Raw genomic sequence first — 57,671 nt, forward strand, 5'->3', positions numbered from 1 at the left:
CTGTTCTGGAGGATAAAAGACTGCCTTCTCTGACTACAGAAGTTCCGATGCTTCGTGAAAACCGCTTGTATCAGTCGGATTGGCTGATGCGCTTTTACGGTTTTAAGGCTGAGGAAATTTTAGACCCGCATATGCCGTTTTTAGACCTTGAAGTTGATCCTAAATTGAGCTGGGCCTTGAGACATCTGCATCAATTTCCTGTTAATTTACAGACTGCAGATTATCAGATGATTTTAAGAATTCCTGGAATTGGCGTGAAAACTGCGCAGAAAATTGTGAGTGCAAGGCGTTTTCAGGTTTTAAATATGGACCATCTGAAAAAACTGGGAGCTGCGGTTAACAGAGCAAAGTATTTCATTGACTTTAACGCCGGAAATGCTTATCTAAAATATTTAACGGATAAAAATTTCAGAAAGCTGCTTGTGGGTGGAAGCTCTTCTAAGTTTCACAATCAGTTTTCACAGCAGCTGAGTCTGTTTTGATTTTAAACACCAATTACACGAATTGTTTCACGAACTTCACTAATCATTCTAAGACTAACATATTAACTCACTCTAAAACTCCAAAACCTTATAACTCTCTAAATTAACATGACCACTCTACTCTATGACGGCAGTTTCGACGGACTTTTTACAGCAGTATTTGAAGTTTTCGAATACCGGTATAAAGAGGTAGAAATAGTGAGCAAGGAGAGATTTCATCAGGAAAATATCTTTGCTGAAATTCATGAAGTCATTACTCAGAATGATAAGGCTGAACGGGTTTTAAGCAAACTGGAACAACATATTGGACAGTCAGGAATACATGAGTTATTAAAAGTTTATTTATCAGAAGATCCTGAATCGGAACGTCTTATTTTATCAGCCGTAAAACAGTCTGTAAAATATCCTGATGAAAATATTCTGCAAAATTATGCTGACAGCGATATTTTAAAAATTTCAAAAATTTGTAAATCGGTAAGCCGGGAAAGGCACAGAATGACTGCTTTTGTGAGATTTGAGAAAATGCAGGATGGCGTTTTCTTTGCGAAGATAGATCCTGACTTTGATGTTCTTCCGCTTATCCGTAAACATTTTAAAGACCGGTATCAGGATCAGAAATGGATGATCTATGATTTGAGAAGGAATTATGGAATTTTATACGATCTGGAAAGCTGCGATTTCTTTTATCCGGAAGAAAAACTGGATTTACATGAGTACCAGCAGAAGTTTCATGATGATGAAAACAACTATCAAAAGCTATGGCAGCGGTATTTCACAAAGACCAATATTGTGGAAAGAAAGAATTTGAAACTGCACGTTCAGCATGTTCCAAAAAGATATTGGACGTATCTGACGGAAAAGTGGTAATGTGGATTTACTGTGATAATATTCTCATAGACTGAGTTAGTGGTGATCAAAATATAACATTTATACTTTTATACTATTATGTAAAAAGTTATTTAGCGAAGTATTTACTTGGATGCTATTTGTTCATATGCTTTCCAATTTTTTTCGATAAAATATTTCACGTTGCCACAGTTTTAATGTAAATTCTTCAGAAACAAAAACAGCGAGGGATTTTTAAGCTTACAAATTTTAGACGATTTTAATTATTTATATTCAAAACTCTTCTCAACTTACTGCCATTATCTGAACTTGTTTTTGTAAATTTGTGTTCGAAATTTTTTACTAGATGAAAGAGAGTGCTGTAAAAAAAATTGCAGTTCTTACTTCAGGAGGTGACTCTCCGGGTATGAATGCAGCATTAAGAGCAGTCGTTAGAACTGCAAACTATTATAATATCGAATGCTACGGAGTAAGGGAAGGCTATAACGGACTCATCCATGATGATTTCCTGAAAATGGGCCCCCGTTCCGTAAAAAATATAATCAACCAGGGCGGAACGATTCTCAAATCCGCCAGATCTGTAGAATTCAGAACTCCTGAAGGACGTCAGAAAGCTTACGACAACTGTGTGAAACATGGTGTGGATGCATTGGTGTGCATTGGAGGTGACGGAACTTTTACCGGAGCAAAGATCTTCAACGAAGAATTCGGGATCAGGGTAATTGGTGTACCGGGGACTATTGACAATGATATTTTCGGAACGGATAACACCATCGGCTACGATACGGCTTTAAACACTGCTATGGAAGCTATTGATAAGATCCGTGATACGGCAACATCCCACAACCGAGTTTTCTTTGTAGAGGTAATGGGCCGTGATGCAGGTTTCATCGCTTTAAACAGTGGGCTGGCTACCGGTGCTCTGGATATTCTTATTCCTGAGAAGAAAGATAGCATGGAAGATCTTTTTGCCAATTTCAGAAAAGCTGAAAAAACAGGAAAAGCATCAAGCATCGTTGTAGTAGCTGAAGGTGAAAAGCTTGGGAATATCTACGAGCTTTCTAAACAGACCAAAGAGGAATTCCCTGATTACGATATCCGTGTAACCATCTTAGGACATATCCAAAGAGGTGGTTCTCCAAGCTGTGCAGACAGGGTTCTGGCAAGCAGGCTGGGTTATGGTGCCGTAGTGGGACTCATGGAAGGAAAAACAAATGTAATGGCCGGAATGCGTTCCAACGATATGGTGTACACACCGATCGAAGAAGCCATTAAAAAACATAATGAAATCAATAAAGATCTTTTACTGATTTCTGAAATTTTAGCAATCTAATTATTTTTTTATAATCTAAAACAAACTATTATGTCAACAATCAAAGTAGGTATCAACGGTTTTGGTAGAATTGGACGTCTTGTTTTCAGAGCAATGACTGAAAGAGATAACATTGAAGTAGTAGGAATCAATGACCTAATCAACGCAGAATACATGGCTTACATGTTAAAATATGATTCTGTACACGGTATCTTCCCGGGAGAAGTTTCTGTAGAAGGAAATGATCTTGTAGTAAACGGAAAAAGAATCAGAGTAACTGCTGAGAAAGATCCTAACAACCTAAAATGGAATGAGATCGGTGCAGACTATATCGTAGAATCTACAGGTCTTTTCTTATCTAAGGACTCTGCTCAGGCTCACATTAATGCCGGTGCTAAAAAAGTAATCCTTTCTGCTCCATCTAAAGACGACACTCCGATGTTCGTAATGGGTGTGAACCACAAAGAACTTACTGACGATATCAAAATTTTATCTAACGCGTCTTGTACTACCAACTGTTTAGCTCCTTTAGCTAAAGTAATCCACGATAACTTCGGGATCGTTGAAGGTCTTATGACTACGGTACACGCTACAACGGCAACTCAGAAAACAGTTGACGGTCCTTCAATGAAAGACTGGAGAGGTGGTAGAGCTGCTCTTAACAACATTATCCCTTCTTCTACAGGTGCTGCTAAAGCGGTAGGAAAAGTAATCCCTTCATTAAACGGAAAATTAACAGGTATGTCTTTCAGAGTACCAACTGTTGACGTTTCTGTAGTAGATTTAACAGTGAGAATTGAAAAAGCTGCTTCTTATGAAGAAATCTGTTCAGTAATTAAAGCTGCTTCTGAAGGTGAATTGAAAGGAATCTTAGGATACACTGAAGATGCAGTAGTTTCTCAGGACTTCGTAGGAGATAAGAGAACTTCTATCTTCGATAAAGATGCCGGTATCATGCTTTCTCCAAACTTTGTAAAACTTGTTTCATGGTATGATAACGAAATGGGTTATTCTAACAAGTTGGTAGATATGCTTGTACACGCTGCTTCTTTATCATAAATAATGAGCAATTAGCAATAAATAATGAAAACCTTCCCGATGGAAGGTTTTTTTGTTTTTATGACTTTATCAAATTATTACTTGGCTACAAATGGATTTTTATCAAACCTAAAAGATATTCCTACAAAAGGATTCACTCTGTACTGCATTTTATTCAGATTATCCGATGTCACTGAGGTGTCGATTGCCTGTCCCACTGTATAATCTGTATTAGGACGGTTTTGCTTGTGCACGGCAATACCTGCTGTCAGAATAATATTTTGTCCAATTCCCAGAGCACCACCGGCAAAAACAGACAACTCTTCAAAATCAAAGCCTAAACCACCTGTAAATCCGGGAGAAAAATTTCGCTGGTTATTCATAAAGGTAAACATAATGCTAGGCGTAAGATCCATCATTTTCCCATCCTTGTTTTCTGCTACTACATTATTTACAGAAGTAAACCTTGAGCGGCTTGTGAGAAAAACAGCATTTGCTCCGAAGGAAGTCGTCCATTTCCAGTCAGATTCACTTTTTATAATATACTTCCTTATTTTCTCTTCCCCTGTTACCCCAACATAAAGAATATACTGAGTGTTGCTTCTAAAAACCAATTCTGCAATTACGTCACTTTCGCCATGCAAGTTTTTAGTACTGTCTTTTTGCTTTCTCTCCATTTTCAATGGTTCATACTCAATAGCTTTCTTTCTAATGACCAGACTTTTCAACTGCGAGGATGGTATATATAATTTATAATTTCCTTTTTCAACGAGCATTTCCACGCTGTCGATTTCAACAGACAGATCAATAGTAATCGTTCTATTGATTTCCTTTTTACTGTTCTCTCCAATTTCCTTTCTTACTTCGACTTTTATTTGTGTAAAAAAAATTGAGGGCATAAAAATTACAAAAGCAAGAATTTTTAATAAATAAGTTTTCATGGCTATTAGTTTTATACAAAGTTTAAAATTCCATGAATACAAGTAAATTACCCGTTCGGGTGATTTTGAGTATCAAAAAGAGCAATGTTTGATGGAATATATTACAAAAGAAAAAGCCTCTCCAGCAACGAGAGGCTATTAGTTTATCATTTTCAAACAACTAAAAAGAAAAGAGTAAACTGTTTTTATAACATTCATTAATTAACTTCGAATAAACAGTGTATAAAATTTAATGCTCCGAGACTTACTATTTTCCTAATTAAAATAAATTATGGAAAAAAATAAATCATAAAACAAAACGGAACAAAAAAATTGAGCCGCCATGGTTATTAGCTAGTACAAAGTTTAGCATTTTATCAGTGTAAAAAAATCCCCCTTTTGTGGTATTTTGTAAGTATTTTAGTTATTTTAGCTAAAACTAATTATTCATGGAAAGCTCAGAAAAAAAACATCCTCTCATAGAAGTCTGGAATACATACCCCGGCGTCAGAAGAGACAGGAAGATCCTGGATAAACCACCTATAGAGCGCATCATTAGTGAAATGTTTGCTATAGGAGAATTTTATTATTATGCACTGAATCTTACAAACAGTACACTTTCTCACCATCATGAGAACATTCTGAAGCTTCATGGTCTTTCATCATACCCGGAAAATTTGAAAGATGTTATTGACCTTACCCATCCTGATGATATAGAATTTGTAATGAAAGCCGAACAGGTCCTTATTAACAAAATGACAGAGATCGGTCTGGAGCATCAACTCTACATTAAGGGCAGCTATTGTTTCAGAATGAAAACAGCAGAAGGGAATTATGAGTTGTTCCATCATCAGTCCATTATCACCCTGGAGGATGAAACCGGAATTCCTGTGCAGGCTATAAACATTCACACCAACATTCATCATATTACAAAAGAAAATCCTTATACCGTTTTGGTTTCGGGGATAGGTCCCAGAAATGATTTTCACCAGGTGAAGCTGGATTCCTTTTCGAAACCGGAGAATTTTTCTGAGCATTTAACGAAAAGAGAAATGGAGATTCTTGCCTTTATCACCAAAGGCTATTCCGGACCCGAAATAGCCCAGGCATTAATCTTGTCTGAACATACAGTCCGTACACACAGAAAAAATATTTTACGAAAAACAGATTCCAGAAACAGCAAAGAACTTGTAAAAAAAGCTTTTGAAAGAGGGCTTATTTAATATCTTAAACTTTTAATAAGGACTGACAAATCTCACCAGGAAATTTCGGTGTAAAACTTGTATTTTTATAGTAATGGAAAACATGATTATACAGCCGCGTTTTAAAGATTCGCCTCACTTCAAGCATTTCTGGGAAAAGGGAAACGGAAAACAACTCATCGACTTTTCAGGAGCTGAAGTAAGTTTTAGGAACTTTGAAAGGTTTTCACGCTATTTTTATCATGTGGATGAGGTGGGAGATGAAGTGGTAAAAGATGTTTATTTTACCAAAAAATTTCATGAAGCCTCAAGAGAAATTGAAGGCTATATACGAAACGGAGTCTCCGAAACGGACGACGTTCCTGAAAGCGTAAAAAAACTTTTCAGCCAAACCCAGAAGATTCCCGACTGGCTTGATTTCAACCTGCTGAAAAGCGGCGCAGAACTCTGTATGAGAGGCAACATTGACTCGCTCATCTCATTAAGAGATTACTGCCTGATTGGCGGTTATGATTATGCCTATCTTAATAAGCCTCTCACAGCCACAGAGGCGTTGAAAAAAGGTGCTGTAAAACGTCTTTCAGAAACGCTGGACTTTTGGGTCAACGCAACGCGGTATGATGCACTTGAAATTCATGCGAAGGGTTATGAATTTGCTATTAAGACCCGCCTGATCCATTCTTACGCAAGACTTTCGATAAAGAAACATTATAAGCAATGGGATACTGAAAATTGGGGCCAACCGATCAACTCATGGGATATGATGGCTACTTATATAGGGTTTAGTCTTGTTTTTCTCCATAGCCTTCAAAAACTTGGAAATACTTTTTCGGAAGAAGAGGAAAAAGGAATTTTTCATTTGTGGAAATATGTCGGATACTTACTTGGAATTCCTGAGCAGCTTCTTCCCGACAGTAAAAAACAGGCAACAGAATATTTTTATCTGTGGACTTCTGTACAGCCGCCATCAGATAAAGATTCTATTTTACTGGCTCATTCTTTACTGAATGAATCTCTGGAAAATCCAATCTTAAAATTCAAATTTCAAAGGAAAAATCTGAGATACCTGCATATTTGCTGCACGTGGTTTCTACTGGATGACGAGGTATGTAAAAGACTGCAGATCCCTGAGGTTTCCAACCGGAAAATGTTTCCTAAAACCAAAATGATCATCAACAAAATTTATGATAACCTGATAAGCCGGGATACAAGAATAAAAAAAGGAAATAAAGATCAGATGAAAGTGCTGGAAGACTATCTTAGAGTTACTAAAAATTCAAATTTTCATTAAAAGAATACTGAACTGCAAGTACATTAAACGGAAAAAAAATATTTTTATGTTTTGAATCATAAAACTCTGCATTCCATTCGTAATGAATAACATCAGTCTCAAAAAATTATTATTATTTAACGCTAAAAACAGTTTTTCACACTAAATAATATTAGTTTTTGACATTAAAATTCCGTAATTTTGAACAATTATTTTAACAACAGATGAGCAACATAGACGATAAGAAAAAAGCACTTGCATTAGTGCTTGACAAGCTAGATAAAACATACGGAAAAGGAACTGTAATGACATTAGGTGACAGTACGATTGATACTACCATTGAAGTTATTCCTTCCGGATCTTTGGGATTAGACATCGCTCTGGGAGTAGGTGGATATCCAAGAGGAAGAATCATTGAGATCTACGGACCTGAATCTTCCGGTAAAACAACTTTAACGCTTCATGCTATTGCAGAAGCTCAAAAAGCAGGTGGAATTGCCGCATTTATTGATGCAGAGCACGCTTTTGACAGAGGTTATGCAGGAAAACTGGGAATTGATCTTGAAAATTTAATCATTTCTCAGCCAGACAACGGTGAGCAGGCTCTGGAAATCGCGGATAACCTGATCCGTTCGGGAGCAATTGACATTGTGGTTATTGACTCTGTAGCAGCCCTTACTCCAAAAGCGGAAATTGAAGGGGAAATGGGAGATTCTAAAATGGGACTTCATGCAAGATTGATGTCTCAGGCATTGAGAAAACTGACGGCTACCATTTCAAGAACGAAATGTACCGTAATTTTCATCAACCAGTTGAGAGAAAAAATCGGTGTGATGTTTGGAAATCCTGAAACCACTACTGGGGGTAATGCATTGAAATTCTACGCTTCCGTAAGAGTAGATATCAGAAAAGCAAGTGCGCCTATTAAAAATGGCGATGAAGCTATCGGAAGCCGTGTAAAAGTGAAGATCGTAAAAAATAAAGTAGCACCTCCTTTCAAGCAAGCTGAATTCGATATTATGTACGGTGAGGGAGTTTCCAAAACAGGAGAAATTCTTGATCAGGCTGTAGAACAGGGAATTGTAAAGAAAAGCGGTTCTTGGTTCAGCTATGAGGAGACAAAGCTTGGTCAGGGGCGTGATGCAGTGAAGGATGTTTTAAAAGACAATCCTGAGCTTGCTGAAGAATTGGAAAACAAGATCAAGGAAGAATTGAAAAACAAGAAATAATTAATAGAAAACGGTCTGAAATTCAGATCGTTTTTCTTTTTAACTTTATACGCCTGCCAAAACACATTGAAATAAATGATTACTGATTATAAAAAAATTGATCTGTTCGGGAAGACATTCATTCAGAAAGTAGATGTAATATCTCCTTTTGAATTTACTTTCCCGGTTGCTGAGCAGGCCTGCTTTTTATATATGCTGACAGGTGAGATACAATATCAGTTTAATGATATTCATACCGATATTCCTACCAGACATTCGTTATTACTCAACTGTATCAATTCCGGAAATCATATCCATAATTCAAATGCTGACAGCAAGGGCGAAGTTGTGATTGTAACCTTCCATCCGGATATATTAAAGAAAATTTACGAAAGAGAGCTTCCTGTCCTACTCCAGCCAGGCAACAAAGCAACCAACCAGTTGAGTGGAAAAATCAACAATGATTTCCTGATTCATAAATATATTGAAGGACTGCTTTTCTATTTTGAGAATCCGGCTTTGATCAATGAAGAGATCCTGATCCTGAAACTAAAGGAAATTATTCTTCTGCTGTCACAGACACAAGAGGCAGAAACCATACAGGCCATACTATCCCAGCTTTTCTCACCCACATCTTATACGTTCAGGCAAATTATAGAAAACAACTTATTTTCACCGGTAAGTATTGAAGAATTGGCCCATAAAACCAATTTAAGCATTTCTTCTTTTAAGAGAGAGTTTAAAAAGTTATATAATAATTCTCCCGCCAGTTACATTAAAACCAAAAGACTGGAAAGAGCTGCTGAATTATTACTGATTTCCGATGAACGTGTATCCAATATTGCTTTTGAATGCGGGTTTAATGACTTAGCCAATTTTACCAAAAGCTTTCATGACAAATACAATACTTCTCCCACAAATTACCGCTCGAAGGTAAATAAGGAGGATTAAACTTTTTTACCAAAACCGACTTTCCACATAGTTCATAAATTTTTTTGAACCAAACAGACAGATAATTGAGCTTATTTACAAAATCTCTTTTCTGTTTCTGTTGCAATTTTGTCAACAGTAATTCAACATTCAAAAAAATTAATTATGGGACTATCGTATTTGGGAATTTTTCATACCGTGATAGGTATTATTGCTATTGTAGCAGCTGTTACAGATTTTATAAAAAAAGGAAAAATTGATCTGAGCTCGTCCGCCGGAAAAATTTATTTTTACCTTACGCTGATCACTTCACTCACCGCTTTGGGATTATCTAAACATGGAGGATTTAACCCGGGACATATTTTTGCCCTTTTTATTGTCATTTTAATAGTGGCGGCTTATTTTCTTCATAGAAAAAGAGCAGGAAACAACAAAGCCCGTTTTATTGAGACCTTTCTTCTTTCCTTCAGTTTTTTCTTATCGCTGGTTCCTACCGTTAATGAGACTTTTACGCGTGTTCCGCTCGGACACCCGTTAGCTAAAGCACCTACGGACGCAATCATCGGACAGACACTTCTTGGTCTTTTTGTGCTGTTTATTATAGGTTCTGTCTTTCAGTTTAGGAAACAAAGGAGAATTAATAAGTCATTATAAATTCTTGTTGCTAAATCTTCAGATTTTAAAGTAATTTTTCACAAATCAATGTCATTCTGTCACATTCTTTTTCATGGTATTTTTTTTGAGGCTTACATAGAAAATTAAAAAACAAAAATTATTATGACTAAAGGAAATATTAATGTATCTGTGGAAAACATTTTCCCACTTATTAAAAAGTTTCTTTACAGTGACCACGAAATATTCCTGAGAGAGCTGATCTCCAATGCAACTGATGCCACTTTAAAATTAAAGCACCTGACAAGCATCGGGGAAGCAAAGGTTGAATACGGAAATCCGAAGATTGAAGTTAAGATCGATAAGGAACAGAAAACTTTACGTATTATCGACCAGGGAATTGGTATGACTGGTGAAGAGGTTGAAAAATACATCAATCAGGTTGCTTTTTCCGGTGCCGAAGAATTCCTGGAAAAGTATAAGGACAGTGCAAAAGATTCAGGAATCATAGGACATTTCGGCCTTGGGTTTTATTCCGCATTTATGGTGGCAAAAAAAGTGGAGATCCTTACAAAATCTTATAAAGACGGTTCTGCTGTAAGATGGATCTGCGACGGAAGCCCGGAATTTACCCTTGAGGAAATTACTGATAAAACTGACAGAGGAACTGAGATCATTCTCCATATTGCAGAAGATTCTACGGAATTTTTAGAAGAAGCTAAAATCCGTGAATTGCTATCAAAATACAATAAATTCATGCCTGTTCCAATTAAATTCGGGACAAGGACACATACTCTCCCATTACCTGAGGATGCTCCGGAAGATGCTGTTGCAGAAACCGAAGAAGTAGATAATATCATCAACAATCCAACCCCGGCATGGACTATTGCACCAAGCGAGCTGACGAATGAAGACTATATGAAGTTCTACCACGAACTGTATCCAATGCAGTTTGAGGAGCCTTTATTCAATATCCACCTGAACGTTGATTATCCTTTCAATCTTACAGGAATTTTATTTTTTCCGAAACTGAGCAATAATTTAAATATCGACAAGGATAAAATCCAATTGTATCAGAACCAGGTTTTCGTAACGGATGAAGTAAAAGGTATTGTTCCTGACTTCTTAATGCTTTTAAGAGGAGTGATTGATTCTCCGGATATTCCGTTGAATGTTTCGCGTTCTTACCTTCAGGCTGATGGTGCAGTGAAGAAAATCTCGTCTTACATCACTAAGAAGGTTGCCGATAAAATGTCTTCCCTGATCAACGAAAACCGTGAAGATTATGAGCAAAAATGGAACGATATTAAAATCGTGATCGAATACGGAATTATCACGGAAGATAAATTCGCAGAAAAGGCAGATAAATTTACACTATATCCTACCACAGACGGAAAATATTTCCTGTGGAATGAATTAATTGAAAAAATCCAGCCTGCCCATACGGATAAAGACGGCAATACAGTAATCCTTTATGCAACGAATGCTGATGAACAGCACAGCTATATTCAGGCAGCCAACGATAAAGGTTATGACGTTCTGTTATTAGACTCACCTGTGATCTCCCATGTTATTCAGAAACTGGAAACTTCAAAAGAAAAGATCTCATTTGCAAGAGTGGATGCAGATCACATCAATAACCTCATCAAAAAAGATGAGCCAGTTATTTCCAAATTAAATGAAACTGAAAAAGAATCTTTGAAGAAAGATGTAGAAGAGGCCGTAAAGGATGCCAAATTTACTGTACAGCTTGAAGATCTAGACAGCAATGATGCTCCGTTTACAATCACGCAGCCGGAATTCATGAGAAGAATGAAGGAAATGCAGGCAACCGGAGGAGGCGGTATGTTCGGAATGGGAGGCTTCCCAGAGATGTATAATCTTGTGGTGAATTCTAACAGCGAGCTTTCGAACCAAATTTTAAAGACAGAAAATCCTGAGGAAAAGGAAACGCTTATTAAATATGCTCTTGATCTGGCCAAACTTTCACAGAACCTGCTGAAAGGAAAAGACCTGACAGATTTTATCCAGAGAAGCTATAAGCAGTTGGAAAAATAATAAAATAATACAGAAATGAATAAGGCTGTTCTCCAATGGGGAACAGCTTTTTTTATGTACAGATTTCGTGAAATTATTTAATCAAAGATTGGGCTAAAGCAAAGTTAAAACTGTTTAAGGTGAAAAGATTTCATTCGATAAAATTGTAAACTCTTGTCATTTCAGACGAAAGTGAATCAATCTCATTTAGTTAAAAGAAAGTAACATAAAATTTTAATAATAGCCCTAATGGTTTAAAGTAAAACCCCTGACTAACTTAATATTCTGAACTTTTCCAGCATTTTTGTTTAAATCCTACTGTTCAATGCATATTTTTTCTCTTTTTTATTGTACACATTGTGCTTTTTTTCCATTTTTGTATAAAATGTAGGATATGCAAAAAGAAAAATTACGCGTTATCAGAAAACAAAAAGGCTATACTCAACAGCAGATAGCTGATATTATCGCGACTGATGTATCCAACTACAGCAGGAAGGAAAGTGGTGATGTAAAGATCGTAAGGGATGAATGGGAAAAGATTGCCCGTTTTTTGGATGTTTCAGTAGAAGATATTTATGAGGATGAAGAAGCAAAAGTTGTGATCAATAATAATCATCCTGTATACAATGATCAATCTTCATCATCATCAGGAGTGATCACTCAGTTTCATAATATTTCAACTTCTATTATTCAGAACCTGCAGGATTATATTGCCTTGCTGAAAGAGGAAAATGAAAAATTAAAAGAAGAATTAAGAACACCGAAAGGAAGAAAATAAGGTTGTTGTTTTAAAAATCAGCCTGTTTTTTACATATAAATTTAAAAGCCTTGCCTATTCAAAAATATTCAAGGCTTTTTTATTATGAATATTTTTAATTATACCGTCTTTTTACAGGCAAAAATCCAGTCTTTCAAAGAAGGGGAATAATACGACTTTTAGCAATTGAAACATTGAATGGCCGTTTTTTAGTTTCCGGCGGCTTCGCCGCCGGAAACTAAATTTATTATAAGTCCTATTTCAGTTATGAACCGAAGTCCTTTAATATCTACAATTAAAAACAGGTGCCTGAACTGTAAATTCTTAACAGACTGTACAATTTAATCTAAATTTCCTCAAGTGGATTCCAGAATAGCTTTTTAAAATCTTTTATTCTTAAATTTTCAACGGTAATGCCTTCTGCTTCCAGTCTCTTTTGAAACTCGGGAACAGATAATACGCCTGAGCTGGATATGACACGATGTGCCGGGACATCTTCCGGGCATCCTCCCATCGCCTTCCCTACATGACGGGAATGATTAGGATAACCTACTGCCTTAGCTATGGCACCATAAGAAGAAACTCTTCCTTTTGGAATAAGCCTTGTAATCTCGTAGATCTGTTGTTTAAAAATTTCATCCATAGTCAAGTAACCTGCTTTATCGTTATGAAAAATAGAGTCTAAATAAACTTTAAACATCTTTCTGCATCATTTTTGAATTCTCAAACATTCAATGATGTCTGATTGTAAATATAAAGATATGAAAAAATCATTTTTCCGGCTGCTGAATGCAGTCAATAAAAAGTTGCTCCCAAAGTTGAGCAATAAAGATCCGAACAAACTGAGTAAAATAGAGAAAGGAATTCTGGCCTACCGATACTTTGTGCTGGTGAATTCTCTTGACTGATCTCCAAGTAAGTCATTGCTAGCGTAGCGAAGCAATCTCTTAATAATCTTAACTGCTAAACTTTTTCTTAATGGTTTATTTTGAAACATTAAAGTTAGATAAGACTTTAAGAATAAGTTCAAACTTCATTTTTAAGTGAGATTGCTTCGCTACGCTCGCAATGACGAATGGGAAATAAAAAACGCTTCAAAATGAATTGAAGCGTTGGTATTTTAAAAGAAATTTATTTTTAATTTTCCAGGATATAAGAGAACATTAATGGTGCACAGATCGTAGCATCACTTTCAACGATGAATTTCGGTGTCGTGATATCCAGTTTACCCCAAGTGATTTTCTCATTCGGAACTGCTCCTGAATACGAACCGTAAGACGTTGTAGAATCCGAGATCTGGCAGAAATAAGACCAGAAAGGAATGTCATGCATTTCCATATCCTGATACAACATCGGCACCACACAGATTGGGAAATCTCCTGCAATACCTCCTCCGATCTGGAAGAACCCAACTCCTTTTCCGGCTGAATTTTTAGTATACCAGTCAGCAAGATAGGTCATATATTCGATTCCTGATTTCATAGTGGTTGCTGTAAGCTCACCTTTGATGCAGTAAGAAGCAAAGATGTTACCCATGGTAGAATCTTCCCATCCCGGAACTACGATTGGAAGGTTTTTCTCAGCCGCAGCAATCATCCATGAGTTTTCTCTAGGAATTTCGTAATACTGCTCAAGAACCCCTGAAAGGATCATTTTATACATAAATTCGTGCGGGAAATAACGTTCGCCCTTAGCTTCTGCATCTTTCCAGATCTCCACGATATGCTTTTGAAGTCTTCTGAAGGCTTCTTCTTCAGGGATACATGTATCTGTAACTCTGTTTAATCCTCTTTCTAATAGATCCCACTCATCCTGCGCCGTTAAATCTCTGTAATGCGGAACTCTTTCGTAGTGAGAGTGCGCCACAAGGTTCATCAAATCTTCTTCAAGGTTGGCTCCTGTACAAGAAATAAAATCAACTTTTCCCTGACGGATCATTTCTGCAAGGATTTTCCCCAATTCAGCAGTAGACATCGCACCTGCCAAAGTGATCATCATTTTTCCGCCATCTTTAAGATGTGCAACATACCCCTTAGATGCATCTACCAATGCAGCCGCATTGAAGTGCAGGTAATATTTCTCTATAAATTCAGAAATCGGTTTGCTCATTTTTTTAATTTTTGCAAAGATAAAACTTAAAAACGGAATGCGACATGAGTACTTAAAGAAACTCTTGCCTGACCATTCTTTTTTAACAAATGATAAAAATAGCTTTATCCATAAGGCTTCCCATGAAAAAGTACAGCCGTGAAGCTGTACTTTCATCTAACAAATATAGATACACAGGAATTACCCGTGACAAGATTCTACTTTTAAGATCTCAATTTTTCTTTCACCATCTTTAAAAGGCCAGTCAATGATATCTCCCACTCTATATCCAACTGTAGCAAGCGCAATATCTGATAAAATGGAATACTTGTTTTTTACCGGCTTAGCTTTTGAAGAAGCCACGAAAATATATTCGTGTTCAAAATTCTGAGTATGATCTTTAATTGTCACTTTCCTGTTAACCGTCACTACATCGGCAGGAAGCTCTCTTCTCAGTACCTGTTTAGCTTTTCTCAATTCTTCAGCAAGTCTTTTTTCCTCCGGCATGCTTACTTTTTTTCTTCTGAGCGTATCTTTTATAGCATCATAAATTCCGGTGGTTACAATAATATGATTGGACATTTTTTATATTTTTTAAAGCAATGGATGCAGTCATTCCATGATCCAATGCAGGATAGCAGACAGCCTTTTCCTGTAGAAAACTGCAAAAATAATACGTAAAGTTTATCGGAATATTTTCCCTGTCCTGAATCCTGACAGGGCTTAATTGATAAAGTCCTTAGAACTTTTAAGAAAAGAATCTCTATGTAAATACAGCAACGACAGCAAAAGACCTGAAAAACGGTCCGCTGAGGATAAAGAAATAATTGCTGCCATACTTGAAATTATTAATAATACTCTAAGATACTTAAAAATTTTGACTCGGGAAAGAAACTACTTTTTACCCTACCTTTTTATTTAAAATCTAAAACTTAAATTTCCTGTTCTCTTTTTTTTCAGAAATTTTCTTTTTGGTATCCAGGCGCTTCTGCTTTTGCCCTTTTGAAGGTTTTGTTGCCAGTCTTTTCTTGGGAACAATTAAAGCCTTATTGACAAGTTCAATCATTTTTTCAATTGCTTTATTCTTGTTCATCAGCTGGGTTCTGCTTTCAGAAACAGTCAGAAACAAATATCCGTCTGCATTGATTCTGTTTTTCAGTTTAGTAAGGATTAATTCCTTCTGATTCTCATTAAAGAATTCAGACCCGGCAACGAGCCATAGAACGGTCACTGAAGTTTCCACCTTATTTACGTTCTGCCCTCCCGCTCCGCTGCTCCGGGACGTTTTAAAGCTGAGTTCTTTCGAAAAGTCTTTCATGTTTTTTATTTTAAAGGTCTTGATTCAAGAGCCAGGAATCAGGAATTAAAGTACATCAAATAACGGGCAAAAATTTATAATCTTTCGGCTATTATTCTATTCAGCTCTATCCGGTTCACTTTTCCGTTCGGTGTTCGTGGAATATCTTCGATAAAAATGATCTCTTTGGGTTTGTGAAAGCTTTTTTCAAAAGATATTCCGGCAATCTTTTCAATAAGATCCGCTGACTCTGATCCTTCTACTACCAATATCAGCTTCCGGCCCAGGCTTTCATCTTTCAGACCTATAAAAACAGCTTCATTGGTGATTTCTTTTTTTACCAATGTTTCCAGTATTTCAGGAAAAATTTTCGCCCCTCCGGAATTAATGACATTGTCTAAACGTCCCAGGAACTTAAACTGTTTTCCATTTTTAATTTCAACTAAATCATTAGTCTGTAGTACTTCAGCGTTAACATTGGGTGCATAGATTTTCAGACAGCCTCTTTCATCTATGCTGACAGATACATTTTCGAAAGCCGTAAAATAATCTTGCGGTTCCGGCATAAGCTGCTTTAAAGCAATATGGGAAAGCGTTTCAGACATTCCATAGGTTTCAAAAATACGGATACTTTTTATTCTTTTATTTTGGGCTATCTTTCTTTTTAATGACTCGGAAACAGCTGCGCCACCGATGATCAGATTTTTGATCAAATGGAGTTTATCCAGCGAGTTTTCTACCTGAAGGGGAGTCATTGCACAGAAATCAATTTCTTCACTTAAATGCTCAACTGGTTTCAAGGATGGATCTGAAACAATCAGTTTTAATTTTCTTTCGATAGAACGGACTACCATCATTTTACCTGAAATATATTCAACCGGTAGGCATAACAGCGCTTTATCTCCTTCTTTCAAGCCTAAGAAATTACAGGTCATTACAGCAGAGTTCAGCATTTTTTCTTTTTCGATTTCAAAAATTTTTGGTGTTCCGGTAGAGCCTGAGGTCTGAACCTTTACAGTAAATCCATCAGAAAACCATTCGTCCAAAAATTTTTTGATTTTATGTTCAAAATCTGTTTGAAAGGATAAATTATTAATATTGAGATTATTGAAGTCTATCAGCATGATTAGGGTAGATAAAAAGTGTTGTAAATTTAAAAAAAACTTTAAAAAATTCTTGTATCTAAACAAAAAAGCTGTAAATTTGCCTCACCAAAATAAAACAGACCTATAGTGTAACGGTAGCACTCCGGTTTTTGGTACCGTCAGTCGGGGTTCGAATCCCTGTGGGTCTACAAACCATCCTTTTTAAGGGTGGTTTTTGTTTTTTAGTTTCCAGCCTTTTATTATTCTTTTAAACTCATTTCAAAATCAACTGAAATCGGGCTTAAAACTACAGCACGAAAAACAAGATCAGGTAAAAATAAGACTTAATTCATTGAATTTTTTCCGAACACTTATTTGTGTGTAAAGAAAAAAATTGTAGATTTGCACCACCAAAAATAAAGCAGACCTATAGTGTAACGGTAGCACTCCGGTTTTTGGTACCGTCAGTCGGGGTTCGAATCCCTGTGGGTCTACATCCAAAAGAAAAACCACTTGATTTTCAAGTGGTTTTTCTTTTCCGGTCAACATGCTTATTTACAAGAAGTAAATTTCAAAAAAATTCACTCCTGTTTTTCTTACAGACAAGTTTCCAGAGGTATATATTAAAACATTGCTCATATTAAAGTACATGATATTTTTTCTTCCATTTTGCAATACTATTACGGCTTAATTTAAATTTTATAGCGACTTGGGTATTGTTGAGTTTATATTCTTTTTGATAGTCAATAATTTCTTTTACCGTTTGTTCACAGTAAGAACGAAGCTTTTGATTGAAAATGACCGCTTCTTTATCCTGCTCTCCAAATATTATTTTATTCAGTGTTATAATATCTAAGGTGGAAAGCATTTTCTTGTTTAATATTACTTGACATGCAGATATTTTATCTGGATATTTTCTATCCAAAATATCAGTATAAATCTTTTTATAATCAGGGGCATCATTCATATTTTTCATAACTTTTTAAAATTACCATATTTGCTAAGCCATTTGTAAAGAGTAGTTTTTGGAATTTTATATTCTCTTATTATCTGTGCTTTGGATTTTTCTCCGGTAACTACAAGATCGAGAATAAATTCAATGATCTCTTTTGTATAAATATTTTTTCTGAAAGATGGAAGTTGTGTAACACCGCTATTGTACTCCATAGACGCCTGGGGCGAATAAAAAATAAGATGCTGCGAGTACAGCCTGAAAAAATCATACTCTAATAACTTACTCCACTTTAATAATATATCTGCTTCTAACGATTGTTTTTCGTACATTTTTTCAATATCCTCTTCAGGGCATTTAAAAAAATTACAGATCCTTTTCACACTTATGTTACATTCTAAAACTCTCTGTCTAATTAATTGCCCGACATATATCTCTTTAAGATCTGGTCCCATATTTTTAAGTTAAATGAAAGCCTCCATTTGTGAATAAAAATTGATAAGTGGAGGCATTAAATTAATACTATACTTTTGATTTTGATGGATTCACTTATACTTTAAAGTGTTGTACCACTTTATCTGGTGAGATGAACCTGGATCTTATTGTATCAGTCAGGCTCGATGGATTTGCAATTTTACATGATTAAAATAAGGGAAACAAAAAACCGGACTTTACTTATATATGACGTCTTTTATTTTTAGCTACAAACCATACAAAATATTATTTTTCAGACTCTTATAATACAAACATTCTGCTTTTCGGATCTCCTCATTCATGTCTTGCAGCAAATAAAGATCACGGAAAACAACAGGTATGTGCAATATGTAACACCTATGTAATACCCTATTTTAATCATTCATCTTCTTAAATCTATAACATTGCCGGACAAAAAATGAATGCTCTATTAAAAGACCATACCTTGACATTGAAGACTATGTATTAGCCAAACAGTTAAGAAAGAATGAAAACATTAAGAATAAATCAAATAAATAATCATTTTATATTTAATTTTACATTTATAAATTTATTTTAAATGAAACAACACACTAATAAAACAAATACATAAAAACATTTAAAATGATGAAACTTTTTATTTTCTTTTTCCCGTTATTCATATTTGCTCAACAAAAAATTACCCCTCAGTATATTGATGCGGAGTATAATAAGGTTGAAACCTTACGTAAAGAAGGAAAATTTGATGAATATGTAAAAAAAAACCTGCTCTTACTGAAGGAATCCAAACGGATAAACCATTCTAAAGGAATTGCGTTAGGCTATTTACATCTTGCCGGCAGTTATTCATATGCAAAAGATTATAAAAAGGGATTAGAATATCTTAAACTGGCAAGGAATGAAAAATACGCAGACAATAATCCGGAATTTCAAATATTAATTAAAAGATATTTAGGCTTTAATTATTATAATATGGGGCTTTATCAGGAAGCTATTACTTCATTTAAAGACGTTGTCGCATTATCAGATGAAATCCCGATCGATACCTCAAGATACTTTAAGTCGGCGGCATATATTGAAATGGGGATAGTTTATAAGGATCAGAACAAACTGGATTCCTCCAGATTATATTTAAAGAAAGGACTTGCTATTTTACGGAATAATAGAAAGGTAACGTATGAATCAAAAGTAAATATATTGATCTATTCCTTAGTGTTAATTGAAATCGATGTTTATGAAAATAAAATTGATTCGGCTGAAATAAAACTTAAATCACTTGAAGGCAATGCAAAAAAAATTCCCGGAAATTATAACTTCCAGCTATATAAAGTAAAAGGTCTGATCCATGAGCATAAAAAAGAGTACGATTCAGCTATTTCCAATTACCAAAAAGCAATCCCATTAGCACAAAACCTTAAGAATATTACCCAGGTTCAATGGTTATATAATGCAGCCTCCAATGTGTATAAGAAAACAGGTGATAAAGACTCTGCAGAAAAATATTTCCAAAAATATACATTTATTAAAGATAGCCTGGCCAATGCCAAACAACCCGCTATTGAAAATACAGTAAAAGAGTTAGTTACCCAAAAAGAAAATGAAATAAAAACCAAGAGTAAACTTCTGATCTATATTATATGGATTGGAGCTTTTGGTATTCTTATTTTTATTCTATTGGTTATAAAAAGAATGCGTAAAAAAAATAAAATTTTGAGGGTAAAAGAGCAGGAAACCCAAGCGTTAAATCAACAACTAAATCTTGCTTTTGAGGAGGTGGTACGACTTGCAAAAAATAACGACCCTGAATTTCTCACAAGATTTCAGGAAGTTTATCCTAACTTTTTCCCAAAATTATTACAAATAGAACCACAATTGCAAAATAGTGAGTTAAAATTTTGCGCTTTACTGTTTTTAAATTTTTCTTCTAAAGACATAGCAACTTATACATTTGTTCAGCCACAATCCATACAAACCAGAAAAAACAGGCTGAGAAAGAAGCTAAATATTTCTTCTGAAGAAGATATCTACATCTGGATGAAAAATATGAATAATCAATAATATATTTATTGACCCTTACCAATATTCAATAATATCAGTCTTCTTTATTTAGCTATCCCTTTGAGATAAGTCTTAATAGGTGTCTATATGTGTGTTTAAATCTTAACAGTATCAACTTTCAACACATTTTTATATTTTCCAGTCAACAAGACTGGATATGGAAACTAATTTATCACTTGTATTAATTCCAGTTTTTTTACTAAAAACCAACCTCTTACATTAGCGTAACCTCACGCAATAGATATGTTTTTTAACAGCAGGCTAATAATTCAAATTTGATCCTTAACCTCAACAATCTTCTCCCATTACTGTAATCTATTAAAAAAATAACATCCCAAATGTAGTAACAATTCAATTCGAGAACAATAATATCACTGAAAATCAACGAGTTAATTCGATGTAACACCTATGTCATAGTTGTTTTTTTTGAATAAACAGATCAATAATTCAATTTTGCATCTCAATAGCAATCATTAAATACAAGTAAGTTTAACAATTTAATTAAAAAAAAACAAATGAAAACAAAACTGTTATTTTTAGCAAGCACTTTATTTTTATCAGCGAGTGCCTTTTCCCAAGTAGGAATCAATACACCGACTCCTTCTAGCACTTTAGATGTAAGAGGTTCTATTGAAGGTAATTTTCGTGAAATTACAGCCACAAGTACTCTGAATAGTAATGATTATCATATTTCTTTTTCCGGAGCAACAGATGCAATTCTGAATCTTCCTGCAAAATCTACTGCAGATGGTACTCCCACTGATTTTAGAGGCAGAAAATACTATATAAAGAATAATAGTACTGCAAGTAATTTAACTCTAACAGCTGCAGCCGGACAAATAATACGTTCGGGAGGTGCTATTGCAGCAACTAATACTTTTATTATGCAACCTGGAAAATATGCGACAATTACAGCCGGTGGAGCCAATGGATGGGATCTGGATATTGTGGTTTCGGCTATTGCCCCTAATAATTGGGAGCTCGTTAGTACTGATGCAAATGGCGCTACAGGATCAGTACCTATAGCAGCTGGTGCAGCCTTTACAACTCTTCCTAGTGGTAAAGTTACAGTTACCATACCAAGCGGGTATACTTCATCAAGAGTAGTGTTGAATTTTACAGGCTGGGGAGCTGCAGGGAATACTGATGCTCTTGCTGCAAAAGGTTCATTACGTTTTCAAATTCTTCAGACCGGTACAGCAACTGCAACATATGCTTCAGCAATGATGACATCTTGGGTAATGCCCACCCCAACAAGTTCCACTCGATTTAATTATCCAGTAACTTTGACTCTCACAAATCTTTCTGCTGGAACTTATACCTTTGATATACAGGTGAGGAGAGAAGATGAAAATAATGCCACAACTGCTATTACGAATTGGGGCATAACGGGTAAGGCAGATGTTTACGTTAAGTAAAAATTGAAATATCATTTATAATTCGAAATTCTGTTTCAAATCTGAATATTTTTTAAATAATAGATCCCAAACACCCTAATTTTTCAGACAGATTCTGAAAACACGATGAAAACAAAATTTGAGCAGGTTTAGATACATCTTGTAAATTTCAAAACCAAATTAGAAAAGGATTTATAGTTATTTTTGTGGCTTAGGAACTTAGTTTATTAGCCTGATTTTAGAATTGCAAAAAACAGAAAACAAAGTTCCTACCCTTCCATATGTAGAGAATAAGAGTTGATCAAGGAAAGTGTGAGACAGTAACTTATGATAAGACCGATAAAAATGTAAAATGCATGAAAGATGTTAGTTTAATCTCAGTGTAGATACCTATGGATACTGCAAAATTTCTATTCAGGGAACTAATAAAATGCAGAAGAGTACTACAATAAAAATTTTACATTTGAAATGATAATATCTTCAACAAGTAAACAGTTTACAAGTTTTTCATAAGTTCTAATGTAATAGTTTACTGTGTTGAAGATTTATTTAATTCTTCTGATTGGGGAGTTTAGGCTAACAGAATAACAGCTATTTATATGATAAAAAAAATTGTACACACCCAATCTTTTCTTGGAATGTCTAAAGTAGAAGTGCTAAAAGAATTGGGGGACGGCTTTAATTTCTATCCTGATAATATTTGGTATTATGAACTGAATAAAACATGGTGGGGATTAAAAACCATAATGTTTCTTGAATTTGAGAACAATATAGTAAGTTCTAAATATATCAAAACAGTATTTGGAAATATCAATATGGATAAAAGAGAATAAAATAATTGAAAAAATGAGTAGTTATTTAAAAAACATCCACATAGACTATAATGCAATAACATTTTCTGGTATTTCAGATAAAGGGTCTCTTGAAGATAATTTTCGTGAAATTATAGACAAAAATATCTTAGGCAAAAGAGATTGTTATGTTCATTTTAATGAATGAAATCTAAATATTGTGTTATAGCTGTTACTCCTAATCATTGACAGCTTGCTTACATGAAATTTTGACAGGATTTAGATGTATCCTCTTAGAGTTTAAAACGAATTCTTCAGAAAAAATATATTTTTTTGTGGCTAAAAGTTTAGTTATTGGCCGGAGGCCAGCCACACTCCGGCCTCCTTTCGGGGTATCATAACCCCTCTTTTTTTCATGAGTTTTTATAATAAATGGAGAGAGTGTGCATCTCTCTCCATTTTTCTATATGTATTGGTATAAAAAATTTTACGATGAATAAGCCGGGATCTGGTTACAGCAAATCTGGTTATAAAAGGGTTCACACCGATATTATCGAAAGAAAATATAGCCCAATGTCATTTTCATTTTGAAAAATAAGAATTATCCTTCTTATATCTTATTAATCTGTTATTTAGGACTAGTCATATTTGTAGTTTTAGGTTTATACAGTTTAAACATCAGAAACAGGAAAATCAGCCAGACCGGAATTAAGATCACCTGAATTTCCATTCCAGTAATACTCATCAACACCAAAATAGCGACTAAAAACAGGATACAGATGTAATTGGAAACCGGATAGAATATGGAAGGAAATAACGTCTTCACGCCCGATTGATCTTTATCTTTCCTGAATTTCAAATGGGTATAGCAGATCATCAGCCAATTGATAATTAAAGTAGAAACCACCAAAGCCATCAAATACTCAAATGCCTTTTCAGGAACCAGTTTATTGATGATAATACAGATTCCGGCAAAGCATGAAGAGATCAGAATTGCATTGGTAGGAACGCTGTTTTTGTTCAGTTTCTTTAAAAATTTCGGGGCATTCCCCTGCTGGGCCAGTCCGAAAAGCATTCTGCTGTTGCTGTAAACACTGCTGTTATACACCGACAAAGCCGCGGTTAAAACAATCAGATTAAGAATATTGGCGATTAAAACATTGAACTGGATCACCTTTCCGAAGATATTGAATTCAAATCCATTTAAATTCTGGAAAACCATAACAAAAGGGCTTGTACCTTCTGTAATTTCTCTCCACGGGCTCAATGCAAATAAAATAACCAAAGCACCCACATAGAAAATTAAAATTCGATAAATAACCTGATTCGTCGCTTTAGGAATGGTTTTTTCAGGATTTTTAGCTTCCGCAGCCGTAATTCCTATTAATTCCAATCCTCCGAAAGAGAACATGATCATCGCCATAGCGGCAAACAATCCGGAAAATCCACCTTCTCCTTTATTAAAAAATCCTTTGGGGAAAAATCCGCCGTCGTTCCACAAATTCGATATACTTGCTTTATCTCCTCCAGTACCGCTCAACAGTAAATAAATACCAAAAACGATCATCCCAATAATGGCTACCACTTTAATGATAGAAAACCAAAATTCAGTTTCCCCATACACTTTTACAGAAGCCAGATTTAAGGCTGTAATCATGACAAAAAAGAATAAACTGGACACCCAGAGCGGGATTTCGGGCCACCAAAAATGAATATAATGCCCGATAGCCGTCAATTCAGCCATACTTACCAGAATATAGAGAATCCAGTAATTCCAGCCGGAAGCAAATCCGGGAAAATTCCCCCAGTATTTATAGGCAAAATGACTGAAACTTCCCGAAACAGGCTCCTGAACCACCATTTCACCAAGCTGGCGCATAATAAAGAATGCAATAATCCCTGCTAAAGCATATCCCAGAATAACGGAAGGTCCCGCTAAAACTGCTGCCGGACCGATCCCAAGAAACAATCCTGTTCCTATGGCTCCTCCGAGGGCAATTAATTGAATATGTCTGTTGGTTAATCCTCTGACTAGAGTCCCATCATTAGGCTCCGTTTTCTGTTCGCTGCTCATAAAATCAATTATGCCCTAAATATATAAAACTTTAGAGAAATTTGACTTCTATGAAGCTGTAAGAACAGTCAATAGATTCAGTTTTAAAGAAATAAAAAGTAAAAAAGCTATATTTCTTTACAAATACTCCTCCGGAATTGAAATATTATTCTTTTTCATATACTCCAAAAGCGACTGATATCGGTCATCATTCCCGTCTGTTCCGCATTTATGGGAAATACTGCAGATATCGGAAGGCTTAATTTCCAGGATATCGGAGATCTTCGTCAGGATTTCCAGATTGATCTTTACTTTAGAATTTTCAATGTCAGAATAGGCCTTCTGGGAAATGCCCATCTCAAAAGCCATATACTCCTGCGTAAAGTCTTTGCTTCTACGGATTTTCCTGATATTTTGACCACATACTTTCATCGTTTTTGTTTTTAGTAGTTTTCAGTATAGTTTAGAAGGATACCTACTAGACTTACACAAAGTTAATAAATACCTTTGTCAAAACATTATACACGTTACATGATATTTATTTTTTCATATAAATCAAGGTCAATACCATCTGATTTCAGAGGATAAATATTTTCGGTACAATACAATTGGAATTATGGAGACGCAAAAATTCAATTATGACAATAACATTGCCAGAGCATTCTTGTATGCTACTATCGTATTCGGGCTGGTCGGCTTTCTGCTGGGACTTACAGCCGCGCTGATGCTTTTCTACCCTGAATTACCAGAGTTTTTATTCGGGACAGATGATACCACAATCCAGAGTCTGAGAAGCGGAAATATCCAGGGCCTTATCAACACGCAGGGTGCCATGGGATTCGGAAGGATCAGAATGCTCCATACCAGTGCCGTTATTTTTGCTTTTGTGTGTAATTCCTTCTTCTGCGGTGCTTACTACAGTATGCAGAGGCTTTTAAAAACAAGAATGTACAGCGACACGCTTTCATGGATCCATTTCTGGAGCTGGCAGCTGATGATCGTTGCCGTAGTGATTACATTCTTAATGGGAATCAATACTTCCAAAGAATACGCAGAACACGAGTGGCCTATTGATATCCTGATTACCTTCTCATGGGTTATTTTCGGAATCAATATGTTCGGAACCATTGCAAAGAGAAGGGTAAGACATCTTTATGTAGCCATCTGGTTCTACATCGCAACCTGGATCGCCGTGGCCATGCTGCACATCTTTAATAACCTTGAAGTTCCCTTATCATTCACAAGCTGGAAATCCTATTCTGTATATGCCGGCGTAAAAGATGCACTTGTACAGTGGTGGTACGGTCACAACGCCGTAGCATTCGTACTGACAACACCGGTATTAGGTCTGATGTACTATTTCATGCCGAAAGCGGCACAGCGACCTGTATTCTCCTATAAATTATCCATTATTCACTTTTGGTCGCTGATTTTCGTATACCTTTGGGCTGGCCCTCACCACCTTCAGTATACGGCGCTTCCGGCATGGGCTCAGGCCGTAGGAACTGGATTCTCTATCATGCTTATCGCTCCATCATGGGGAGGAATGCTGAACGGCCTTCTTACCTTAAGAGGAGCCTGGGATAAAGTAAGAGAAAACCCGATCCTTAAATTCTTTGTGGTAGCGATTACCTGTTATGGTATGGCTACTTTCGAAGGACCTTTATTAGCCACAAAATCTTTAAATAAAATCGGGCATTACACCGACTGGGTGATCGGGCACGTACACTTAGGAGCGCTTGGATGGAACGGGTTCATGGCCTTCGGAGTCGTGTATTACCTGATCCCTATCATGTGGAGAACACCGCTATGGTCTAAAAAACTGGCCAACTGGCACTTCTGGCTGGGAACTTTAGGAATTATCTTCTATGCAGTTCCGATGTATATCTCAGGATTCACCCAGGGATTGATGTGGAAACAGTTCAACCCGGATGGTACTTTAATGTATAAAAACTGGCTGGATACGGTAACGGCAATCATTCCTTATTTTAAAATGAGATTCTTAGGAGGTATCCTTTATCTTTCAGGAGCAATTTTAATGGTGGTGAATGTGATCAAAACTGTAAGATCGGGCTCATTCCAGAAAAACGTTCCGGCAGAAGCACCGGCATTGGCAGACATCGGTACCGCGAGAAAAGAAGGCGAAGGTGTACACCTTTGGCTGGAAAGAACTCCAAAACTACTTTCTATTTTAGCTTTCATCACTGTAGCGATAGGTGGATTAATAGAAATCGTTCCCACATTATCACTGAAACAGAGTGTTCCTACAATTACAGCTGTAAAACCTTACACACCGCTGGAACTGGAAGGAAGAGATCTATACGTCCGTGAAGGATGTAACTCCTGCCACTCACAGATGATCCGCCCTTTCCGTGATGAAATCGTAAGGTTTGAAGGCAAAAACGGACAGTATTCCAAGGCCGGAGAATTCATTTATGACAGACCTTTCTTATGGGGATCCAAAAGAACCGGACCGGATCTTCACAGAGAAGGTGGCAGGAACCCTGATTCGTGGCACTTCAAACATATGTATAACCCAAGAATTACATCCGCAGGTTCTATTATGCCTCGTTTCCCATGGCTGATCACCAATAAGCTGGACCGTACTCAAATGGTAGACAAAATGAGGTTAATGAAAAATGCTTTCGATGTGCCTTATTCAAAAGCAGAAATAGATTCTGCGGGAAAATGGGCAGATAACCAGTCTAAAGCCATTGTACAGAGAATTTATTCTGAGGCCACGGATGTGAAAGATCAAATGGAAAAAGAAAAAACAGCGAAAGGTGCATCTTATGTGCCGCTTGAGCAGAGAGAAATTGTAGCGATGATCGCCTACCTGCAAAGATTAGGAACCGATATTAAAACAACACAGATTCAGACAGCAAGCGCTGAGTAACCTTTAAAATTGACTGCAATGAAAAAGAGAACCCCCATTTCAATATATATCGCAACAACGATAGGCTTAACGATCATGGCGTTTGAAATGTTCGCCGGAGACTCAGGTTATTTTTCCTCGCCGTTTTTCTGGGCACTTATTGTAATCGCTGTAATCCTTCTTCTGATCATGAACTCGATTGGAGATCTGGTGGAAAACGAGAGTTTCAGCAGACTGTCGGAAGAGGAAAAGAAAGAATATTTAGCTGAAAAAAGCATTCCGTATTACCAGAAACTTTGGAATTCAGCGTTCAAAAAACAATCTGCTACTGAAGAAAAAGATATTTTGATCGACCACGGTTTTGACGGAATCACGGAGCTTGACAACTCACTGCCTAAATGGTGGATAGGCCTTTTCTGGTTCGGATGCATATTCTGCGTCGTGTATATGACTGCTTTTGCTTTTACAGAATATGCCCACCCAGAAGCAGAATACGATAAAGAAGTAAAAACAATGCTGGCATCCATAGCCGAATATGAAAAAACGGCACCCCAGATTGACCTGGAAACGGCAAAATACAGCGCAGACCATATAGCAGAAGGCCAGGAACTTTTCAAAACCAACTGCGTAACCTGTCACGGTGACGGCGGAAAAGGAGGCATTGGCCCGAACCTTACGGATACGCACTGGATCAATATCAAAGAAAAAAGCCTGTTTAAAAATGTTTTCTGGATGCTTGAAAACGGCTCTCCCAATAATCCTACGATGAGACCTTTCATCAAAGAAGGAACAATCACAGGAAGAGATGCTGAAAAAATTGCAGCCTATATTTATCATATCAACCAGGAAACTTCTCCTATCACTCCGGCTCAGGGCGGTGCCGCTCCACAGGGTGAAGAAGTGAAATGGGAAAACGGAAACAATTAATTTAGTAGGGAAGTTTGAAACTGGAAGAGGGAAGTTATTGAAGTCTAAAAGAAGACTTACAGAACCATTTTATTAATTTTTTTTAAAAGCTAGTTTAAGAGCACTGTTAAAAATGAATGTCCAATATAACTTCCAGCCTCCCTCTTACAGCTTCCAGTCATTTAAAACTTAGCTCACATAACTTAACAAAATTTATTAACTCCATATATTCCTTGCCCCCTTTGAAACTACTCTAACATTTGAATTTCATTTTTGCTAACCTTTTCAACATTAAAAATGATTAAAAGGGGGCTTTTAAAGAAAAAATCCAAACCTTGGCTGTCTTTATCAACTGATTCACTTGACAACTACTAAACTAAATTCCATAATAAGGCAGCCAAGGCAGGATTTTTGTATTGCTAGTAGGATACCACAACAAAGAACTTATAAAATAGTATTCTTATCTTTGTTTGAAACCTAATCGCATTTGAAACTGAAAATTAACAAAAGAAAGCTCTTAAAGCGTATTGCAATAACCTTTATTTCAATATTGGTTTTTCTTACCCTTCTGATATTTAGCTTAAGGCTTCCTGTCGTTCAGAACTTCATTAAAGATAAACTGGTTGTATATCTTGAGAAAAAGATCAAGACCAAAGTAAGCCTGGAAAGGGTTCATATAGGGTTTCCGAACAGCCTTATCATGGAAAACCTTTACCTTAAAGGCCAGGATGTAGATACACTTCTTGCTGTAAAAAAGCTGGATGTGGGCTTAAACATGCTGAAGCTTATCAGTTCCACAGCTGATATTACTTCGGTAGATCTTGAAGGAGCCCGCGCCAATGTAGTACGAAAACCCAACGGGACTTTCAATTTCGATTATATTATCAATGCTTTTGCGACCAGCGATAAAGAGGAAAGCCCTTCCAAACCGTTTATTATTTCCCTGGATAAGATCAATTTAAAAGATATCGGGGTGACGTTCAACGACCAACAGTCGAGGAATGACATTCAGTTATATTTCAAATCATTTGACACAAGGGTTAAAACTTTTGACCTTAATAAAAACACCTATGCCGTTAATGATATTAATCTGGACGGACTGAGATTAAAATTAAAGCAGGATCTTGTTGGAGAAGTCTCTAAAAAAGTAGAGAAAAAGGTAGATTCTCTTAATAATAAAAAGCCAATGAATATTGGTCTCAGAGGAATCAAACTTACCAATTTCAATATTGATTACGGTGATGATAACACCAAAACTTTTGCTAAAGTTCTGTTTAAAGAATTAAGTACGAAGGCCAATAAACTTGATCTTGAGAATAATTCCTACAATATTTCCAATGTTTTTCTTTCCGGGGCAGATATTAACGCCAATCTGTATCTTCCTGCGCAGGACGCCAATCCGAAAGATCAAAAAGAACCTGAAATTTCAAAAGTTTCAGACAAGGAGAAAGCCATGAAACTGCATCTTGGGAAGCTTGTCCTAAATGATGTAAAAGCCATTTACAATAACACAGCTATGGCTCCTACCAAACAGGGAATGGATTTCAACCACATGAACTTTTCTAAAATGAACGTGGAGGTAAGACGCTTCAAAATGGAGAACAATACTTTTGCAGGCACAGTGAATTCAGCAGAAATCCAGGAAGGAAGGGGCTTGAATATCCAGAAATTCAATGCAGATTTTGTGTATGCAGAAAAACAGGCTTACCTGAAAGATCTTTATCTGCAAACCCCGAAGACACTGATCCGTGATGAGGTGATTTTAAATTATGACTCCCTTGACCAGCTGACTTCAAACCCGGGCGCTGTAAAAATTTCAGCTAACATTAAAGATTCCAAAATAGGTTTCGCCGATATTTTAAACATTGTTCCGACTTTACGAAATACTGTTCCCTTCAACAAATATCCGAACGCTATACTGAATGTCAATGCCAACGTTCAGGGAATGGTGAATGACCTTCTGATCAAAGATCTTAAAGTCTCAGGACTGGATCAGTTGAGAGTTGCTGCATCAGGAAGAATCAGGAATGCGATGAAGCCTGAAAACCTGTATTATGATCTTAGAATTGGAGAATTTTCAGCAGAAGCTAAAACAGTGTACAATCTGGTTCCGAAAAATACAATTCCTTCCAATATATCCCTGCCTTCTCATTTCAGCATCAAAGGAAATGCAAAAGGAACAACAAAAGTAGTTAAGGCAGACCTGAACCTCTACTCTACCCTTGGAAATGCCGGTATTATTGCTGATGTGGACATGAGTAGAAAAAACCGGGAACTGTATGATGTAAAAGCCAATCTTCAGGCTGTTCAGGTTGGAAAGATCATTCAAAATAAAGATATTGGTCCTGTTACCGCACAAATTTCAGCAAAAGGCGAAAGCTTTGATTTCAAAAATGCCAACGCTAATCTGAAAGGTCATGTAGCATCAGCTGTCTACAAAGGATACCATTATCAGAACATGGATTTAACAGGTAAAATAAACCGTGGTGTTTATAATATCGTTTTGAACTCAAAAGACCCGAACGCCAATCTGAATTTAATAGCTTCCGGAGTCTACAGCGAAAAAAATCCTACGGTAAAGATCAATGGTGAAGTGATCAAGCTCGATGTGAATAAACTTGGATTCTATGAAAAACCAATGATTATTGCCGGAAAAATTGATGGTGATTTTTCAAGCCTCAATCCAGATGCTTTAAACGGTTACCTAAACCTGAAAGATTTTGCTTTTTCAGATACCAAAGAGGTTTATCCTGTACAGGAAATGAATCTGAAAGCTTCTTCCACACAGGATTCAACGAAGGTTATTTTCAATTCTCAGATTGCTGATGTTTCTTTAATCGGAAAATATAAACTGACTCAAATCTTTGGGGCGTTAACTCAGACTATCAACCAGTATTATCAGTTCCAGAAGCCTGTCAATGGACAGAAAATTGATCCGGGGCAGTTTTTCACATTCAATGCAAAGATCAAAAATGATGACCTGATCAGGAAATTTGTTCCGGATCTGAAAAGTTTTGAAACCATCAATTTAGCCGGAAATTATGATGCAGATTCTCAAAAAATAGAAATAGACGGGCAGATCCCGCAATTATTATATGGTGAAAATTCGTTGGAAAATGTTGCTTTAAAAGTAACCAATGAAAATCAGGCGCTACAGTACAGCCTTAACGCAGGTGCTTTAAAAAGCTCCAGCTTCACCCTGAAAAAAATTGCAGTCAACGGAGATGTTGCCAATAATATCATCAATTACAATATTACCACAAAAGATGATAAAGATGCCACACAGTTTCTGATTGCAGGAAATGCCAAATCTTTGAATGACATTACAGAAATTTCTCTGAACCCGAACGGTTTGAAATTAAATTATTCGGACTGGAATGTTGCTGAAAACAATAAAATCCAGATCAGCAGCCAGGGGATTTTAGCAGATCATTTCATCCTGTCCAATGGCGGAAGTGAAATTTCGCTTCAGTCTGAAACCGACCGCCCAACCAGCCCTTTAAATGTTTCATTAAAAGATTTTAAAATTGAAACCATTACTGAACTCATCAAAAAAGATACGGTCCTTGCAAAAGGAACCATTAACGGAACAGCTCAGCTTAGAGATGTCACGAAAAACATGACCTTCACTTCCGATCTTAATATTACAGATCTGATTGTGTACGGAAGCCCGGTTGGAAATCTGGCGGTAAAAGTGAACAACACTTCACCGAATATTTTAAATGCTGATGTTGCTCTTTCCGGCAATAACAATGATGTGAAAATTCTTGGAGATTACAATACTTCTTCCAGTACATTTGATCTGAATATGGCTATCAACCAGCTCCAGATGAAGAGTGTTCAGGGCTTTTCCATGAATGCGATAACGAATACGGAAGGCTATCTTTCAGGAAATTTAAAAATCACCGGAAATACAGATAAACCCAATATTTTAGGTAAAGTAAAATTCAATGATGCCGGACTTGAAATTACAAAAACAGGCAGCGATTTCAGAAAATTGAATGACGAAATTGATTTTACAAACCGAGGAATCGAGCTTAATAAGTTTAAAATAAATGATAAGGATGGAAATTCTCTTGTGATCAATGGGCAGATTCTTACTCAGACTTACAGGGATTTTGCATTCAACCTGGATGTGAACGCCAAAGACTTCAAAGTAGTTAATTCAGAAAAATCCAATGATGCGATGATGTATGGGATTCTTGCGATTGATGCAGGACTTCATATCAGAGGAAATTTAGATCTTCCAAAAGTTGACGGCAGGCTGTCGGTTTCTGATGATACGGATTTCACTTTTGTTCTTCCACAGTCCAGCCCCTCTCTGCAGGAAAGAGACGGAATTGTAGAATTTATCGATCAGGATCAGGTAGTTTTAAATAAAACCATCATTGCCGATTCGCTGAAAGCACAAAGCCGTTTCAAAGGAATGGATGTAAGTGTAAATATTGAAGTAAGTAAAGAAGCTAAACTGTCTATTGTTATTGATAAAGCTAACGGAGATTTTGTAAAACTTCAGGGTGAAGCGGAACTGACCGGAGGAATAGACCCGTCGGGGAAAACAACTCTTGTGGGAGTGTATGAAGTGGAAAAAGGATCTTATGAACTTTCTGTAAGTCTTCTGAAACGTAAATTCGATATTCAGAAAGGAAGCACCATTACCTGGACCGGAGAGCCTACCGCAGCAACAATGGATATTACCGCAGTCTATAAAACGGAAGCTCCGCCTATAGATCTCGTTGAGCAACAGGTAAGCGGGGAAGATGCGTCTGTAATGAATCAGTTTAAACAGAGAATACCTTTCAACACTTTATTAAAAATGAAAGGTGAGCTTCTGAAACCGCAAATCACTTTTGATATTACTACAGACGAAAAAAACAATTCTGTATCCTCAACGGTAACTGATATTGTAGACCAAAAACTTACTCAGCTCAGAACACAGGAATCGGAAATGAACAAACAGGTTTTTGCTCTTCTGCTGCTGAACCGTTTCATTGGGGAGAATCCGTTTGAATCCGGTGCAGGAATGTCAGCTGAGATGATGGCCAGACAGAGTGTGAGTAAAATTCTATCCCAGCAGCTGAATAATCTGGCTTCAGGATTGATCAAAGGGGTTGATATTGATCTGGGTCTTGATTCTTCTGAAGATTATTCAAGCGGAACAAAGAATACAAGAACGGACCTGAATGTGGGAGTAAGCAAAAAATTACTGAATGACCGCCTGAAAGTTTCTGTGGGAAGTAATTTTGCCCTGGAAGGTGAAGCGCGCCAAAATGAGAATACAACAAATATTGCAGGAAACGTCACTGTAGACTACAGTCTTTCAAAAGACGGAAGATATATGCTTCGGGCTTATCGTAAGGATGAGTATCAGGTAGCTCTTCAGGGACAGATTATAGAAACGGGATTAGGATTTATCATCACTTTAGACTATGATAAATTCCGGGAGATTTTTCAAAAATCCAAGAAGGACAGACGTAAAAAAGAAAACAAAAATAACCAGGTAGTAGAATTTAAATAATGAAAATCAGATTTAATATATATTGGAAATACCTATTTGTTTCAGGATTTGCGGCTGTTACTTTCTCATGCAGCAATACAAAATTCCTGAAGGAAGACCAGATGCTTTACGTAGGTGGAGAAGTGAAAATAGAGAATGATACCATCTCCAAGAAGGAGAAAAATGAGCTTCAGTCTGCATTGGAAGAAAATCTGGTTCCAAAGCCTAATTCCACCATATTAGGGCTCCGTCCGAGATTGTATTTTTATAACATCGCCAAAGAGCCTAAAAAAGATAAAGGGTTCAATTACTGGCTGAAATATAAAGCAGGCGAAAAACCTGTTCTGCTAGGGGATGTAGATCGGGAATTCAACAGAAAAATCATTGAAAACTATTCTGAAAACAAAGGCTATTTCAATGCCAGAGCTACCTATGATACGGTTTCCAAAAATAAAAAGGCAAAGGTAATTTATACTTTAAGGCCGGGCTCAAGATACTTCATCAGTAATGTTAAGTTTCAGCAGGATTCTTCTCTTGTCAATAAAGAAATTCAAAGTTTAACAAATAAAACTTTGCTTAAACCCGGAAAACCTTTTGACCTTGACGTGATTAAAGATGAAAGAGAACGTATTGATAATGGTTTAAAGGAAAGGGGATTCTATTATTTCAATCCTGATAATATTATTGTTCAGGCAGACAGTACGGTAAGTAAAAATCATAAGGTTGAGCTTAACGTAAAATTAAAAGACAATACTCCAGATCTGGCAACGCAGCAGTTCAGTATTGACAAGGTCATTGTATTTCCTAATTATAATATACAGGACGTAAAGCGAGGCAAGTACAGCGTTCCGATGAATACGGATTCACTTTCTAAATATGCGTACAATGATATTTATGTAATTGATCCTCAGCATAAATTCAAACCTAAGATTTTCGACAGAGCTCTGTATTTTAAGAAAGGGGATCTTTACAACCGTTCCAATCACAACCTTACGCTTAACCGTCTGATCAGTCTGGGGGTTTTTAAATTTGTAAAAAATGAATTCATTGTTTCGGATTCATTAAAACATCAGTTTGATGCTTATTATTTACTGACCCCGAGACAAATTCAGTCGCTGAGGCTGGAAGCTTTGGGAAGAACCAATTCCGCCAATTATGCAGGTAGTGAATTAAACCTGAACTGGACGCACAGAAATTTTTTCAGAGGAGCCGAACAGTTTAAGGCAGCTGTTTACGGAGCTTTTGATTTTCAGATGGGAGGTCAGGAGAATGCAAAGAACCTCTTCCGTGCAGGAACGAATGTTCAGCTTTCGATTCCAAGAATTGTAGCGCCTTTCCGTTTTAATTCTTCAAGTGCTTTTGTTCCGAGAACAAATATTACTTTAGGCTATGAATTTCAAAACCGTACACAATTTTATACGCTTAATAATTTTACTGCTTCATTTGGATATGTATGGAAAGAGAATGCAAGAAAAGAACATGATCTGAAGGTCATTGATATTACCTTAGTTTCTCCTGCCAAAGTAACCGATGAATTCCTTAAGCAGGCAACCACCCCCGCTGCACGAAGAGTGGTTGAAAAGCAACTTATATTCGGACCAACTTATTCGTATACGTATACCAATACAATGCTTCCCAAAACGAATACCATCTATTATAAGGGAACATTGGATCTTGCAGGAAATATTACCGGTTTGGTGACGGGAGCCAATGTAAAAAAAGATAAAGAAAAGAAAATCTTCGGGGTTCCATTCAGTCAATATGCAAAAATGGAACATGATTTCAGATTCTACCATAAATTCACTGAAAAAAGTTCATTCGCCAGCAGGTTTATCGGCGGGATAGCCTATCCATATGGAAATTCGGAATTCATTCCTTTCTCCAAACAGTTTTTCGCAGGAGGAAGCAACAGTATCCGTGCTTTCCGTGCAAGAACTTTGGGTCCTGGAAGTTTTGATCCCCGAACGATTGAAAAAGGTACTCTGCTAGATCAGGCTGGAGATATCAAATTAGAATTAAACGCTGAATATCGAGCTAATATTTATAAATTTCTGAATGTTGCGGCTTTTGTCGACGCAGGAAATGTCTGGTTGATCAATGATGATAAGGACAGACCGGGAGGGAAATTTTCCAAAGAATTTTTAAGTGAAATTGCAGTGGGAGCCGGAGTTGGCCTAAGACTTGATTTTTCCATCCTGATTTTGAGACTTGACCTGGCAATGCCTTTAAGGGTTCCTTATTATGAAAAAGGCGACCGATGGGCATTTAACAGGATCAATTTCGGAGATTCACAATGGAGAAAAGATAATTTAGTTTTAAATATAGCCATCGGATATCCTTTCTAATATGATCAATACCATCAAATTTTTCTGGGAGGTACTGAAAGATACCTTCGCTGAATGGAACAATTCTTCCGCATCAAAAGATTCGGCAAGTCTTGCCTATTATGCGATTTTTTCCATCCCGGGATTATTGATTATTATTATCTGGATTGCAGGAAATTTTTTTGGTGAGGAAGCCATCCGCGGTGAGATCAGCAACCAGATCAGCGGATTGATGGGAAAAGACGTTGCTAAAAGTATTGAAGGGATGATTGCGGGAGCACTCATTGACAAGCAAAATATTTTTATGAAAATTGTAGGGATCGGATCGTTAGTTTTTGGTTCCACTACTTTATTTTTTCAGCTGCAGCATACTTTGAATACGCTTTGGGATGTGGAAGCTGCTCCTAAAAAAGCCCTGGTGAAATTTCTTTTGGACAGAGCCAACTCATTAGGAATGATCCTGATTTTAGGTTTTTTACTGATGATCACAATGATTTTATCTTCAATGATCAGCCTGTTTAACAATTGGATTACCAATTACTTTGGTCTTGAGACTTATATGCTTGTAGAGTTGGTGAATTTTGCCATTGGTTTTGGATTGGTGATGCTTTTATTTGCACTTATGTTCAAAGTGCTTCCTGATATCAAAATCAGTTGGAAACCTGTATGGAAAGGAGCTTTACTGACCACCATTTTATTTACACTGGGTAAATTTTTACTGAGCCTTTATTTTGGTAATTTTAAACCTACATCTACTTTTGGAGCCGCAGGAACCGTTATTTTAATTATGATGTGGATTAATTATTCCTGTATGCTTATCTTTTTCGGAGCCGAATTTACGAAAGTGTATAACTACAAAAAAGGCTATAAGGTTGTTCTTTCCAAGCACGCAAAATGGAGTGCTGCAAAGTTGTACAGAGATAGCAAAAGAGAGGATGAGTTGAAAGAAATATGATAACCTTGGAATACGTAGTTACAAAATAGTAACATTAATGGTTGTTTATCATTAATACATTTTACACATAAAAAAGCCTCCCAAAAATTTCAGGAGGCTTTATTTTTTACATTCTGTCTACAGTTCCGATACCGAGCAATGCTAATGATTTTTTGATCGTTTTAGCTATCAGGTCAGATAAATTTAAACGGAATTGTTTTAATTTTTCATCTTCCAGTTTCAGAATGATATTACTCTGATAGAATGAATTATAAGATTTAACCAGATCATAAACATAGTTCGCTACTAAAGCAGGGCTTAATGCTTCTGCTGATTTCGCAACCACAGTTTTATAATTTGTCAATAACATGATCAGTTCTTTCTCGTATTGATTTAAGGTTACATCAGAAATTTCCTTGTAATCTACGCCGGCTTTTGAAAGCAAGGATTGAATACGTGCATAGGTATAAAGAATAAACGGACCTGTATTTCCTGAAAACTCTACACTTTCAGCAGGATTAAACATCATTTTTTTCTTTGGATCTACCTTTAGCATAAAATATTTCAACGCAGCTAATCCTATTATCTCATAAGAAACTTCTTTTTCTTCTTCAGAAAGCCCTTCCAGTTTTCCTAATTCTGTAGTGATAGATTTTGCTGTCCCATACATTTCCTGCATGAGATCATCTGCATCCACTACGGTTCCTTCACGGGACTTCATTTTTCCTTCAGGAAGTTCTACCATTCCGTAAGAAAGATGGAACAATTGATCTGCCCAGGAATATCCCAACTTCTTCATGATTTTAAATAAAACCTGGAAGTGATAATCCTGCTCGTTTCCTACTGTATAGATCAGCTTCTGAATATTATTTTCCTTGAAACGCTGAACAGCCGTTCCCAAATCCTGAGTCATATAAACCGAAGTTCCGTCTGAACGAAGCAGCAGTTTCTGATCAAGGCCTTCATCGGTAAGATCACACCATACGGAGCCATCTTCTTTCTGATAAAGAATACCTTTGTCCAATCCTTCCTGGATCAGATCTTTTCCTAAAATATACGTATTGCTTTCGTACTGAACCTGATCAAAATCTACTCCCAATCTTTTGTAAGTTTCATTGAATCCTTTATAAACCCAGGAATTCATTTCGTTCCAAAGATCTCTTACCTGCTGATCTCCGTTTTCCCAATCTACAAGCATTTTCTGAGCTTCTTTGATCAAAGGAGCCTCTTTTTTAGCCTGCTCTTCTTCTATTCCCTGACCTACAAGTTCGGCAATTTCTTTTTTATAGTTCTTATCAAATTCTACATAGTAGTTTCCAACAAATTTATCTCCTTTTATATGGGATGTTTCAGGAGTTTCTCCATGTCCGAATTTCTCCCAGGCCAACATCGATTTGCAGATATGAATTCCTCGGTCGTTAATGATTTGTGATTTAATCACATCATAACCGGCCTCTTTTAAGATTTGAGCTACAGAAAAACCTAACAGGTTGTTTCTTACGTGTCCCAGGTGAAGTGGCTTGTTTGTATTTGGAGAAGAATATTCCACCATCACTGTAGAATTTTTCTTTTCAATCGTATCAAAATCATTGCTCACAGATCTGAAATTATCCACAAACAGCTGGTTCTGTACCTTAACATTAAGAAACCCCTTCACCACATTAAAACTTTCAAACAGATCAGACTGCTCAGTTAAAGCTTCTCCCAGTTCAACGCCAATACTTTCCGGATTTTTTTTCAGCTGTTTAACCAATGGAAATGTTACAATGGTAAAATCACCTTCAAATTCCGTTTTATTTTCCTGAATCTCCAGATGGATATCTTTTAACTGGTATACATTTAAAATAACCTCTGCAAGTTTCTTTTCTATACTATCTTTAATATTCATGTGTTATATATTAACTTTTTAAAGGCCACATGGAATAGCCTTATTTCATCTCAAATTTGAGATACAAATATACGGAAATAAAAAAACCGCCCGAAGGCGGTTTTGATATGAATGTTAAATATACTAAGGGATTAAAATTTATCCCAGAAAAGTTTTGTTGTTGCTTTATCTCCACCAATTTTACTGGCAGCTGCGTTAACGTTAGCCCCGTTTAAGACATACTCCTGATCGGAATATGGCATTCTGTAAGGTACAGATGATAAATTAGACTTTGGAGGATTAACAAGTGTTGGACTATCCAAACGTCTTGTAAAATTCCAGCTTGCAAATCCTTTGTTAAACATTGCAATCCAAGCTTGTGTACCGATAGATTGTTTCCAGTTTGCCACATTAAATGGATTAGCAGCTAAATACGTTACTGTATTGGCCGTACTTACTCCATTTTCTCTCATAGATTCTGTTACAGCAGCAATATAAAGATCTGCAGCAGTACCTCCAACAGAGTATCCTCTTGCTGCAGCTTCAGCTTTTAAGAAGGACACTTCCGCATAACTCAATAAATTTGAAGCAGTAGTTGCAGATCTGAAATAAGGACTTAATTGTGAGAAATTAGTATAAGGATCATTTAATTCTCCGAAAACTCCTCCTTTATAAACTCCTCCAACTTTTGTAAACCATACGTCCATTCTTGGATCTGATAAACTACTCATGGTATTAATAGTTAACTGACTTGGAATAAAGTCATTTCTGTTGGAAGCTACTAAATTATCATATACTGGGTTGGAGAAAGTCCCTCCGTCATATTTGAATTTGTAAGCTTCATCATCAGAAGAAATTACCCCACTTGCAATGGCAGATTCAACAGTTGTCTTTGATAATGCTGGGTCAACATCTGCCAAATTCATTCCTAATCTCAATTTAATAGAGTTAGCAAACTTCTTCCATTTAGTCATATTACCACCGTATACCAAATCAGCATAACCTGTAGCTGCGGGCTTTATAGTAGCAGTAGCAGCATCAATTCTTTTGATTAAGTCAAGATAAATAGTCTTGGCATCATCATATTTAGGGGTTAAAATCTCATTAGGTTTGAACGCTTCAGAATAAGGAACATCCCCATAAGTATCCACAATATTTTCCCAGATAAAAATTTCTTCAATTTCTAAGGTTGCCAACTTGTTTGTACGTATATCATCCGTCTCTACTTCATTAACCAGATTCATTTTTGCCTGTTTCAGGTTATTGATACTGTAAACATACATTCTGTTAAAATGGTTACGAGGCTGGTTACGGGTTACCAAATTATATTGAGTTTCATCCGGATATTGAGTTTCCGCCCATTGTTGTGTAAAGAATCTGTAATTATTAAAGTTCACACTTGGATTATCCATATAGTAAGATGACTGATACATGGCAGTCGCTAACAGATTATCAGATGGAAGAACTGATGGATGTTTAGGGTCGTCGTTAAGAGAAGTTAAATCACTTTGACAAGAACTTAAAGCTAACCCAATACATGCAGATACCAAACTTATTTTTATAATATTTTTCATTTTTTTAAGTAATTTAGAATTTAAATGTAACATTAATACCCAAATCTCTTGTTGTTGGCATAGAACCAATAGACCAGCCGTAAGAGTTAATGCCTCCACCCACCATGGCTTCAGGATCAGCATATGGTAAATTTTTGTGAATTATCCATAGGTTTCTTCCCACAATCGAAATTTTTGCATCATAAATTTTAGTTCCCGCCAATAAAGATTTTGGAAGTGTGTACCCAATACTTGCTTCTCTTAATTTAATAAAAGAACCATCATAAACAAATTCTCTGGAAGGCTGTGTTTTATATCCCATAGCACCATTATTATCAGCCGGTGATAATTGAATATTGTTTGGGGTACCATCAGGAAGAACACCAGGTAAAACAATAGGTTTATCTCTGTAATCTCCTTCGGCTGTTTCTTTATAAAGACCTGTTGATAATCCATAATACATATCGGTTGAGAATACATCTCCTCCTTTACGCATATCAATTAAGAAGCTCAAAGAGAACCCTTTATAACTGAAACTGTTTCTTATTCCTCCAATCCAATCCGGAGTAGTATTACCAATCACCTGATTAGGGTTCGGTAAGTATTTTCCTGTTTTCGGATCAATTACTTTTTCCCCGTTTAGGTAAGTATAATCAGCTCCTACTAATGTTCCCCAGGCTTCACCTACTCTGGCATTTAGAGATACTCCTCCCTGGAAACTATTTAATAAATAATTGGTGATTCCCGGATTCAGTTCTATAACTTCATTTTGGTTTTTGGACCAGTTGGCATCAATGTTCCATGTGAAATCTTTTGTTTTTATCGGAACTAGCCCTAGCTGTACTTCAACTCCGGTATTATCAATTCTACCAGCATTGATTACTTTTCCAGTAAATCCGGTACCCGCAGAAACAGCAAGAGGAATAATCTGATCAATTGTTTTTGTTTTATAATAAGCGACATCAAGCGTGATTCTGTCTCTTAAAAAGTGTGCTTCGGTACCTATTTCAAATTCTTTAGATCTTTGAGGCCTTAGATCCTCAAAAGGCTGTGTTAAAATAGAATTATAGATACCCGTACCTGATAAAATTCCTGCTGATCTATAATTATTAACCAATTGGTATGAACTTGCTGTTCCTCCCACTTCTGCATAATTGGCTCTTAATTTCCAAAAGTTCATCCATTCTTTGGTATCAAGAATTTCAGACATAATTAATGATCCTGTAATAGACGGATAATTATAGATATTATTACCAGCTTTTAATGTTGATGATTCAGCTCTTCTCCAAGTTGCATCTAAATAGAATTTTTTATAGAAATCAAATGAAGCAGTAGCATATATTGAATTTACTTGTTGTGTAGATTCACTTTCATCTGATGCAAGAGGTGCCTTTTTAGAATTGGATAGTGCATAAATTCCAGGAACGACTAATCCTCCCTCTGTTGATGCATAGATTGAACTATCATAGTTTCTTCGAATGTTTCCTCCCACTACTCCGGAAATGTTAATATTATCCGTAATATTGAATTTATAATTCACCATCAAATCATAATTGGTTTCCGCCTGTATAATATCACGTCTTCCATACCCTGAGCCAATCACGTTATTTGACTGTCCAAAAGCCTGAGGCAAGGATCCTACAGCCAATCTGGTTTCAGCGGTAAGACTTGTTCTGTCATAAGAAACTTTTCCGGTAACAGAGATATTGTCCAGCAAATCATACGTTACCTGGCCGTAAGTAAAGTTTCTATATCTTTTATCTGAAGAATAATTCTGATAAGCCTGGAAATATGGATTGTTCCAATAAGCCGGAGCTCCGTTGGTCGCTGATTTTCTGCTCCAGGTAACGTTACCATAATTATTGGATGCATTGGCAACGTTTATGTTCGCTAAATACATGCTTTGAAGATCAGCAACATCCACGTTGGTTTGCCACCATTGTCTGAAGCCTGTTGCAATATTATTTGAATATCCTGTAATACTTCTTCCTTTCGTATCCTGCAAAGTCATGCTAGAATAGAATGTAGAGTGTAATTTAGGAGTCAGATCATAATTAACTTTTAAAGAGAAATTGTTTTTATTAAGATGTGAATTAGGCATCAACCCGTCAGACATCATATTTTCATAGGTAAAGGTAATGTTCTTCCCTTTCTGCCCTTTTTCCAACGTTACGCTATTGATGTATGAAGCAGGATTGTTGAAAAATGTAATCGGTCCATTTTTAGCAGCTACCCAAGGTCTTGCTTTTTGGTAATTAGGAGATAAAGGATTGAATGAATCCCACTGATATACCATCAAATTGGGATCAAACTTAGGGCCCCACGAAGCATCTGCTCCAAAGTTCGCATAATTTAAACCATCAGCCGCCTTTGATCCGAATGACTGAGCATATCCTGCTCCATATTTTGTCTGATATTCAGGGAAAGTAGATTTGTCGATAAACCCTACTTGTATAGCAGAAGAGAATGTTACCCCCAAAGATCCATCATCTTTTCCTTTACCATTTTTAGTAGTAATCACAATAACTCCATTCAGTCCTCTGTCTCCATATAGTGCAGATGCCGCAGCACCTTTTAATACGTTGATAGATTCAATATCTTCCTGGTTAATGTCAGAAAGAGCATTCCCATAGTCAATTGAATTCGCCTGAGTATTACCATTATTAACAGGAGACCCATCAATAACGATAAGCGGATTACCTCCCCCTAATGCTTTTACACCTCTGATCAACAAATTGGAAGACCCTCCAAAGTTATTATTTGTGGTAACATTAAGACCTGCTACTTTACCTGATAATTGTGCGGCAATATTCCCCGTGTTTGTAGTTCCGTCAGAAAGAGCACTTGCCTTAATTTCTTGAGAAGCATATCCCAAAGATTTTTTCTCTCTCTTGATCCCAAGTGCAGTAACCACTACCCCTTCGATTTCTTTTGTTTTGATTGTATCCTTCTTCTCCTGAGCATAAGTAACAGCAACAGAGGAAGACAATACCAAAACAAGTAGACTTGTTGTCAGTTTCTTCATATCAAATTTAATTTTAAGACTGTACAAATTTGTAAAACTTTATTAAAAGCACAAAGTAAAATCATAAAAAAAATATAAAATATTTATTAAATTCAATAATTAATAATAATAATTCATTAAATTATGTTAAAATAACTGTAATTAACAAAAACAAAACATCCAACCATTATTTTATTTCAGAAAAATCCAACTGATTTTAATTGATATTTTCTATATAGAATATTTCTAAATACACAATAAGTTACTGATACTAAAATAATTACTCACTTAAAAATGAGTAAGGCAAAAATAAATCACAAAATTAACAATGTTACGCATATCATATTTTCATTGTAAAAAATCCTTAAGTCACAAATATTAAACAAAAAAAACCGCCCGAAGGCGGCTTTTGATATGAATGTTAAAATATATTAAAACTACATTAATTAGTTAGTATCCCAAATTAATTTAGTATCCATCTTATCACCTCCAATAGCAGCAGAAGCAGCTTGATAGTTAGCAGTGTTAAGAGTTTGTACTGTTGTTGGATAAAATAACCTTTTAGGAAGATCTGTAAGACCTGCAATCAGAGACGTAAAAGTATAAGTAGTATTACCTCCAGAAGCTACATTAAGAGTACCTGTTTGTCCAGGTAATAATAAAGTGTTTGGATATCCTGTTCTTCTATACTCTGCCCACGCTTCATATGGCTGCATAAACAACGAAATATATTTTTGGGTTAAAACATTTGCTTTAGAAGCTGCTGGTAATGCTGAAACAAAACTATTAATTGTCGCTGCATCTACTCCCCATTTTTCCATTGATGCCTTCACTCCGTTTACATAATTAGCTTGTGACCAACCGTTTGCTTCACTCAATAAAAATTCAACTTCAGAATACTCCATTAAAATTTCAGTATAATCTGGTTTTAGAATATTCTTGCTAAAAAAGTTTGAACTTGAGGCTTGGCTTGGTGCTAAAGAACTGGGAACTCCATAAGGCATCCCGTTAAAATCTGCTGGGTTAGTTGATTCAGGGGCAGATCCATCTAAAATCAAAGCTTTATTTATTCCTTTTGGTGTAGCAAATTTAAATAACCTAGGGTCCTGAGTAAAGTTCCCTACATTACCTTTCAATAAATTAACAAAAGTTTTAGAAATTGCAAAATCAGACCTAGTTCTAAAATTATCATATAAAGGAGAAGGATTTACTAAATTATTTTCATAAGTAACTCCTACATTATCATTATTAGATTGCATTACTCCAGAAGCTATTGCATCTGTGATATGTCCTTCAGCACCTGGTACAACTCCTTTTACTCTTGTAGCTACTCTTAATCTTAATGAGTTGGCGAACCTCTTAAGCTTTTCTCCAGATCCGAATAAAATATCTCCTTTTGTAAAAACAACTTCATCAGTATCAATCATTGCAGAAGCCTCTTTAAGTTCTTTCATGATATCGGCATACACCTTCTGTTGACTTGCAAATTTAGGTTGTAAAGTCATATCTATATTTAAAGCCTGAAAATCTGCATCTTTATTACCATAAGAATAATAAGGAATATCTCCAAATGAATCTGCTAAAGTAAGAAATACATAAGATAGCATTACTCGTGCTGCTGCAATCTGATTTTCATTTGGACCATATACTCCCATCTGTACACTCGTAGCCGGATCAGTATTAAGATCTATAATCTGCTTATAATCTTGAGCTACTCTATAAGAAAAACTCCATAATGACACCCCAGTTGATAACCTGTATTGATATCTATCCTCTTCTGTATAGGCTCTCTGAGCAGAATACTGTACCCATGGCAATACTATTCTTCCTGATTGCCACTCATCTCTGGTATTATCCATTAACTCTTTATTAGCACTATTAAATATACCATAACTTAAAGGCTTATCAGTTCCATTGGGATTAGTATCTATCTCATCGAATTTATCTGCGCAACTATTTGAAATAAATGTTACTGCTAAAACAGATAATATTAAAATTATTTTTTTCATTTTAATTAAAATTTAAAATTAACATTGAACCCATAAGTTCTTGTTGAAGGTAAAGATCCACCTTCCATACCTTGAATATTACCAGAACCATAAGATGTATTTTCAGGATCAATTCCTTTATTTGCTAAGTTCCAAGCAAATAAATTTCTAGCAAACGCTGAAATTCTAATGCCCTGAAATACATTTCCTATAAGTGATTTTGGCAGATCATAACCTAAAGTTACATCTCTTAATTTTATATAGCTTGCATCAAAAACATTTTGTGCATCCACTGTATTATAATAAGTTCCTCCCCATGTAGGTGCATCTAATAAAATATCATTTCTAGTCCCATCTTCTTTAACACCATCAAGAATCACACCTGCCTCTCTGTTTCCTCCCAAAGCAGATTCCTCTAACATTCCGGAGTACATCCCCCACATATGTGTCGTTGAAAAATATTTACCTCCTTGCTGAATATCTATTAAGAAAGATAGGCTTAGTGACTTATATTTAACAGTATTTCTAAAGCCCATATTATATTCAGGAAGTATAGATCCTAAAGATTTAATTTCTGAAGCTTTATAGAAGCCATTGGCGTCAACTACCCTATTTCCACTAGCATCATATACATAATCAGTACCCAATATAGCACCATATGCCTGTCCCACTTGCGCTGCTAATTGAGCTCTAAATGGTGCATTAGTAAGAATATAATTTTGCAAATCACCTTGTAATTCTACCAGTTTATTTTTGTTTTTAGCAAAATTCCAAGTTATATCCCAAGAAAAATTGTCATTCCTAATTGGTGTAACATTTACCATTGCCTCAATACCTTTATTTGTCATTTCACCAGCATTAATATTTTTAAATAGGAAACCTGTAGAGGGATCAACTGGTAATGCAATAATCAAATTAGTTGATTTAGTATCATAGTACGTTACATCAAAACCTAATCTGTTTTTGAAAAAATTAGCTTCTATACCAATTTCTTTAGTAACTTTCAATTCAGGTTTAATATTTGGATCATTAGAAGTATTCGGATTTGAATATTGAGAAGCTCCGTTAAACGGAAGACCAATTACAGTATATGTAAGCCTACTATATGCATCCGTACCCTGTGCAATACTAGACCACCCAGCTCTAATCTTACCAAAAGACAGCCAATCTGTTTTTAGCACATTAGAGAATACAAAACTTCCTGTAACAGAAGGATAAAATTCATCTTTATTTAACATAGAAAACCAATCATTCCTTCCTGTTGCTTCCAGAAATAACATATTCTTATATCCTAATGAAACTGATCCAAATATACTTTTCACAGAAGAATGAAAAGATCTATTAGTAGCTAAGGAATTTTCCACGCCGTTGCTCAAATTATACAAATTAGGTATAACCAGTCCTCCAACAGTAGTACCGTTCAACCAGCTCATTTTATTGTCCCTGATGTTAAATCCGACAAAAGAGTTTAAACTAAAATCTCCAAAATTATTATTATAGTGGGCTCTACCCTCATAATTAAATTCTGATACATTTCTTTTTTCTATAGTATAATCAGAAACTGCTTGTGAGCCAACTGCAACTCTTGAGCTGATATTTTGAGAATATACATCTCCGTAGACCTTACCTGCAATGTAGAAGTTCTTGTTGAAATTATATGTTAAACCTGCGTTACCAAAAAATCGGTGTCTTGAATCTTCCGATGTATTTTCATTAATAGTCCAATAAGGGTTATCTGAATATAATGGTGTAGCATCGTCCCATGCTGTTCTATTCCATGTTCTTTGATTTCCATTAGAAAGCTTATAATCTTTCAACTTAGCAAAATCTAGATTCCTTTGGCCGAATTGATAAAATTTTTGAGCCACAGAATTATCTCCATATCCTAATTCAGGTCGATTGTACCCATCAGTATGAACATAATTAAAGATTGCCTCTGCTTTTAGATTATCAGATAATTTAGAGTTAAGATTAATACTAAAGTTATCTTTCTTAATTTTAGAAGTTGGAACTATACCTCCAATATTTGTATTCGTATATGAAAGTCTTACGTTTGTATCTCCAAAGGACTTAGCTACAGATAAGTTATTAGTATACGTTACCCCTGTATCAAAAAAAGAATCTACATCATTTTTAGGAGCTACCCAAGGAACTGGCTTCAAATAATCACTAGAAAATTCAGAATCAAATGCATACCATGGAAGATACATCAAATTAGGATCATATTTTGGTCCCCATGAAGCATCTGTTTCGTATTCCTGTATGTTATAGGTTTGCCCGTTTATATTTGCTGTTGGTAATGTATCAGAATATCCGCCCCCGTATTGATTTTGTAATTTAGGACGAATATAGATACTTTCAAAAGAAACTCCAGTATTTAATTGAATATCTGTTCTGCCTTTTTTAGCAGATTTAGTGGTGTACAAAATAGCACCATTACCTGCTCTTGCTCCATATAGAGCAGCTGCAGGACCTCCTTTTAAAACAGTTACACTTTCAATATCATCAGGATTAATATCAAATGATGCGTCTCCATAATCTCTACCTCCAGCGCCTCTTTGTGTTTCTATATCATTAACATTTGAATTATCTAAAGGTACCCCGTCAACAATAATCAAGGGCCTGTTTTCACCAGTAATAGAACTGATACCTCTCATGGTAATTCTTGTAGACCCACCCATTGTACTTGGCGCGGTAACTTGTACCCCTGCGACATTTCCGGATAATGCACTTACCGCATTGGTTTGTCCGGCATCAGAGATCATATCTCCTTTGATTTCCTGGGAAGCGTATCCAAGAGCTTTTTTCTCTCTCTTGATTCCAAGTGCAGTTACTACTACTCCTTCGATTTCTTGTGTCTGTTGTACTGTATCATTCTTCTTTTGCTGCGCACTTACGACAGCTATAGAGGAAGACAATACTAGTGCAAGTACACCAGCTGTTAATTTCTTCATATCAAATTATTTTTTGCATGTTACAAATTTGTAAAACTTTCTTAAAAATACAAAACAAAATCTTAAAAAAATATCAATTATTCATTTATTTTTAAAAAAAACATGATAAAAATTACTAAATTAAGTTAAAAACAAAATAATTAACAATAACAAACTATTTAAACAATATCTTTTTTCAGAAAAAGGCAAATCATTTTAATTGATAATTTCTATAGGAAACATTAACAAAATATTATGATAACAATCTGATTATCAAATGAATTAATCACATTATAATGATAAATAATTACTTACTCCATTCATAATACAATGCATTGCATATAAATATTTTATCTATTTAAGCAGGGACTAAAGCGCTACTTTTAAATAAAACACAATCACAAGCGATAAAAGTTGTTATGAGATTTTAACCAATATATTATAAATAGGTTCTAAATATTCATTGATTAAGACTACAATATATTTTACTAATTTTACACCACTTTATGATATGGTAAAAACTTATGGGCTTATTACAAAAATGGACGGATCTCTACATTGAGGCTGGATGTGATGAAGTGGGAAGAGGATGCTTAAGCGGTCCGGTAGTTGCAGCAGCCGTTATTTTGGATGATAGCTTTAAGCCAAATTTGGTTAATGATTCAAAAAAGCTGACATTCAAGACGAGGATGGAACTGGATAGTTATATAAAAGATAATGTAAAAAATTACGCCATTGCAGAACTGCCTCCTTCTTTTATTGATGAACACAATATTCTTAATGCGAGCATTCATGCTATGCATCGTGCATTAGATCAATTAACAATAATTCCGGAGCTGATTTTAGTAGACGGAAATAAATTCCATCCTTATAATTACATTCCTCATCAGTGCATCATACAAGGAGATGCAAAGGTTTTATCTATTGCAGCAGCTTCTATTCTTGCCAAAAACTACAGGGATCGATTGATGATTGAACTTCATGAAGAATTTCCACAATATAACTGGAACACCAATTTTGGATATGCCACCAAAGCTCATCAGCAGGCTTTAATAAAATATGGTCCGACAAAACACCACCGAAGATCATTCAGATTAGAATATGATTAAATAGGACATAACAAAAAGAGAAGCAAAATTTGCTTCTCTTTTTTATAATATACTGTTATTTTATTTCTTTTTTTTCTGCTGCTCCTGAATTTTTTGTTGATCCTGAGCTTTCTCCATCATTTCTCTCATTTTCTTCTGGAATTTACCTTCAGATTTTGGCTTTTCTTTATTTGCCTGTATCTGCGCATGAATTTTCTTTTCATCCAGTATCCAGTATTTAATAACAAGAATAATCAGAATATTGATCGCATTGGATACAAAATAATACCATGAAAGACCTGATGCTGACGTATTCAAGAAGAAAAGGAATGTAATAGGGAAAATATACATCAACACTTTCATATTCGGCATGCCCTCCTGTTGAGGCTGCTGCATATTTCCTGAAGTCATTACTGTGTAGATTAAAATCACAATGGTACACGCTAATGCAAAAACACTTAAATGATCTCCTAAGAAAGGAATCTTAAATGGAAGTTTAATCAAATCATCATAAGCCGTTAAATCTTTTGCAAACCAGAACCCTTTTCCTCTAAGATCTATAAAGTTCGGGAAGAAACGGAATAAGGCGTAGAAGATCGGAATCTGTACCAGAGCCGGAAGACACCCTGCCATCTGGTTCACTCCTGCCTTTCGGTAGATTTCCATAGTAGCCTGCTGCTTTTTCATTGGATCTGCATCTTTCAGCTTGGCATTTACCTCATCAATTTCAGGACGAATCACTTTCATCATCGCACTTAACTTATGCTGCTTATACATAATCGGCGATAAGATCAGCTTTACAATAATTGTCATTAAGAAGATCACCCAACCTGCTGTAAGTCCCCAACTGGCAATAAAATTATACATTGGCATAAAGAACCCACGGTTCATCCAACCGATCAAAGACCATCCTAATGGTAATATTTCATCAAAGTTTTTATCATATGATTTTAACAGAGGTAAATCAAGCGGCATAAAATACCAGGTAAAATCCTGGTTAAGCTCGCTTCCTGTCATCTGTACGAATCCTTCAAAATTAAGTTTCTTCAGGTATTCGCCTTCTTCAATAGCTTCCTGATTTCCTTTACTTTTTGTGAAACCGCTTTTGGATTCAATTACAGAGGAGAAGAATTGCTGTTTTACACCAATCCAGTTAAGAGTTTCTTTTTCTTCCTCCATTGTTGTTCTTCCGTCATAATCATAATCTTTATAATTATTGAAGGCATATGAGAATTCTGAGTGAGACTGTTCCTGTGCTCTACCCTTCTCCAGGTTTCTTACACTGTAGTCCCAGATAAAATCTGCTTTGTTATCAGCAGTAATAGCAGCAAGCCCTTTCGTTCTTACTTTAAAATCAAGTGTATATTTTGGAAGTAATGTGTAAACAAACTGAATAACAGCACTGTTGTAATTAGCCGTCATTGTTACGGTATTTCCATTAACAGCAGGTGTAAAAACCAAATCTTTAGTATTGATTACTTTTCCTGTTTTATCTTTAAACTGAAAACCGTAGTTCGAATTCTTTTTGTCGATCAGGTAAAGAGGAAGATCCGCCTTATCTGTTTTATGGTCATATGCTTTATATTCCGAAAGCTGCACTTTAGAAACCTGTCCTCCTAAGCTTGAGAATTCCACGTTCAGTTCTTTGTTGTTCAAACTGGCCGTCTGGATGGCACCAGGAGTTACATTTGGATTGATATTGCTTGCCTGAGTCTGTTTTACAGCATTTTTTACCTGCTCAACTTTTTGTTCCTGAGCTTTTAACTGCTCTTCTTTCGACTGTTTGTTCTGGAAATAGAACATGAATCCGAAAAGAACCAAACATAAAACCGCAAAACTGATCATTTGACTTTTATCGATTCCTTTGTTTTCTTGCATTTTATTTTTATATTAAAATTTTAAATTTAATCAAGCATCACAATATGCTGCTTTTTGAGCTGACAAAAATACTGTTTTTTTATCAAAACTCTATGCATTACCATGTTACTATATAATAAACTCAAGCTGAGAATAATCAGCCTGAGTTTATTTTAAGACGTTTATAGTAAATAATTACCTTATTTCTTTTCGCAAGCCTTGACAAAGGCTCTGAATAGAGGGTGCGGCGTTGCTACTGTACTTTTGTATTCAGGGTGGTACTGCACTCCTACATAGAACGGATGGTCAGGAAGTTCAAGAGCCTCTACCAGACCTGTTTCCGGGTTGGTACCTGTTGCCAGGAATCCGTTCTTTTCAAATTCCTGAAGATAATCACTGTTAAATTCATAACGGTGACGGTGTCTTTCTGTAATATTTTTAGTTCCGTAGATATCGTATAGTTTGGAACCGTTTTTCAATGAACATTTCCAAGCTCCAAGGCGCATTGTACCTCCTTTGTCTACGATATTTTTCTGTTCTTCCATGATAGAAATTACAGGATCCGGTGTAGAGGTGTCAAATTCCATTGAATTCGACTTGGTGTGTCCAAGAACATTTCTTGCAAATTCAATTGTCATGATCTGCATTCCTAGACAAATTCCCAACATCGGAACTTTATTTTCTCTTGCATATTGAGCTGTAAGCACTTTTCCTTCGATTCCTCTATCGCCAAAACCTGGAGCAATAAGGATTCCGTCTACCCCATTTAAAGTCTCTTTAATATTTTCAGCAGTGATATCTCCACTGTATACCCATCTTACTTTCACTTCAGTTTCAAGACTTGCCCCTGCATGTTTGAAAGCTTCAGCAATAGAAATATAAGAATCCTGCAGAGAAATATATTTTCCTACCAAGGCAATTTCTACAGTTCTTTTAGGGTTTTTGAATTTTTTAAGGAAAGTTTTCCAATCTTTCAGATCAGCTTCTTTATCATTTTTCAGATCCAGTTCTTTTAAAACTACATCATCAAAATTTTGTTTCTGAAGATACATTGGAACCTCATAGATCGTTTCAAGATCTTTACATTCAATGACATTATCCAGAGACACATTACAGAATTGAGCTAATTTCGCTCTCTGATCTTTTGGAATATTATGTTCTGTTCTACAAACCAAGACATCTGCCATAATTCCGCTTTCCATCAATTGACGAACGGAATGCTGTGAAGGTTTTGTTTTCAATTCACCGCTTGAAGCTAAATAAGGCAACAGGGTAAGGTGGATCACCATAGAATTCTTCTCACCAAGCTCCCATTTCAGCTGACGTACCGTTTCAATGTATGGAAGAGATTCAATATCTCCTACCGTTCCTCCGATCTCAGTAATGATGATATCGTAGTTCTGCTTGGAAAGCATTTTAATTCTTCTTTTGATCTCGTTGGTGATATGAGGAATTACCTGAACCGTTTTTCCCAAGAAATCTCCTTTTCTTTCTTTTTCAATAACTGTTTGGTAGATTTTCCCGGTAGTAACGTTGTTGTTTTGGGAGGTAGGAGCATCCAAATAACGCTCGTAATGACCTAAATCCAGATCCGTTTCTGCACCATCTTCGGTTACATAGCATTCTCCGTGTTCATATGGATTCAGTGTTCCGGGGTCGATGTTGATATAAGGATCCAGTTTTTGGATCGTTACGCTAAAACCGCGTGATTTTAACAAAAGTCCCAGAGAAGCAGACACGATTCCTTTTCCCAAAGATGAAGTTACACCTCCTGTCACAAAGATGTACTTTGTATTCTTTTTACTCATTAGATTAGGTTTGTGCAAAGTTATGGGAAAAAGAGATACAAAGCAATTTTTTAAATTTTGAAAACCGAAAAACCCTTCTGTATCATTTATAAATTCTGATTAAAAATTTTATCTAAATTTCATAAACGCAATGACAAAACGCGATAACCATCATGATTTCGGTGTACAAATTAAAACCGAAATCCCAACAGCTGCCACCCGTATTACCTTTTGCATAAGAATGTCTTTTTAATCTGATAGGATGTTGACCAACGGAAAAATTAATGACCATAAAAAAGGCCTCCCAATCACTTGAAAAACCTTTTGAATTTAATTATTTACAAAATTATTGTTTTATCAACTCAAAATATAGACTTACTTCCACATCTTTAGCTACTCCTGCACCGGTAGGATCGTATTTAATTCCATAGTCTAAGCGGTTAACTGTGAATTTTGTCTGAAAACCCATCACCTCTTTTCCCTGCTGGTTTTTAGTGACTCCTCCGAATGTTACCGGGACACTTATTTCCTTTACAGTCTCTTTAATTTTCAGGGTTCCTTTCAGTATGTATGAATTATTTTTATCCTTGGTAATAGAGGTACTGTGAAAGCTTATTGCCGGGTATTTTTCCACATCAAAAAAATCAGCGCTTTTAAGATGTCTGTCTCTCATTTCTACTCCTGTGTTAATAGAGCTCACCTCTACTCCAAAATCGAAAACGGCATTATCTAAATTAGTGCCTTCAGTCGTTACTCTTCCTTTAAAAGAATCGAAACGTCCCTGTACAAAGCTAATCCCCATATGCTTGATATTAAAGTTTACCGAAGAATGCATAGGATCTACTGCCCATTCAGTTTGTGCGAAACCCAGAACGCTTAACAGTGTGAAAACGAAAGATAAAAATACTTTTTTCATAATAACTTAATTTTAGTTGAGTAAAGATAACACATATTGATTATCTTGTTCTTGATGTAGGTTAGTTTTTAATTTTAGATGAAATTATTTTAGAATATAACAAGTTGAAGACAAATATGATCAGAAATACAACGAGTGAATTAACATAAAGGAATAAAGCAAGAAGTCCGGCATCTGTTTTATTTGAAAAATAAGCAAGGGGGTTCGTTCCAGAAATAATTAATGTTATTAAATAAATGATTTCAAATAAAACCGCAATTTTTAAAACTGAACTATAATTCTTTCTGAAGATTAATATCGTAATAAAACTGACAATTGTTACAATAATGCATTCCACTAAAACCCCAATTGGCACCAGGGCAATTCCGTCTGATTTTTCTTTTAAAAAACATAATGTCCATTCGCTGAATTGGGCATTAAGAAGACTCATCACAATAAATATGACCAAACTTCTCATTAAAATATTTTTCATGTTTGGAAATTAATTAAAATTCTGAAAGGACATTCATTTTTTTTAACTTCGCAGTATGGCAAAACTGAAAACAGCATATTTCTGTCAAAACTGCGGAACTCAATATTCCCAATGGATGGGGCAGTGCAAAAACTGTGGAGAATGGAATACCCTTGTGGAGGAAGTCGTAGAAAAAACCTCATCCAAAACTCCGCCGTTTTCAAAATCAAAACAGCACGTCATCAACATTATTGAAGTTGAGACCAGTGAAGAACCGAGAATAAAAACACCCTCTGAGGAACTAAACCGTGTTCTGGGCGGAGGTATTGTGCTGGGTTCTGTCACACTGATCGGAGGAGAGCCCGGAATCGGAAAATCCACCCTTCTGCTTCAGCTTGCTTTAAAGATGAAGAAAAAAATCTTTTATGTTTCGGGAGAGGAAAGTGCTTCACAGATCAAGATGAGGGCAGACAGGCTGACAGATGTTCAGAATCCGAACTGTTTCCTTTTTACGGAAACTTCACTGGAAAAGATTCTCCACGAAGCCAAAAAGCTGGAACCGGATTTCATAATCATTGATTCTATCCAGACCTTACAGTCTCAGTTGATCGAAAGTTCACCCGGAACCGTTTCCCAGATCAGGGAGTGTTCGAATGAAATTATAAAATTTGCAAAAGAGAACAATACTCCCGTATTCCTAGTAGGCCATATTACAAAAGACGGCCAGATTGCCGGGCCAAAAGTGCTGGAACATATGGTAGATGTGGTTTTAAATTTCGATGGTGACAGAAACCATCTTTTCAGACTGCTCAGGGCCAATAAAAACCGTTTTGGGTCTACTTCCGAAATTGGTATCTATGAAATGGTTTCACAGGGTTTAAAAGAAATCAGAAATCCTTCTGAGATCCTTATTACCAAGAAATTTGAAGAGCTTTCCGGCAATTCCGTGGCAGTCACTCTGGAAGGAAACCGGCCTATGCTTCTGGAGATCCAGGCATTAGTGAGTACTGCTGTTTACGGGACCCCACAGAGAAGCTCTACCGGATTTGACGCAAAAAGGCTGAATATGCTTCTGGCTGTTCTGGAAAAGCGTGCAGGATTCCAGCTTGGGGCTAAGGATGTCTTTTTAAATATTACCGGAGGAATAAAAACAGATGATCCGGCATTAGATCTTGCCGTGGTAGCCTCCATCCTGTCGTCCAACGAAGATATTGCCATTTCCGAGCATTACTGTTTTGCAGGCGAGATCGGATTAAGTGGTGAGATCCGGCCAATAGCACAGGTGGAACAGAGAATTACAGAAGCTGAAAAATTAGGTTACGAAAAAATATTTGTATCGAATCTTAATAAAATACCGAAAAGAAAATTTGGAATTAAAATTGAGGAAGTGAGCAAAATTGAGGATTTCCACGAGAGAATCTTTTAAAATATTGTAGGTTCATTAACTGATATAGCGAAACGGATTAATTATTCACCATTCATATTTAATCTCTATCTTTAATCTATGAATTATCTTGCTCATTCCTTTCTCACCTTTTCTGACGGACAGATTGTAGGACAGTTTCTTGAAGATTTTATCCGGAACAAAGACCGCTATTCCTTTCCAAAGGACATTCAGGATGGAATTACGATACACAGGGCCGTAGATACATTTACAGATTCCCATCCCGCTATCCATGAAGCTAAAAAGGTTTTCTCTCCTTTGGTCAGATTGTATGCAGGTGCTTTTGTAGATGTTGCCATGGATTATTTTGTAGCCACTGATCTTTCCCTGAATTCTTTAGCTGAATGGAAAGCACATTCCTTACGGGTATATAGAGTTCTTAATGAACATGAAGAATGGCTTCCCGAAAACTTCAAACTCATGTTGGCTAAAATGGGAAAAGATGACTGGCTGTATAATTACCGTGAAGATTGGGGCATTAAGTTCAGCATGCGTAATGTTCTCAATAAAGCAAAATACCTGAATCCTGACATTCCCGTTTTCGAAGCATTCCTGGAAAATAAACCTTTCCTTCAGGAATGTTATAACAATTTTTTTCCTGATCTTCTTGATCACGCCAAAGGAATCAATGCAATGATTCAAATGGATCATAAATAAAAAACACTTACAGGGAACGTAAGTGCTTTTTTTAACAATTTGTGTTGTTAGAATCTGCTGCCTTAATGTGATAATGGGAAATTTTCACATTGCATTAATCGTAGTATAAAAACTGTTATTTAGCACCTTCATTTTTTGACTTTCGCTTTTATTAATCCCTAACTGATCAACAAAGACTTCTTAGGGTACAAATTAGAGCATCTGTTTCGTTATTAAGGTTTCCACTTATTTCTAATCAGCTTATGGCTTTTTATTTCATTTACAAATGATGATTTCAGTGAAAATTTCTTTTTAAGAAATGATTAATTAAAAAAAACAACTACACACAAATATAATTTTTTTAAAGCAAAAAACAAAATATAATAGGCATTAATTAATAAATAATACCTAATTTTAAATAATTAATAACTAAATATTAAATTTATTGAAAAATAGTCATTGCAAATAATTTAAACATAGAGACCAATCAAGACTATTAATCAATAATTAGTGATTTAATACTTGTTTAAATTTATAATAGACAAAGGAAAAGTTGGCCAATTAAAACTGCCTGTATAAATATCGGTTGGGATAGGTAAGCTTTTCACTTTTTCTCTCACCATTCACAATCATGTGAACAATATTGATCTGATCATCAAAAAGGTTATACAGAAAACTGACCGCCGCCTCCACTTTTTTAGGCGTATTAAGGGTTTCCGACTCAAGAAAAACATTCACAGATTCACTATCTTCTTCATAACCTACGTAATTTATTCTTAAAAATTTTCCGTCAGCTTTTAATTTGAAATATTCTGCACAATAT

At 35.9% G+C, this 57,671-nt stretch carries 43 protein-coding genes and 2 tRNA genes (2 of these 45 cut by a window edge); 25 read left to right on the plus strand and 20 right to left on the minus strand.

The genetic code is table 11. The features are described from left to right. The 4 genes from LC418_RS18610 to gap form a co-directional block, all read left to right on the plus strand. A protein-coding gene (locus LC418_RS18610) for a putative DNA modification/repair radical SAM protein (RefSeq protein ID WP_223560240.1) crosses the window boundary here: on the plus strand, positions 1-482 show its 3' end. The gene continues 778 nt to the left of window position 1, outside the view; the window shows 482 of its 1,260 coding nt (coding positions 779-1,260); its start codon lies beyond the left edge, outside the window; its stop codon occupies positions 480-482. A gap of 108 nt (positions 483-590) precedes the next feature. Next, complete coding sequence (locus tag LC418_RS18615; RefSeq protein ID WP_223560241.1) at positions 591-1,349, plus strand: TIGR03915 family putative DNA repair protein; 759 nt, start codon at positions 591-593, stop codon at positions 1,347-1,349. Positions 1,350-1,674: 325 nt separating this feature from the next. Next, positions 1,675-2,661 (plus strand): 6-phosphofructokinase, encoded by a 987-nt coding sequence (gene pfkA, locus LC418_RS18620; RefSeq protein ID WP_116012686.1) that lies wholly within the window; start codon positions 1,675-1,677, stop codon positions 2,659-2,661. A 30-nt stretch (positions 2,662-2,691) separates the two neighbouring features. Continuing rightward, positions 2,692-3,699: a type I glyceraldehyde-3-phosphate dehydrogenase gene (gene gap / locus LC418_RS18625; RefSeq protein ID WP_111955181.1), complete on the plus strand. Its 1,008-nt coding sequence runs from the start codon at positions 2,692-2,694 to the stop codon at positions 3,697-3,699. Positions 3,700-3,776: 77 nt separating this feature from the next. Here the strand turns inward: gap and LC418_RS18630 are convergent, their stop codons facing one another. Next, complete coding sequence (locus LC418_RS18630; protein WP_223560242.1) at positions 3,777-4,619, minus strand: hypothetical protein; 843 nt, start codon at positions 4,617-4,619, stop codon at positions 3,777-3,779. 428 nt (positions 4,620-5,047) lie between these two features. Between LC418_RS18630 and LC418_RS18635 the strand changes: the two genes are divergently transcribed. The 7 genes from LC418_RS18635 to LC418_RS18665 all read left to right on the plus strand — a co-directional run bounded on the left by LC418_RS18635 (position 5,048) and on the right by LC418_RS18665 (position 12,635). Beyond that, positions 5,048-5,821, plus strand: a complete 774-nt coding sequence (locus LC418_RS18635) for a LuxR C-terminal-related transcriptional regulator (protein WP_223560243.1) — start codon at positions 5,048-5,050, stop codon at positions 5,819-5,821. A gap of 82 nt (positions 5,822-5,903) precedes the next feature. Next, a complete protein-coding gene (locus LC418_RS18640) occupies positions 5,904-7,091 on the plus strand; it encodes an oxygenase MpaB family protein (RefSeq protein WP_223560244.1) in 1,188 nt (395 codons plus the stop codon). A gap of 203 nt (positions 7,092-7,294) precedes the next feature. Beyond that, a complete protein-coding gene (recA, locus tag LC418_RS18645; RefSeq protein WP_111955189.1) occupies positions 7,295-8,299 on the plus strand; it encodes a recombinase RecA in 1,005 nt (334 codons plus the stop codon). Positions 8,300-8,374: 75 nt separating this feature from the next. Further along, on the plus strand, positions 8,375-9,229 hold the full coding sequence (locus LC418_RS18650) for a helix-turn-helix domain-containing protein (RefSeq protein ID WP_223560245.1): 855 nt from the start codon (positions 8,375-8,377) through the stop codon (positions 9,227-9,229). A gap of 144 nt (positions 9,230-9,373) precedes the next feature. Next, positions 9,374-9,862: a hypothetical protein gene (locus LC418_RS18655; RefSeq protein ID WP_111955193.1), complete on the plus strand. Its 489-nt coding sequence runs from the start codon at positions 9,374-9,376 to the stop codon at positions 9,860-9,862. A gap of 123 nt (positions 9,863-9,985) precedes the next feature. Further along, on the plus strand, positions 9,986-11,878 hold the full coding sequence (gene htpG, locus LC418_RS18660; RefSeq protein WP_223560246.1) for a molecular chaperone HtpG: 1,893 nt from the start codon (positions 9,986-9,988) through the stop codon (positions 11,876-11,878). A 373-nt stretch (positions 11,879-12,251) separates the two neighbouring features. Further along, on the plus strand, positions 12,252-12,635 hold the full coding sequence (locus LC418_RS18665) for a helix-turn-helix transcriptional regulator (protein WP_111955195.1): 384 nt from the start codon (positions 12,252-12,254) through the stop codon (positions 12,633-12,635). Between the two features lie 325 nt (positions 12,636-12,960). Here LC418_RS18665 and LC418_RS18670 read toward each other — a convergent pair whose 3' ends face one another. Then, positions 12,961-13,257 carry an MGMT family protein gene (locus LC418_RS18670; RefSeq protein ID WP_072922467.1) on the minus strand — a complete coding sequence of 99 codons (297 nt, stop codon included), beginning with the start codon at positions 13,255-13,257 and terminating at the stop codon, positions 12,961-12,963. Positions 13,258-13,375: 118 nt separating this feature from the next. Here LC418_RS18670 and LC418_RS18675 point away from each other — a divergent pair, with 118 nt between their 5' ends. Further along, positions 13,376-13,522, plus strand: coding sequence for a hypothetical protein (locus tag LC418_RS18675; protein ID WP_223560247.1), 147 nt, complete (start codon positions 13,376-13,378; stop codon positions 13,520-13,522). A 229-nt stretch (positions 13,523-13,751) separates the two neighbouring features. On the opposite strand, the gene LC418_RS18680 is transcribed toward LC418_RS18675, so the two are convergent. The 4 genes from LC418_RS18680 to LC418_RS18695 all read right to left on the minus strand — a co-directional run bounded on the left by LC418_RS18680 (position 13,752) and on the right by LC418_RS18695 (position 17,123). After that, positions 13,752-14,723 (minus strand): deoxyhypusine synthase family protein, encoded by a 972-nt coding sequence (locus LC418_RS18680; protein WP_111955197.1) that lies wholly within the window; start codon positions 14,721-14,723, stop codon positions 13,752-13,754. A 180-nt stretch (positions 14,724-14,903) separates the two neighbouring features. Further along, positions 14,904-15,284, minus strand: a complete 381-nt coding sequence (locus LC418_RS18685; protein ID WP_116012677.1) for a GreA/GreB family elongation factor — start codon at positions 15,282-15,284, stop codon at positions 14,904-14,906. 343 nt (positions 15,285-15,627) lie between these two features. Then, positions 15,628-16,020, minus strand: a complete 393-nt coding sequence (gene arfB, locus LC418_RS18690) for an alternative ribosome rescue aminoacyl-tRNA hydrolase ArfB (protein WP_111955201.1) — start codon at positions 16,018-16,020, stop codon at positions 15,628-15,630. A gap of 74 nt (positions 16,021-16,094) precedes the next feature. After that, a complete protein-coding gene (locus LC418_RS18695) occupies positions 16,095-17,123 on the minus strand; it encodes an AMP-binding protein (RefSeq protein ID WP_223560248.1) in 1,029 nt (342 codons plus the stop codon). A gap of 99 nt (positions 17,124-17,222) precedes the next feature. On the opposite strand from LC418_RS18695, the gene LC418_RS18700 reads away from it, so the two are divergent. Both LC418_RS18700 and LC418_RS18705 read left to right on the plus strand, forming a co-directional pair. Then, positions 17,223-17,293, plus strand: a tRNA-Gln gene (locus tag LC418_RS18700). Positions 17,294-17,507: 214 nt separating this feature from the next. Further along, positions 17,508-17,578, plus strand: a tRNA-Gln gene (locus LC418_RS18705). A gap of 146 nt (positions 17,579-17,724) precedes the next feature. On the opposite strand, the gene LC418_RS18710 is transcribed toward LC418_RS18705, so the two are convergent. Next, positions 17,725-18,060, minus strand: a complete 336-nt coding sequence (locus LC418_RS18710; RefSeq protein WP_223560249.1) for a helix-turn-helix domain-containing protein — start codon at positions 18,058-18,060, stop codon at positions 17,725-17,727. After that, a complete protein-coding gene (locus LC418_RS18715; RefSeq protein WP_338075560.1) occupies positions 18,057-18,368 on the minus strand; it encodes a hypothetical protein in 312 nt (103 codons plus the stop codon). Before LC418_RS18715 ends, LC418_RS18710 begins: the two co-directional genes overlap by 4 nt. A gap of 745 nt (positions 18,369-19,113) precedes the next feature. Between LC418_RS18715 and LC418_RS18720 the strand changes: the two genes are divergently transcribed. The 3 genes from LC418_RS18720 to LC418_RS18730 all read left to right on the plus strand — a co-directional run bounded on the left by LC418_RS18720 (position 19,114) and on the right by LC418_RS18730 (position 22,777). Continuing rightward, positions 19,114-20,547 (plus strand): tetratricopeptide repeat protein, encoded by a 1,434-nt coding sequence (locus LC418_RS18720; RefSeq protein WP_223560251.1) that lies wholly within the window; start codon positions 19,114-19,116, stop codon positions 20,545-20,547. A gap of 515 nt (positions 20,548-21,062) precedes the next feature. After that, positions 21,063-21,965 carry a hypothetical protein gene (locus LC418_RS18725; protein WP_223560252.1) on the plus strand — a complete coding sequence of 301 codons (903 nt, stop codon included), beginning with the start codon at positions 21,063-21,065 and terminating at the stop codon, positions 21,963-21,965. A 578-nt stretch (positions 21,966-22,543) separates the two neighbouring features. Continuing rightward, positions 22,544-22,777, plus strand: a complete 234-nt coding sequence (locus tag LC418_RS18730; RefSeq protein WP_223560253.1) for a hypothetical protein — start codon at positions 22,544-22,546, stop codon at positions 22,775-22,777. Positions 22,778-23,363: 586 nt separating this feature from the next. Here the strand turns inward: LC418_RS18730 and LC418_RS18735 are convergent. After that, the gene (locus LC418_RS18735) at positions 23,364-24,809 is read right to left on the minus strand and encodes an amino acid permease (RefSeq protein ID WP_223560254.1); all 1,446 of its coding nucleotides are present in this window, start codon (positions 24,807-24,809) and stop codon (positions 23,364-23,366) included. Positions 24,810-24,926: 117 nt separating this feature from the next. Beyond that, on the minus strand, positions 24,927-25,220 hold the full coding sequence (locus LC418_RS18740) for a helix-turn-helix domain-containing protein (protein WP_111955217.1): 294 nt from the start codon (positions 25,218-25,220) through the stop codon (positions 24,927-24,929). A 184-nt stretch (positions 25,221-25,404) separates the two neighbouring features. Between LC418_RS18740 and ccoN the strand changes: the two genes are divergently transcribed. The 5 genes from ccoN (at position 25,405) to LC418_RS18765 (ending at position 37,345) form a co-directional block, all read left to right on the plus strand. Next, positions 25,405-27,684 (plus strand): cytochrome-c oxidase, cbb3-type subunit I, encoded by a 2,280-nt coding sequence (ccoN, locus tag LC418_RS18745; RefSeq protein WP_223560255.1) that lies wholly within the window; start codon positions 25,405-25,407, stop codon positions 27,682-27,684. An 18-nt stretch (positions 27,685-27,702) separates the two neighbouring features. Then, the gene (locus LC418_RS18750; protein WP_223560256.1) at positions 27,703-28,590 is read left to right on the plus strand and encodes a cbb3-type cytochrome c oxidase N-terminal domain-containing protein; all 888 of its coding nucleotides are present in this window, start codon (positions 27,703-27,705) and stop codon (positions 28,588-28,590) included. A gap of 466 nt (positions 28,591-29,056) precedes the next feature. Continuing rightward, complete coding sequence (locus LC418_RS18755; RefSeq protein ID WP_223560257.1) at positions 29,057-34,087, plus strand: translocation/assembly module TamB domain-containing protein; 5,031 nt, start codon at positions 29,057-29,059, stop codon at positions 34,085-34,087. Then, the gene (gene tamL / locus LC418_RS18760; protein WP_111955225.1) at positions 34,087-36,411 is read left to right on the plus strand and encodes a translocation and assembly module lipoprotein TamL; all 2,325 of its coding nucleotides are present in this window, start codon (positions 34,087-34,089) and stop codon (positions 36,409-36,411) included. The genes LC418_RS18755 and tamL overlap by 1 nt, the downstream gene beginning before the upstream one ends. 1 nt (position 36,412) lies before the next feature. Beyond that, the gene (locus LC418_RS18765) at positions 36,413-37,345 is read left to right on the plus strand and encodes a YihY/virulence factor BrkB family protein (RefSeq protein ID WP_111955227.1); all 933 of its coding nucleotides are present in this window, start codon (positions 36,413-36,415) and stop codon (positions 37,343-37,345) included. Between the two features lie 106 nt (positions 37,346-37,451). Here LC418_RS18765 and argS read toward each other — a convergent pair whose 3' ends face one another. From argS to LC418_RS18790, 5 genes are all read right to left on the minus strand, one after another. After that, complete coding sequence (gene argS / locus LC418_RS18770; protein ID WP_223560258.1) at positions 37,452-39,212, minus strand: arginine--tRNA ligase; 1,761 nt, start codon at positions 39,210-39,212, stop codon at positions 37,452-37,454. 131 nt (positions 39,213-39,343) lie between these two features. After that, the gene (locus tag LC418_RS18775; protein ID WP_223560259.1) at positions 39,344-40,765 is read right to left on the minus strand and encodes a SusD/RagB family nutrient-binding outer membrane lipoprotein; all 1,422 of its coding nucleotides are present in this window, start codon (positions 40,763-40,765) and stop codon (positions 39,344-39,346) included. Positions 40,766-40,778: 13 nt separating this feature from the next. Further along, a complete protein-coding gene (locus LC418_RS18780; protein ID WP_223560260.1) occupies positions 40,779-43,769 on the minus strand; it encodes a SusC/RagA family TonB-linked outer membrane protein in 2,991 nt (996 codons plus the stop codon). 425 nt (positions 43,770-44,194) lie between these two features. Then, a complete protein-coding gene (locus LC418_RS18785; protein ID WP_223560261.1) occupies positions 44,195-45,757 on the minus strand; it encodes a SusD/RagB family nutrient-binding outer membrane lipoprotein in 1,563 nt (520 codons plus the stop codon). 5 nt (positions 45,758-45,762) lie between these two features. Beyond that, positions 45,763-48,690, minus strand: a complete 2,928-nt coding sequence (locus LC418_RS18790; protein ID WP_223560262.1) for a SusC/RagA family TonB-linked outer membrane protein — start codon at positions 48,688-48,690, stop codon at positions 45,763-45,765. 503 nt (positions 48,691-49,193) lie between these two features. On the opposite strand from LC418_RS18790, the gene LC418_RS18795 reads away from it, so the two are divergent. Then, the gene (locus LC418_RS18795) at positions 49,194-49,778 is read left to right on the plus strand and encodes a ribonuclease HII (RefSeq protein ID WP_111955237.1); all 585 of its coding nucleotides are present in this window, start codon (positions 49,194-49,196) and stop codon (positions 49,776-49,778) included. A 60-nt stretch (positions 49,779-49,838) separates the two neighbouring features. Here LC418_RS18795 and yidC read toward each other — a convergent pair whose 3' ends face one another. From yidC to LC418_RS18815, 4 genes are all read right to left on the minus strand, one after another. Continuing rightward, positions 49,839-51,635, minus strand: a complete 1,797-nt coding sequence (gene yidC, locus LC418_RS18800) for a membrane protein insertase YidC (RefSeq protein ID WP_223560263.1) — start codon at positions 51,633-51,635, stop codon at positions 49,839-49,841. A 179-nt stretch (positions 51,636-51,814) separates the two neighbouring features. Further along, positions 51,815-53,422 (minus strand): CTP synthase, encoded by a 1,608-nt coding sequence (locus LC418_RS18805; protein ID WP_111955241.1) that lies wholly within the window; start codon positions 53,420-53,422, stop codon positions 51,815-51,817. Positions 53,423-53,747: 325 nt separating this feature from the next. Next, a complete protein-coding gene (locus tag LC418_RS18810) occupies positions 53,748-54,317 on the minus strand; it encodes a YceI family protein (RefSeq protein ID WP_223560264.1) in 570 nt (189 codons plus the stop codon). A 61-nt stretch (positions 54,318-54,378) separates the two neighbouring features. Then, positions 54,379-54,789 (minus strand): hypothetical protein, encoded by a 411-nt coding sequence (locus LC418_RS18815; RefSeq protein ID WP_223560265.1) that lies wholly within the window; start codon positions 54,787-54,789, stop codon positions 54,379-54,381. A gap of 55 nt (positions 54,790-54,844) precedes the next feature. Between LC418_RS18815 and radA the strand changes: the two genes are divergently transcribed. Together radA and LC418_RS18825 are read left to right on the plus strand one after the other, a co-directional pair. Next, positions 54,845-56,194: a DNA repair protein RadA gene (gene radA / locus LC418_RS18820; protein ID WP_111955249.1), complete on the plus strand. Its 1,350-nt coding sequence runs from the start codon at positions 54,845-54,847 to the stop codon at positions 56,192-56,194. A 78-nt stretch (positions 56,195-56,272) separates the two neighbouring features. Continuing rightward, positions 56,273-56,869: an acyl carrier protein phosphodiesterase gene (locus tag LC418_RS18825; RefSeq protein ID WP_223560266.1), complete on the plus strand. Its 597-nt coding sequence runs from the start codon at positions 56,273-56,275 to the stop codon at positions 56,867-56,869. A gap of 540 nt (positions 56,870-57,409) precedes the next feature. Here the strand turns inward: LC418_RS18825 and LC418_RS18830 are convergent. After that, positions 57,410-57,671 carry the 3' portion of a DUF6702 family protein gene (locus LC418_RS18830; RefSeq protein ID WP_223560267.1) on the minus strand. Its footprint extends 239 nt past the window's final position, so 262 of the gene's 501 nt are visible here — the last part of the coding sequence; its start codon lies beyond the right edge, outside the window — the gene reads right to left on this strand; its stop codon occupies positions 57,410-57,412.

Source organism: Chryseobacterium lathyri (assembly GCF_019970085.1).
Classification (GTDB): Bacteria; Bacteroidota; Bacteroidia; order Flavobacteriales; family Weeksellaceae; genus Chryseobacterium; species Chryseobacterium lathyri.

Excerpts from the sequence above, each read along its gene's own strand:
- LC418_RS18615 (WP_223560241.1), top strand. The coding sequence starts at position 591 with ATGACCACTCTACTCTATGACGGCAGTTTCGACGGACTTTTTACAGCA.
- pfkA (WP_116012686.1), top strand. The coding sequence starts at position 1,675 with ATGAAAGAGAGTGCTGTAAAAAAAATTGCAGTTCTTACTTCAGGAGGT.
- gap (WP_111955181.1), top strand. The coding sequence starts at position 2,692 with ATGTCAACAATCAAAGTAGGTATCAACGGTTTTGGTAGAATTGGACGT.
- LC418_RS18630 (WP_223560242.1), bottom strand. The coding sequence starts at position 4,619 with ATGAAAACTTATTTATTAAAAATTCTTGCTTTTGTAATTTTTATGCCC.
- LC418_RS18635 (WP_223560243.1), top strand. The coding sequence starts at position 5,048 with ATGGAAAGCTCAGAAAAAAAACATCCTCTCATAGAAGTCTGGAATACA.
- LC418_RS18640 (WP_223560244.1), top strand. The coding sequence starts at position 5,904 with ATGATTATACAGCCGCGTTTTAAAGATTCGCCTCACTTCAAGCATTTC.
- recA (WP_111955189.1), top strand. The coding sequence starts at position 7,295 with ATGAGCAACATAGACGATAAGAAAAAAGCACTTGCATTAGTGCTTGAC.
- LC418_RS18650 (WP_223560245.1), top strand. The coding sequence starts at position 8,375 with ATGATTACTGATTATAAAAAAATTGATCTGTTCGGGAAGACATTCATT.
- LC418_RS18655 (WP_111955193.1), top strand. The coding sequence starts at position 9,374 with ATGGGACTATCGTATTTGGGAATTTTTCATACCGTGATAGGTATTATT.
- htpG (WP_223560246.1), top strand. The coding sequence starts at position 9,986 with ATGACTAAAGGAAATATTAATGTATCTGTGGAAAACATTTTCCCACTT.
- LC418_RS18665 (WP_111955195.1), top strand. The coding sequence starts at position 12,252 with ATGCAAAAAGAAAAATTACGCGTTATCAGAAAACAAAAAGGCTATACT.
- LC418_RS18670 (WP_072922467.1), bottom strand. The coding sequence starts at position 13,257 with ATGGATGAAATTTTTAAACAACAGATCTACGAGATTACAAGGCTTATT.
- LC418_RS18675 (WP_223560247.1), top strand. The coding sequence starts at position 13,376 with ATGAAAAAATCATTTTTCCGGCTGCTGAATGCAGTCAATAAAAAGTTG.
- LC418_RS18680 (WP_111955197.1), bottom strand. The coding sequence starts at position 14,723 with ATGAGCAAACCGATTTCTGAATTTATAGAGAAATATTACCTGCACTTC.
- LC418_RS18685 (WP_116012677.1), bottom strand. The coding sequence starts at position 15,284 with ATGTCCAATCATATTATTGTAACCACCGGAATTTATGATGCTATAAAA.
- arfB (WP_111955201.1), bottom strand. The coding sequence starts at position 16,020 with ATGAAAGACTTTTCGAAAGAACTCAGCTTTAAAACGTCCCGGAGCAGC.
- LC418_RS18695 (WP_223560248.1), bottom strand. The coding sequence starts at position 17,123 with ATGCTGATAGACTTCAATAATCTCAATATTAATAATTTATCCTTTCAA.
- LC418_RS18710 (WP_223560249.1), bottom strand. The coding sequence starts at position 18,060 with ATGAAAAATATGAATGATGCCCCTGATTATAAAAAGATTTATACTGAT.
- LC418_RS18715 (WP_338075560.1), bottom strand. The coding sequence starts at position 18,368 with ATGTACGAAAAACAATCGTTAGAAGCAGATATATTATTAAAGTGGAGT.
- LC418_RS18720 (WP_223560251.1), top strand. The coding sequence starts at position 19,114 with ATGATGAAACTTTTTATTTTCTTTTTCCCGTTATTCATATTTGCTCAA.
- LC418_RS18725 (WP_223560252.1), top strand. The coding sequence starts at position 21,063 with ATGAAAACAAAACTGTTATTTTTAGCAAGCACTTTATTTTTATCAGCG.
- LC418_RS18730 (WP_223560253.1), top strand. The coding sequence starts at position 22,544 with ATGATAAAAAAAATTGTACACACCCAATCTTTTCTTGGAATGTCTAAA.
- LC418_RS18735 (WP_223560254.1), bottom strand. The coding sequence starts at position 24,809 with ATGAGCAGCGAACAGAAAACGGAGCCTAATGATGGGACTCTAGTCAGA.
- LC418_RS18740 (WP_111955217.1), bottom strand. The coding sequence starts at position 25,220 with ATGAAAGTATGTGGTCAAAATATCAGGAAAATCCGTAGAAGCAAAGAC.
- ccoN (WP_223560255.1), top strand. The coding sequence starts at position 25,405 with ATGGAGACGCAAAAATTCAATTATGACAATAACATTGCCAGAGCATTC.
- LC418_RS18750 (WP_223560256.1), top strand. The coding sequence starts at position 27,703 with ATGAAAAAGAGAACCCCCATTTCAATATATATCGCAACAACGATAGGC.
- tamL (WP_111955225.1), top strand. The coding sequence starts at position 34,087 with ATGAAAATCAGATTTAATATATATTGGAAATACCTATTTGTTTCAGGA.
- LC418_RS18765 (WP_111955227.1), top strand. The coding sequence starts at position 36,413 with ATGATCAATACCATCAAATTTTTCTGGGAGGTACTGAAAGATACCTTC.
- argS (WP_223560258.1), bottom strand. The coding sequence starts at position 39,212 with ATGAATATTAAAGATAGTATAGAAAAGAAACTTGCAGAGGTTATTTTA.
- LC418_RS18775 (WP_223560259.1), bottom strand. The coding sequence starts at position 40,765 with ATGAAAAATATTATAAAAATAAGTTTGGTATCTGCATGTATTGGGTTA.
- LC418_RS18780 (WP_223560260.1), bottom strand. The coding sequence starts at position 43,769 with ATGAAGAAACTGACAACAAGTCTACTTGTTTTGGTATTGTCTTCCTCT.
- LC418_RS18785 (WP_223560261.1), bottom strand. The coding sequence starts at position 45,757 with ATGAAAAAAATAATTTTAATATTATCTGTTTTAGCAGTAACATTTATT.
- LC418_RS18790 (WP_223560262.1), bottom strand. The coding sequence starts at position 48,690 with ATGAAGAAATTAACAGCTGGTGTACTTGCACTAGTATTGTCTTCCTCT.
- LC418_RS18795 (WP_111955237.1), top strand. The coding sequence starts at position 49,194 with ATGGGCTTATTACAAAAATGGACGGATCTCTACATTGAGGCTGGATGT.
- yidC (WP_223560263.1), bottom strand. The coding sequence starts at position 51,635 with ATGCAAGAAAACAAAGGAATCGATAAAAGTCAAATGATCAGTTTTGCG.
- LC418_RS18805 (WP_111955241.1), bottom strand. The coding sequence starts at position 53,422 with ATGAGTAAAAAGAATACAAAGTACATCTTTGTGACAGGAGGTGTAACT.
- LC418_RS18810 (WP_223560264.1), bottom strand. The coding sequence starts at position 54,317 with ATGAAAAAAGTATTTTTATCTTTCGTTTTCACACTGTTAAGCGTTCTG.
- LC418_RS18815 (WP_223560265.1), bottom strand. The coding sequence starts at position 54,789 with ATGAAAAATATTTTAATGAGAAGTTTGGTCATATTTATTGTGATGAGT.
- radA (WP_111955249.1), top strand. The coding sequence starts at position 54,845 with ATGGCAAAACTGAAAACAGCATATTTCTGTCAAAACTGCGGAACTCAA.
- LC418_RS18825 (WP_223560266.1), top strand. The coding sequence starts at position 56,273 with ATGAATTATCTTGCTCATTCCTTTCTCACCTTTTCTGACGGACAGATT.